A 55,102-nucleotide genomic window follows, 5' to 3' on the forward strand; every position below is an offset into this window, starting at 1 on the left:
TGTTCACTTGCTCCCACGAAGGGATGACTCCTTCCCCACCCTCAGCACAGAGTTTTATGCCTGTTTGCTACCTCTATCCATTTTGACAGGGAGGGGCCTGCTGTTGGTAGGACAGGCCCCACAGTAGGCGGCTGAGCAGGAGCGCACCGTGTGGGTCGGAAAGGATGCGCCAGGTCTGGTGGTAGTGGTTTGTGGAGAATCGGGCCCTTGTGCCAGGCCGGAGTGTGATCACTCGGTAGTCCCGGCCATCGGCCCGCACATCGTGTCGATGAAGCTTGAGGCGGTCGCCGACCGCGCGGGTGTTGGATGGCCTGGGCTGCTTATGCTCCGGCACAGTTCACCACGATCTTCCTTCCTGTTCGTTGATCCCATGAGAACGTGGGTCGCCCGATGTTCTCAACGGGATTTCAGGCAAGGCCCTCCGCTGAGATCACCAGCCCGTCTGCGGCCATGCACGCCAGACGGTCTCGTCCAGTGAACTGGCGTGTTCGGTGATCGTCTCGAAGTCGCCCGGGAGTCGCTCAGATCTCCGCCCGCGTCCCTGGTGGGATGCGGCATCGCGGGCGGAGCCGCGTCCCTGGTGGGATGCCGCATTCAGTGGGAACGGCCGGGGTCGATCTCAGCAGGGCCGGCGCGGGCGTGTCCCGTGACGGCGCGGGTTCCCAGGCCGGGGAGGGCGAAGCTGACTGAGGTCGTCACCTCGGCGACAGGCTCGATGATCGCGCACTCGAGTAGCACTGCGCCGTTCGCCTGCGCCAGCGTCGCCGCATGTGCGCAAGCCTCGACTGGGTCGGCGAAGGCCCGCCGTGCCGCTGCCAAGGCGCTCAAGTCCGCGGCACTCTGTGCCCGATGATGCGCGACCCTCGCGGCCCCCACGATCGCGAAGGTCATCCCCACCATCAGCACCAATCCCATGACAGCCACACACCAGATCGTCGCCGACCCCCTGTCCTTCACCCGAGATCGCTTGCGGGACGGGGTGTTGGCTGCCAGCAGATTCCGACAAGAACACCGACCACCGCGCCGAAACCGGCCCTGTTCCCGTGCGTCCCCGAAGGTGCCTTCCGCCTCGTCGATGAGCCCGTCGGCTCGATCAATCCGCCCAACATCGACCGGCTGCCCACCAGCCACAGCCCCATCCAGTGGAACCAAGCTCACCACCGCCAACCTCCTTCTCCAATAGCCGCCCCCCACCCCGTTCCGGGCTGCAAGGGTTCCAATGCCTTGTCAGCCCCCTGCGGACGGCCTGATCACTTGCACCCTGATCATCCGCCTGCTGATCATCCGTGCGCTGATCATTCGGACGCTCAGTCGCAGCCGCCTTCCTGCACGCCGGCCCTCTCTCGCTGTGCCGGGTCCTTCGCCTCCGGAGCCGAGACCACGTCCTCCTCCGGCTCCGGCATGCTGACTGCGCTCCCGGCCTGGCCTTCGTGCTCCCCATCACCTCTCTACTGCGGCACTCAGCGCGCGCTTCAACCTCACGTTCACTACGCCCTTCGGCCCTCCCGCATCGCCTAACTCACCCTCTGTGTCACCCTCCGGCCAGGGGTCGCGTGATCGGGCAGCCGGACCGCCCTCCCGCGATCGCCCCAACTCGCCCTCTCTGTCACCTCTCACCTCCACCACTCCGCTCCTGCTCCGGCCTTGATCCTGCTCCGGCTTCTGCCCCTGCTTCTGCTCCGGCTTCTGCCCCTGCTCCGGCTCCGGCTCCGGCTCCGGCTCCGGCTCCGGCTCCGGCCACTGGCGCGGCCTGTCCTCCTTGCCGAGCCTCCCGGTCTCCCCGTGTTGCCCTGCCTCGGCTCAGCCTTGGCCCCTCTTAACCGTGTTCTCTTGGCGGATGAGGGGGCGCGGTTATGGCAGTGAGGAGCCTGCTTCTTCTGCGCCGGGTTCAGTCGCGGAGACGGCGGTGGCGGATACGTCGACTGCAGGAAGCGTGGGGCCCCACGGAGGTTTGATTGGGGCTGAGACTTCTACTCGGGTGGTGCCGGCTTCTCTGTTGATCTCCACCGAGGCGCCGGGGGGTGCCGCGTTCGAGACTCGGCTGCGTACCTGGTCGAGTGGCTCGCCTCTGGCTGCGGCCCGGGCTCCCGCGCGGGCCGCGTCGACGCATTTCAGGTGGGCTTCCACCGCGCCCACCGCCCAGAGGGCTGCTGCGAGCACCACCATCAGCGCGGGCAGGACGGCGGCGGTTTCTGCCGTTACCGAGCCTCTTGAACGTGCTCTGCGCCGCGCGTTCTGGTGCATGGGAGCCTCAGTCGGCCGTGTTCAGGGCGCGGTTGACGAGGGTGGTGAGCATTTCCTGCACTTCCGTGCTGGTGACGACTTTGAAGAGCAGTGCGGCGAATGCGCAGGCGGCGATCGTGCCTACGGCGTACTCGGCGGTGGACATGCCGCGGTCGAGGCCTGGTCGGGGGCGCTGCGCCAGGCAGGCAATCCACCATGCGTTGAGGCGGGTAAGAAGTCGCCCGGTGCGCGCAGCTGGCCTGGGTGCTGGCGGACGCATGGATTCGGCAGGGTGACCGGTGGTGGGCGGATTGGCGGTCGACTCTCGCATCGTTCCTCCTGTGGTGAGGGCCGGGAGGTTGCCCGGCGGTGGGATCAGGTTCGTTGACGAGGGAGAGTCTTCTGGGAGCCGAACGGGGTTCTGGGGATAACGAGCTTCGTCCGGGGACTACCTGTGGACAAGACGGGTCACCACCCGTGGAACGCCACCTGCCAGCCGCCAGCGCGCGGGCGGGCGGGCGGGCCAAGCGGGTGGCCGCGGACGGTAACACGAAGACCCAGCGCACGGCGGATACGCGGAGACGCACCGCACGGCTGCATACGGAGACGCTGCGCGCAAAGGGGACGAGAAGACGCGGTCCCGCACGGGAGAACGAGCGGTCCCGCACGGGAGAACAAGAGGACGCGGTCCCACGAGGGAACAAGAGGACGCGGCCGCGCACGGGAATATGAGATGACGTGGCGCACGGCGGACCGAGAAGACGCGGCGGACTACGCCGCGCCGGCGAAACCGCCGCCACCACCGCCGACTGCCTGCGCGCCGCCGACGCTCGATGAAAGGGAAGACGTAGCCAGGGAAGACGCAGCGAGCAGGCCGCTCGGGCAAGACCCAAAGGTCAGGAGATGCAGGGTGTAGGTCAGCGGCAAAGGTTCCGTGGCAGATGTTCCGTAGCGGAGGCTCCGTCACGGCCCGACCGCCAAGGATGCGGCACTTTGGAGGGAACTCGAAGAGCGCTTGTCCGAACGGTGACTGGCTACGCCGCTCCGTCTTGGAAATGCCGTGTCCCCAGGGCAGCCGCTATCCCTGCGGTGCCCTTCGTCATCCCACTCTCCCTCCGCCCACCTCCCACGCCCCCGCCCGCATCCCACGCCCTCCCCCGCTAAGGGAAGACGACCGCGCTCGCGAGGCCTGCAACCACTGGAATGATGCCCAGGAGCACGAACGCAGGCAGAAAGCACAATCCCAGTGGTGCCACGGCTTGTACGCCGACGCGGCGGGCCGCGGCGACGGCGGTGGCGTGAGCGGATTGGCGGGCGTCGTCGGCGAGGCGGGTGAGGACGTCCGCGACGGGAGCCCCGCTCTGGGCCGCGCGGCTCATCGCTCTCGACAACTGCCCCATCGACGACTCCCCGCCCAGCGTCGCCCACGCGGGCTCCGGATCGGCTCCCAGACGCAACTGCCCGCTCACCCAGGCGAGCCTCCTGCCGAGCGGCCCGCCGATCGCTTCGGCCGCTATCTCGGTCGCCGCGCTCACGGGCTGGCCGGCCTGCAGGCAGGACACCATGAGGTCGGCGGCGAAAGGAAGGTCGGCGGTGATGCGTTCCCGATCGCGACGGACTTCGGGAGGCACGCGCCGATGTACGAGAGCGACGACGACCACCGCGACGACCACCCCGGCCACGATGCCGGTGACACCCCCCACGACTGCACCCACGCAGAGTCCCGCGCAACCGCCAGAGAGCAGCGTACGGCGATCGGCCCCGCCTACGGCGCCCGATTCGAGCCAGTCTGGAGCGGCTTCCGTAACGGCGGGAACGTCCTTCGCCAGGCTGTTCGGGTTCGACGCGCTGCCGGGTGGGCGCAGGGCGTTGAGGCGTTCGGCCGGCGTCCTCGGCGAGATCCACAGCCACACCGCCACACAGGCACACAGGATCGACACCACCTCGATCATTGACATATCTCCTGACATGAACACCGTTGAAGTGTTGAGAGCGGCCTCAGGCGGACACGGCATGCGGTGGCACACCGGATCCGGCTGCCGCCGAGCGCGTTGGCATATGTCCGCAACCGGACGGGACGGTGTCACACGTTCTCCGCCCGGCCGGCCATGCGATGCGTCCACCAGAGACCGCAAGCGTTCAGCCCCACCCCTGTAACCAGGCAGGCGGCTCCGGGAAGGCTGCCGAACAGGAAGTCGAGCGGACGCATCCCCATGGCACCACCGAGTACAAGCCCCAGCACGGGAAGCCCGGCAAGCATTCTGGCGGTCGCGCGAGGACCGGCGAGTTGGGCGGAGATGTCCTGGCGGTGCGCCTGGGCGGTGCGCAGGGATGCGCCGACCCGGTCGACGAGGGCCGCCAACCCGGCCCCCACGGTCACGCTCACATCCCAGCACGCCGCCAGCCTCCGTAACCCTTCCCCGCCGGGCACCGAGCTCGCCGCCACGAGCGCCGCCACCACGTCGCCGCCGTCTCTGGCCGCCGCCAGGAGCGGGCGCATCGCTTCGGCATCGGGAAAGTCCACGGCGTCGACGGCTCTGGCCAGAGCTTCTCCAGCGGTACGACCGGCGGCCAGTTCCGCCGAGAGGGCGTGGCACAGCTCGATGCAAGCCGTGCGCCATGCTTCGGCTCGGCGGGCGGGGCGTGGGCGGGTGAAGAGCGGGCGGCTGTGTGGGCGTTTGCCGATGAGCAGCCGGTCGACGCGGAGTTGGGCGGGGGTGGGCGCTGTCCACATCCACACCGCGAGGGCGGCGGCCAGGGCGGCTATCGCGGCCATGCGAGACCTTCACTTGGCAGGAACGGTCGTGGGGGCGAGATGGGCGCCCGTGCCGCCAGCGCCTCGTAGGCCGGGCCCGCCCGTGCCCGACCGTCTCCGGCGAAGGTCATGGCGGGGTGTGATTCCACGAAGCCCGAGGGGCCGCGGGTGAGCAGGCAGATCTCCGCGATGCGGCGGCGGCCGTCGTCGCGGCCTCGGGTGAGGTGGATGACGACGTCGAGGGCGGCGGCGAGCTGGCTGTGGACCGCTTCCCGGCTCAGCCCGGCGGCGCAGGCCAGCGCTTCCAGCCTCGGGGGCACGTCGGCAGCCGTGTTGGCGTGCAGGGTGCCGCAGCCGCCCTCGTGGCCGGTGTTGAGCGCCGCGAGGAGGTCGACCACCTCCGCTCCTCTCACCTCTCCCACGACGACCCGGTCGGGACGCATGCGCAGTGCCTGCCGTACCAGGTCGCGCAGGCCCACGCCGCCTGCGCCCTCCAGGTTGGCGGGGCGGGATTCCAGGCGGACGACGTGCGGGTGGAGGGGGCGTAGTTCGGCGGAGTCTTCGACCAGGAGGAGGCGTTCGCCCGGGTCGGCGAGGGAGAGCAGGGCCGACAGCATGGTGGTCTTGCCGGTGCCGGTGCCGCCCGTGACGAGGAACGCCAGGCGGGTCTCGACGACGGCGGTGAGGAGTGGGACGGCTTCGGGGGCGACGGTGCCCGCCCGGACGAGGTCGGGGAGAGCGAAGGTACGGCGGGGCGGCAGGCGCAGCGAGATGCTGGTGCCGCCCGAGGCGATCGGGGGAAGGACCGCGTGGAGGCGCACCCCGCCGGTCAGGCGGGCGTCGACGTGCGGGGAGGCGTCGTCGAGGCGGCGACCGGCGGCTGCGGCCAGTCGCTGCGCGAGGCGGCGGACGGCACTGTCGTCGGGGAAGGTCACGCTGGTACGGCGAAGACCGTCGCCGTCGTCGACCCAGACCTCGCGAGGGCCGTTGACCAGGACGTCGGTCACGTCGGGCTCGGCGAGCAGGGGTTCGAGCGGGCCCGCGCCGATGAGGTCGGCGCACAGAGCGCGGGTGACGGCGAGGATCTCGGCGTCGCCGTACACGGACTTCTCGGCGCGCAGGGCCAGCGCGACCTGGGCGGCGCTCGGCTCCACGCCAGTGCGCGCCAGCCGCACCCGGACGGCCTCGACCAGTGCTCTGGGAGCCGGGCCGGGTGAGGCGTCGTGAGTGGTCATGGCGTGAGGAGGTCGGACAGGAGGGAGACGCAGAGGCGGCCGAGCGGGGTTCGGTCGGTGAGGGCGGGCATCTCGCCTCTGTTGAGGGCCGCTGACAGGCGGGGCTGGTCGGGGAGGGCGCCCGCGCAGGGCACGTCCAGGGAGGAGGCCACCACGTCGTCGTCGAGCACGCCGGGGCGGATGATCGCGCGCACGTCGGTGGTGTTGCGGGAGATCTCGCTGAGCACCTGGGCTGCGGCCAGGACGCCGCGTACGTCGGCTGTGACGACCAGGAGGGTCGTGGCGCTGCGGCTGAGCGCCTCGGTGGCGGCGGGGTCGAGGTGGCGCGGCAGGTCGACGACCACGAGGTCGAAGCCGCGCCGTCCGGCTTCCAGCACCGAGCGCATCGCCTCGGGCGGGATCGCCTCGACCTCGCCCCGGTGGAAGGACAGGACGGTCAGGTCGCCGTACGCGGGGAGGGCGGCCCGCAGGGCGGCCGAGCTCACTCGTCCTTCGCGGGCCACCAGGTCCGTCCACCTGGCTCCGGTGGCCTCCTCCTGGCCGAGCAGCGCGTCGATGCCGCCGCCGAGCGGGTCGGCGTCGAGCAGGAGGGTGCGCCGGTCGCGGCGGGAGGCGGTGAGGGCCAGGCAGGCCGACAGGACGCTGGCGCCCGCGCCGCCGCGCCCGCCCGCCACGCACACGATCACCCCGGCCCGTGGCGCGGGCTCCATGACGTCGGCGAACTCCTCGACGAGGTGCCGTTCGCCGGAGGGGAGTTCGACCACGTGCTGGGCGCCCACGGCGACGCAGCGGCGCCAGGTGTCGGGGGTGCTCTCGCGCGTCGCCAGGAACACGCGCCCGCGCCCCGGGGGGCCGGTCGCCGACAGGGCGTCGGCCAGGTCTTCGCCGACCACCACCAGCGGGGCCTGGTTCCAGAAGGGTCTGGCGTGGAGGGGGGCGTGGGCGACGTCGAGGTGGGCGCCCGCCGCCGCGGCGATGCGGACGAGGTCGTCGAGGAGCTCGTGGTCTTCGGTGATGACGAGCGGGCGGGTCATGGGGCCTCCTGTCGATCGGAGGCCCACTTTGGCGAGGAGGGTGAGGGGGCGCGGCGGCCGAACGCCGTTCTGTGGACAAGTGCGACGCGTGCGCGGACTGCCTGTGGACAGCTCTACGCGGCCTGCCACTGAACACAGCGCACGAGAGCGCCGTCAGCCGGTGCGACCGGGCACCACCTGGGCCGTCGGCGGCGTCTTGATCTTGACCTTGCCGCCCCAGCCCGTCAGCCGCATGTCGATGACTTTGTGCACGTTGACGTCGGTGCCCCTCGGCCCTGGCTGCGTATACGAGGTCCAGCCCCGCCTGACCAGTTGGTCCTTCCCTATCCACAGCCGCCAAAGGATCTTGCTCTTCTTGTCCTCGCGGTCGAACACTCCACGGAGCGCGGACCTGAGCCAAGGGGTGACCTCGGCCAACTGGCCCAGCGTGATCGTCCCCTCGTAGCGGGTGGTGCCGCCGCCCGCCGGGCTCCTGGTTCTGGTGGTGGCGAGCACCGCCTTGAGGATCACGGGGTCCAGTACGCCGATGCGGCCGAGCCCCAGCGTGGCACGGTACCCCTTGCCGCCACGATGTCGCCGGCACCGAACTCCACCCGCCCGCCGCTCTTGGTTGTCAGGTCGAGTCCGCGTCCCCGGTCGCCCCTGGTCACTCGGACCTCTACCTGCGAGAACCTGACGCCGTACCCCTTGACCAGGGCCCGCTTGAGCGCCGCCACCGGGCCGGTCGCCAGTTCCCGGCGGTCGTTCGCCGCCTGGCGGCCCCGGATCCGTCGGCCAGGACCAGCGCCCCCAGCACGATCGCCGCGCCCCATGCCCTCATCGACAACACCAGCCGATCTCCCAAGGTGAGCGGTCAAGGCTCCTGGAGAAAAGGGGCGACCCCCGCCGGGGGGGAGAGCGGGGGTCGCCTGACCGGTCCGGCTCCGGGGGGGTAGAGCCGGGCCCGTTTCAGAAGAAAGCTTTCAACACTTGACCAGAGCATGGCAAGGGACATGCAACGCAATCCCATGCACAGTCGCCCCAGTTTCAGGAGATACCACCGTATGCTGCCCGATCAACTCGAGTTTCGTCGAGGAGTAATCTCGTATTTTCGCTAGTTTTTTTGCCCGTAGCCGGACGACTACATGGTGCAACCCATCCCACGATCACCCTGTGTCATCACCCTGGCGACTCCCGCCAAGACCGCCGAACGCGAGTGAGGCTCGCCGTGAGACCCCTGTCCACGCGGGAGTAAAGGTCTTGGTCGCAGGGGTTCCCATCAGGTGGAATCCGACGTACAAAGGTTTCACGGACGACATGTCCGGGTGCGTCAGCCGGGTACCCACGCGCGACCAGCCGCGGGAGGCGCGTCGAGACGGGCTTGACCCGCTCCGACGAATCAAGGTGCACGCTTGGTAACCCGGTGTGACGCACCGGCAGACGGCGTCTCAGTTCTGGGACGCCGTCCGCTATGCACGATCTACCCCCGCTGCAGCGCCTCGCAGATGGCCGTGGTCTCGCGCACCCCGAGCACGACCGCCGAGGCGCACTGCCGTACCCACGCGGCGACGCCCTCGCCGGTGCCCGAGAGGTAGGACCTCAGGCCGTCGGCGTACGGGAGTTCCAGGTGTCCGACCTCGACGGCGGCCAGGGACTTGGGGTCGAGGCCGTGTTCGACCAGCGTGAGCCGCTCGGCGGTGCGCGCGACGACGCCGTCGGCGGTGCCGAAGGGCCGGAGTACGGCAAGCTCGGCGTGCACGATCGCGGCGAGCACCAGCGCCGGCGCCTTGGTCGGGCTCATGAGCAGCTTGACCAGCCCCTCCATCCGAACGGCCAGCTCCTCGCCCTCGGGCGCGGCGCCGAGCCCGAGCGGGTCCGAGACCACCTGGCCGCCGCCTCGGGGACGCCCCAGGTCCGCCTCCGGAACCAAGCCGGCCGCCGCCACGGTGTGCAGGCGGGCCAGCACCTGCCGGGGTGCCGTCCGCCACGTCCCGCCGAGCCGCCCCATCTCGGCGGACGCCCGGAGCGCCCCCTGCACCACGGGATCGGACACCTCGTCACGCCGCAACGCGTCCAGCGGCACGTCGACGCCTTCGAGAGCGGCGGACGCGCGGGCTCCGCGCAGGGACGACTCAGCCGAGACCGCGGGGCTGCGGCGGCGCAGGACCCGGTGCCGGTACAGCCGGTCGACGGCCTCGCGGGCCTCCTCCACGGCCTCGGACACACCCGGCAACTCGGCGATGACAGCCAAAGGATCGCTCACGCCTCCCGACCTTACCCGCCAGTAGACAGACTCCAGGCAGCCCCGAACACAAATCCGAAGAGCCGATTATCGACAGCTTCCGACCGCTCGCCGCCGCCACGCCGGATATTTCTAAGATTTCAGGATGACAACGGTTTAATAGCATTTGTCATGTCCCGCTGATATCTCACCGGCCCGGATCACCTGTTGGTACAGACCTGTCTAGACCTCTTGTGGTGACGCCCTCCGGCCTGGTGAAGTGGGACACGACCTATCCAACCTGGCCATATGAAGGAGCAACGAAGTGGCCCCGGAGACCCCTGGCAACGACACTCAGGCGCTGTCGAACCTGCTTCATGAGAACCGCCGGTTCGCACCGCCGGCCGAGCTCGCCGCGGCCGCGAACGTCACCGCCGCCGCCTACGACGAGGCCGCGGCCGACCGCCTGGCCTTCTGGGAGCGCGCGGCCGACCGGTTGAGCTGGACCAAGCGGTGGGACACCACGCTGGAGTGGAACCCTCCCTTCGCCAAGTGGTTCGTGGGCGGGCAGCTCAATGTCGCCTACAACTGCGTGGACCGCCATGTGGAGGCAGGTCGCGGCGACAAGGTCGCCTACCACTGGGAAGGCGAGCCGGAAGGCGACAGCCGTACCCTCACCTATGCCGACCTGCAGCGGGAGGTCAACAAGGCCGCCAACGCGCTGGCGGAGCTCGGGGTCGCCAAGGGCGACCGGGTGGCGATCTACATGCCGATGATCCCCGAGCTGCCGATCGCGATGCTGGCCTGCGCCCGCATCGGCGCGATCCACTCGGTGGTGTTCGGCGGCTTCTCCGCCACCGCGCTGAAGAGCCGCATCGACGACGCCGACGCCAAGCTGGTCATCACCGCCGACGGCGGCTACCGCAGGGGCGCGCCGAGCGCGCTGAAGCCCACGGTGGACGAGGCGGTCGCGCAGACGCCGCAGGTCGAGAACGTCCTGGTGGTCCGCAGGACCGGCCAGGAGGTGGCGCTGACGGACAAGGACATCTGGTGGCACGACCTGGTCGAGCGCCAGAGCGACCAGCACGAGCCGCAGCCGCACGACGCCGAGGACCCGCTGTACATCCTCTACACCAGCGGCACCACGGGAAACCCCAAGGGCATCCTGCACACCACCGGCGGCTACCTCACCCAGACGGCCTGGACCCACGACGCGGTCTTCGACCTCAAGCCCGAGACCGACGTCTACTGGTGCACCGCCGACATCGGCTGGGTGACCGGCCACTCCTACATCGTGTACGGCCCGCTCGCCAACGGCGCCACCAGCGTCATCTACGAGGGCACCCCCGACACCCCGCACCGCGGCCGGTTCTGGGAGGTCGTGCAGAAGTACAAGGTGACGATCCTCTACACCGCGCCCACCGCGATCAGGACGTTCATGAAGTGGGGTGACGACATCCCCGCCAAGTTCGACATGTCGTCCCTGCGCATCCTGGGCAGCGTCGGCGAGCCGATCAACCCCGAGGCCTACGTCTGGTACCGCGAGCACATCGGCGGCAACCGCTGCCCGGTGGTCGACACCTGGTGGCAGACCGAGACCGGCGCCATCATGATCAGCCCGCTGCCGGGCGTGACCAGCGCAAAGCCGGGCGCGGCGATGCGCCCGCTGCCGGGCATCACCGCCGACGTGGTCGACGACCAGGGCGTCAGCGTGCCCGACGGCGGCGGCGGCTTCCTGGTGGTGCGCGACCCGTGGCCGTCGATGCTGCGCACGATCTGGGGCGACGACCAGCGCTACATCGACACCTACTGGTCCCGCTTCGAGGGGATGTACTTCCCCGGCGACGGCGCCAAGCGCGACGAGGACGGCGACCTGTGGCTGCTCGGCCGCGTGGACGACGTCATGCTCGTCTCCGGCCACAACATCTCCACCACCGAGGTGGAGTCGGCGCTGGTCAGTCACCCGAAGGTGGCCGAGGCGGCGGTCGTGGGCGCCACCGACCCGGTGACCGGCCAGGCGATCGTGTCCTTCGTCATCCTGCGCGGCTCCGCCGAGGAGGGCGCGGACATCGCCAAGGAACTGCGCGACCATGTGGCCAAGACGCTCGGCCCGATCGCCAAGCCGCGCCAGATCCTGGTCGTGCCCGAGCTGCCCAAGACGCGGTCCGGCAAGATCATGCGGCGTCTGCTGCGCGACGTGGCGGAGAACCGCAGCGTCGGGGACGTCACCACGCTGGCCGACAGCACGGTGATGAACCTGATCTCGGAGAAGCTGCCCTCGGCCAAGTCCGAGGACTGACGACCTGAACCAGGGCCCGCGGGAGACGTCCCGCGGGCCCTTCGTCATGCCCGGGTAGGCGTCAAAAGCACGTATGGATAGGCTGGCGAGCAGGTGTGCCGGGAAGTCTGGTCGGCGTGTGGGGGGACCGACCTCTCTCACCAGCCCACCGAGGGGGTACACGTGCGCCGAGCCGCCGAAGTATGGCCGCTCCGACCGACCGTCCGATACGCTCGCACGCTCGCCGAGGCACTGCGCGCGGAGACCATCGGCGGCATCATCATGCTGGTCGCCACCGTCGCCGCGCTGATCTGGGCGAACGTGTCGACCGAGTCCTACGAAGCGCTGCGCCAGGCGAAGTTCGGACCCGAGAGCCTGCACCTGAACCTCGAACTCGTCCAGTGGGCCCAGAACGGCCTGCTGACGATCTTCTTCTTCGTGGCGGGCCTGGAGGTCAAGGAGGAGTTCGTCCACGGCGAGCTGGCCAACCTGCGCAAGGCGGCCCTGCCGATCATCGCGGCGGTGTGCGGCATGGTGGTTCCGGCGCTCATCTACCTGGCGATCAGCGCCGGAGCCGAGGGCGCGAGCCGGGGCTGGGCGATCCCGACGGCGACCGACATCGCGTTCGCGCTGGCCGTCCTGGCCGTGACCGCGAGCGCGATGCCCGCCGCGCTCCGCGCGTTCCTGCTGACCTGCGCGGTCGTCGACGACCTCGGCGCCATCGCGATCATCGCGATCTTCTACACGGACCGGCTGAACGTCCCCATGCTGCTGGCCGGCGTCACACTGATCGCGGTGTACGGCGTGCTCCAGCACCGCAAGGTCACCAGCCTGTGGATCTACCTCCCCCTGGCCGTGGCCGCCTGGTACTTCGTCGAGGTCAGCGGCGTGCACGCCACCGTGGCGGGCGTCGCGCTCGGCCTGCTCACCCGCGTGACGACCACCGACCAGGAGGACAGCTCCCCCGCCGAACTCGCCGACCACTACATCAGGCCCATCTCCGCCGGTTTCGTGGTGCCGGTGTTCGCGTTCCTGTCCGCCGGGGTATCACTCGGCGGCGGCACCCTCAACGCCATCTTCACCGATCGGGTAGTCCTGGGGGTGATGGTCGGCCTGGTGATCGGGAAGTTCCTCGGCGTGTTCGGCGGCGCCTGGCTGTCGGTACGGCTGGGCCTGGCCAGACTGTCCGAGGAGCTGCACTGGCGGGACATGGCCGCGGTGTCGCTGCTGTGCGGCATCGGGTTCACGGTCTCGCTGCTGATCGGCAACCTGGCCTTCAGTCAGGACCCGGTCCGCGCCCAGACGGTCACCGCCGGTATCCTCGCCGCCAGCCTGGTGGCGTCGATACTGGCGGCGGTTCTGCTGCACGTGCGGGTGCGCAGCCGCCGAGATGCGCTGGAAGATGTTTGACATGGCCACCGGGCCCGGATAGGAGACGTTCATGTCGCAGAGTCCCGAGGAAGAATCGCTGGGCGCGCTGGTCGCCCAGGCGAGCGACCACATCTCGACGCTGGTGCGCTCGGAGATCGAGCTGGCCAAGGCCGAGCTCAGGTTCGACGTCAAGCGGGTCGGCACCGCGGCGGGGCTGTTCGCCGCCGCCGCCTTCATGGCACACCTGTGCCTGATCCTGGCCTCGTTCGCGATCGCGTACGTCATGGTCGAGCTCGGCCTCGCCCAGTGGCTGGCCTTCACCATCGTCACGATCTTCTACCTGCTGGTCGCGGCACTGCTGGTCTTCGTCGGGACCCGCAAGCTCAAGGGCCTGGCCGGCATGAAGCGCACCACCAGGTCGATCAAGGGCCTCAAGGAGATCACCTCTTCCGAGGAGGAGCTGCCGGTCACCGCCGGACAGCTCGGCGTGCACAGGGAACCGGTGAAACCAGATGGCCGTTGACGAGACCTTCACCCAGATCGACGGCCCCTGGACGCACCGCGCCGTACACGCCGGCGGCACCCGCTTCCACGTCGTGGAGGCCGGCGAGGGGCCGCTGGTGCTCCTGCTGCACGGCTTCCCGCAGTTCTGGTGGACCTGGCGGCACCAGCTCGCCACCCTGCCCGCAGCCGGCTACCGCGCGGTCGCGGTGGACCTGCGCGGGTACGGCGGCAGCGACAAGCCCCCGCGCGGCTACGACCTGCCCACCCTGGCGGGCGACGCCACCGGCCTGATCAGGGCGCTCGGCGAGACCGGCGCGATCGTCGTCGGCCACGACTGGGGCGGCCTGCTCGCCTGGACGATGGCGGTCACCGCGCCCAAGTCGGTGCACCGCCTGGTCACCGTCGCCGCCGCGCACCCACTGCGGCTGCGCAGCGCGCTGCGCACCGACCCGTTCGGCCAGCTCAAGGCCAGCCGGCACGCCGTCGGCTTCCAGCTTCCGCTGCTGCCCGAACGCCGGCTGACCCGGCACGAGGGGGCGCTCGTCGGCAGGCTGCTGGACGCCTGGTCGCGGCCCGGCTGGCCGGACGCCGACACCTCGCGGACCTACCGGGAGGCCTTCCGCATCCCGGCCGTCGCCCACTGCGCGCTGGAGTACCACCGCTGGTTCGGCCGCTCCCAGTTCCGCCCCGACGGGCTGCGCTTCGCCAGGACCATGCACACCGAGGTCGAGGCGCCCACACTGCAGTTGCACGGCGCGCTGGACCGGTGCATCCTGCCGCGCACCGCGCAGGGGTCCGGCCGCCATGTCGCCGCGCCGTACCGCTGGCGGCTCATCGAGGGCGCCGGGCACTTCCCGCACGAGGAGACGCCGGAGGAGTTCGACGCCGAGCTGCTGGGCTGGCTGGCCGATGCCGAGCCCGACCGATGAGGAACCGATGAGGAGCCGATGAGGGACCGTGACCCGGCCGGCCGGCCACGCAACGCCCGCCCCCGCGACAAGTACGGCAGGCCCCTGCCGTACGGCACGCAGGGCGTCGAACGCGTGCCCGACGACTACGCCCCCACCACCGCGCAGGCCCTCGCCGACGCCAGGTCGCACCTGGAGGCGGGCCGCCCCTTCCACGCCCACGAGATCTTCGAGGGCCGCTGGAAGTGCGCCCCCGCCGAGGAACGCGAGCTGTGGCAGGGCCTGGCCCAGGTCTGCGTCGGCCTCACCCACCTCCAGCGCGGCAACCCCCGCGGCGCCCTGACCCTGCTGAGCCGCGGCGCCGCCCGCATCCAGCCCTACGGCCCCCCGTACGACACCGTGGCGAGCCTGGCCCTCACCCTGGACCACGACAGCGACCCCACCAAGGCGATCACCGAAATCCTGGCCGCGCTCGGCTAGTCGCAGTCCTGGGTGTCGGCCTGGGAGGTGTCCCGTTCGCCCTTGACCGCGTCGGGGCGGACCTCGCCGGCGGTCAGCACGTAGCCGGTCTCCTCCTGGTTGGTGGCGGCGGCGAAGATGACGCCGAAGACGCGGCCGTCGACGGTGAGCAGCGGGCCGCCGGAGTTGCCGGGCAGCACCTTGCCGCGGATCGCGTACACCTCGCGGGTGACGTTCGAGCGCCGGTAGATGTCGGGGCCGGAGGCCTCCTGCCTGATCCGGATGCGGGCGGGCTCGGCGGTGAAGCCCTGCCCCTTGGGGAATCCGGCGATGATGGCGCTCTCGCCCTTCTCCGCGGTGCCGTCGAAGGCGAGCACGGGCAGGTTGAGGCCGGGGACCCGGAGGATGGCGATGTCGCGCTGCGGGTTGTACAGGACCACCTGGGCGTCGTGCACCTCGTTGGCGGAGTCGGTGACCTTCAGGTCCCGGGTGACGCCGGCGACCACGTGCGCGTTGGTCATGATGCGCTCGGGGGCGTAGACGAAGCCGGTGCCCTCGATGCGCTTGCCGCAGCTCGGCGCGTTGCCCTGCACCTTGACGATCGCCTTCTGCGCCCTGGTCAGCTTGGCGCCCTGCAGCACGCTCTTGGCGGGCGGCGGCACGTCGACCCACTGCCCGGCGCCGATCGCGTCGAAGACCGGCGGGAACTCCGACCGGTCGATGAACTCCTTGAACGGCCCCTGCCAGTTCCGCGCCGCCTGCGGGACCGCCTGGTCGACGGTCGACAGCAGCAGCGACTCCTTGACCTGGGTGCTCAGCGCGGTGAACGAGGTCGAGACGATCAGCGACCCGATCAGCCAGGCGATCACCAGCACTGACAGCGCGCTGGCGAACGTGCCGCCCACGGCGTCGGCGACCTTGGCCGGCTCCCAGGTGACATGGCTGCGCACGACGGCGCCGAGGGTGGAGGAGGCGAACTGGCCGACCGTGGCGGCCAGGAAGACGATGACGATGGCGAGCAGCGCCTGCTCGGTATCGCCGTCGACCACCGCTTTGGCGATCGGCGGCGCGATGAATACGCCGAGCACGGCCCCACCCACGAACCCCACGAAGCTGAGCACGCCGATGATGAATCCCTGCCGGTACCCGGAGATGCCGAAGGCGATCACAAGGCCGATCAGAATGAGGTCAAGCAGATCACCGCGCACGGTTCAAAGGTATCCAGCGTTACGGTCAAGCGTGCACGTCTTCGGCTAGGACCGCGTCAGCCCAACGGCTAGCTTGTGCGGTATGCCGCTGATCGGGGGAACGGTGCGCGATCTTATCGAGGCGGCTCTGCGGGACGCCGATCCCGACGGGCCGGTGCGCTGGCAGGCGATCGCTCTCATGCAGGCGCGGGGCGACCTGGAGACGTTCACCGAGGCCAGGCGGCTGTGCGCGGGCGAGAGCGTGGCGGAGCGGCTGCTGGGCGTCGACATCCTGGGCAGGCTGGGCAGGTTCAAGGACCGCGCGCTGCCCGTGCTGCGCTACCTGGCGGCCAGCGAGACGGACCCGATGGTCCTCTACTCCGTGCTGATCGCCTTCGGGCACCTGGGCGACCGCCGCTCGCTTCCGTCGGTGATCGACCTGGCCGCCAGCGAGGACCCCAGAGTCCGGTACGGCGCCGCCTACGCCCTGCCCAACGTGATCGGCAACCCGCCCGACCCCACCGGCCTGGCCGCGCTGCGCGAGCTGGCGAAGGACAGCGACGACGACGTGGCCGACTGGGCGACGCTGGGCATCGCGCTAACCACGGGCGGCCAGGTTGACGACATCGGGCGGTAGGTCCTCCTCCCGCCCCGGATCCCAGTCGCGCTCGAACCCCCCGGCCCGCAGCGCCCCGTCGAGGACGAGCGCGGTGAACCCCCACACCAGCAGCCCGCGCACCTTGAACGCCGGGCCCGCGTAGCCGGTCGGGTACCGCAGCGTGACCCGGTTGGCCGGGTCGACCAGCTCGGCGATCGGCACCCGCTCGACCGACTCGACCTCGTCGGGTGAGGCGGCGTGCACCGCGCTCGGCGTGTGCCACCAGCCGATCACGGGGGTGACCCGGTTGTCGCTGCGCCAGACGTACAGCTCGGGCAGTGTGCGGACGACGCGTACCCCGGCCGGTTCGAGGCCGGTCTCCTCGGCGGCCTCGCGCAGCGCGGCGCCGATCGCGCCGTCGTCGTCGGGGTCGACGCCGCCGCCGGGGAAGGCGGGCTGGCCGGCGTGCCGGCGCCCGCGCGAGCTGCGCTGGATGAGCAGGACGTCGGGGCCGTGCGGCCCCTCGCCGAAGAGCATGAGCACGGCGGCACGGCGCCCGCCGCCGTGGGCGGGCGGGCGCAGCGTCTCCGGCACGGGATGCTGCTCGGCCTTGGCCGCGAGCCGGTCGAGCCAGACGGGCACCTCGATCACGAAGACTCCAACGCTGCCGGGGCCTTGCGGCTTCCCTTCACGAGAACGGGCCGGGCCGCACCAGCTTGGCGGCCTGCTTGGCATCGGTGGGGCCGGTGCCGTACGACGGGCAGAGGGCGGCCAGTGAGCAGGCGCCGCAGGCCGGTCGGCGGGCGTGGCAGATGCGCCGGCCGTGCCAGATCAGCCGGTGCGACATGACGGTCCAGTCGCGCTTGGGGATCAGGTCGCCGATGGCGTGCTCGATCTTCACCGGGTCGGTCTCGGTGGTCCAGCCGAAGCGCCTGGTCAGCCGCTGGAAGTGGGTGTCGACGGTGATGCCGGGGACGTCGAAGGCGTTGCCGAGCACCACGTTGGCCGTCTTGCGGCCGACGCCCGGCAGCGTGACCAGGTCCTTGAGCTTGCCGGGCACGGCGCCGCCGTAGCGGTCGCGGACGGATCTGGCCATGCCGATGATGCTGTTGGTCTTGGCCCGGAAGAAGCCCGTGGACCGGATGATCTCTTCCATCTCGGCGGGGTCGGCCGCCGCGTAGTCCTCGACGGTCGGGTACTTCGCGAACAGGACCGGAGTAACCATATTCACCCGTTTGTCCGTACACTGCGCCGAGAGGATCGTGGCGACCAGCAGCTCCAACGGGTTGCTGAAGTCCAGCTCACAGTGGGCGTCGGGATACGTTTCGGCCAGGATGCGGTTCATCCGCCGGGCGCGACGCACCAGGGCGAGCCGTGACTCAGGGGACATCCCCATAGCCTATGCGCATGGGCCACTCCTGACCTCTGAAGTGGGGTGCGTCACAATGGCAGACAAGGAGGCAGAGTGAACACCGAAGACGTGCTGGGTAAGGCCCCCCTGTTCGCCGCGCTCGACCGCGAGAGCGCCGCCGCGCTGCGGACGAGCATCACCGAGATCCAGCTGTCCAAGGGACAGACGCTGTTCAGCGAGAACGAGACGGGTGACCGCCTCTACGTGGTGCTCGAGGGCAAGATCAAACTGTCCCGTACCGCGCCCGACGGCCGGGAGAACCTGCTGAGCGTGCTCGGCCCGAGCGAGATGTTCGGCGAGCTGTCCCTGTTCGACCCCCGCCCGCGTACGGCCACGGCCGCCGCGCTCACCGACGTGCGCCTGGCCGGGCTCGGCCACGACGACCTGCGCCCGTGGCTGACCGGCCGCCCGGAGGTCGCTCTGCACCTGCTGCGCGCCCTGGCTCAGCGCCTGCGCAGGACCAACGACGTGCTGGCCGACCTGGTCTTCACCGACGTGCCGGGCCGGGTCGCCAAGGCTCTGCTCGACCTGGCCGAGCGCTTCGGCAGCAGGGCCGACGACGGCCTGCGGGTGCACCACGACCTCACTCAGGAGGAGCTGGCCCAGCTCGTCGGCGCCTCACGCGAGACGGTCAACAAGGCGCTGGCCGACTTCGCCCAGCGCGGCTGGCTGCGCATCGAGGCCAAGGCCGTGGTCATCCTCGACATGGACCGCCTCTACAACCGCTCCAGGTAGTCCAGCTGCGCCTGGACCGACATCTCGGCGGCGAACCAGAGCGACTCGTCGACGTCCGCGTAGACGATCTCCACGATCTCTCGCGGCGTCTTCGCTCCGGCCTGCTTCGCCGCCCTGATCTGGTCGAGGCGCATCCGCCGGTGCGCCAGGTAGCCGTCCAGCGCGGCGATCGGGTGGGCGAGCACCGGCCCGTGGCCCGGCAGCAGCGCCTCGGCGCCCAGTTCCTCGGCCAGGGCGCGCAGCCGATCGAGGCTGCGCAGGTAGTCGGCCAGGTTCCCGTCGGGGGCGATCACGGTGGTGCCCCGGCCGAGCACGGTGTCCCCGGTGAGCATGGCGGAGTCGTCGGGCAGCCAGAAGCACAGCGAGTCGAACGAGTGGCCCGGCGTGCCGTACACGCGCAGGTCGAGGTCGTTCACGGTGAACACGTCGCCGTCGGTGAGGCCCTCGTCGCCCAGCCGGTGGCGTGGGTCAAGCGCCCGTACCGGGGCCTTGACCAGTTCGGCGAGGCGGCGGGCGCCGCCGCTGTGGTCGTGGTGGCCGTGGGTCAGCAGGATGTGCCGGACCCGGCGGGCGCCCAGGTGCTCCACGAGTCGTTGCAGGTGCGCCTCGTCGTCGGGGCCGGGGTCGATCACGATGACGTCCTCGGCGCCGAAGACCCAGGTGTTGGTGCCGTCGAGCGTCATCTCGCCCGGGTTGGGGGCCAGGATGTTCTCGGCGTGATCGGTACGCGAGCCGTCGGGGCCCGCCAGCGGGATGTACAGGCCGCTCACTCGGGGGTCACCAGCCAGAACCGCCCGTCGATCTCGACCGCCTCGGGCAGGAATGTGATGATCTCACGGGTGGCTGCGAAGACCTCCTCGACCGTGCCGTAGGCGACCAGTTCACTCAGCGTGCGGCGGGTGGGCGGCATGAGGAAGATCTCCCCCCGGTCCGCCTGCCCGATCGCGTCCGCGGGAGTCTGCCAGACCACCTTGTCCGCCTCGCCGCCCACATCCCGGGTGCGCTGGCCGTACGGCAGGGCGGCCACGAAGAAGCGGGTGTCGAACCGCTTGTGCTCGATCTCGGGCGTGATCCAGTGCGCCCACGGCTTGAGCAGGTCCGAGCGGAGCACCAGGCCGCGCCGGTCCAGGAAGTCGGCGAAGGCCAGGCTCCGGTCGATCAGCGCGAGCCGGTCGGCCTCCCAGTCGTCCCCCGTGGTGTCCTCCACCACGGAATCGGCCCCGGGCCCCGCCAGCAGCACCCCCGACTCCTCGAAGGTCTCCCGTACGGCGGCGCAGACCAGCCCGCGCGCCGTCTGGTCGTCGGCGCCGAAGACCGCGCCCCACTCCTTCGGAGAGGGCCCGGCCCAGGCGACCGCATGGTCGGTGTCCCGCGGATCCACCGACCCGCCGGGGAAGACGTACGCCCCGGCGGCGAAGGCCATCGTCGCCTTGCGCCGCAGGAGGTAGACCTCGGGCCCCTCGCGCAGGACCACCACAGTGGCGGCGTCCCGCGCGGGGACCGGCCGGATCCGCCCGGCCAGGATGTCGCGTGCTCTCTCGCCGAACTCTGCAGGAAGCGGAATGCCGTTCACTATGACCTCCACCAGAACATCACTCGGTCATGGTGACATACCGGACTTCCTACCTGACTTCGGCGATCAGCTCCACCTCGACGGGCGCGTCCCGAGGCAGGACCGCGACGCCCACCGCGCTGCGGGCGTGCTTGCCCGCCTCGCCCAGGACCTCGGCGAGCAGCTCGCTGGCGCCGTTGATCACACCGGGCTGACCGATGAAGTCGGGCGAGCTGGCCACGAAACCGACCACCTTGACGATACGCACGATCTTCGACAGGTCGCCGACCTGCGACTTGACCGCCGCCAGGGCGTTCAGCGCGCACAGCCGGGCCAGCTCCTTGGCGTCCTCGGCACTGACCTCGGCGCCGACCTTGCCGGTGCGCTTCAGCTCACCGTCCGCGATCGGCAGCTGACCGGAGGTGTAGACGTAGTCGCCGCTCCTGATCGCCGGGATGTAGGCGGCCAGCGGCGGCACGACCTCGGGCAGGGTCAGGCCCAGCTCGGTCAGGCGCTCTTCGGGGGTGCTCATGCCTTCTCCCGCTTGAAGTAGGCGACGAGCTGCTCCGGGGTGGCGCCCTGCAGGATCTGCACCAGCTCCCAGCCGTCGGCGCCGAAGTTGTCGAGGATCATCTTGGTGTTGTGCACCAGCACGGGGGCCGTGAGGTACTCCCATTTCTTCATGCGCATCAGCGTAGTGCGGCGCCACTGTGAGCAATCTCAAGGTCGAGGTCAAGTGACCGTTCGGTAGCCTGCAGGTGTGGAAGCCAGGGATAGGGATTGGGACGGCGTGCGACTGCATGTGGTCACCGGCAAGGGCGGCACCGGGAAGACCACGGTGGCAGCCGCGCTCGCCCTCGCTCTGGCCTCGGGTGGCCGCAAGGTCCTCCTTGTCGAGGTCGAGGGACGGCAGGGCATCGCGCAGATCTTCGACCTGCCGCCGCTGCCGTACGAGGAGCGCAAGATCGCCGTGGCGCCCGGCGGCGGCGACGTGCACGCCCTGGCCCTCGATCCCGAGGAGGCCATGCTGGAGTACCTGGAGATGTTCTACGGCATGCGCAGGGCCGGGCGGGCGCTGACCAAGATGGGCGTCGTGGACTTCGCCACCACCGTGGCCCCCGGCTTTCGCGACGTGCTGGTCACCGGCAAGACCTCCGAGGCCGTGCGCAGACGCGACCGGCACGGCAGGCGGGTGTACGACGCGGTCGTCCTGGACGCCCCACCGACCGGCCGGATCACCCGTTTTCTCAACGTCACCGGCGAGGTGGCCGGGCTGGCCAGGGTCGGCCCGATCAAGAACCACGCCGATCTGGTGAGCGGAGTGGTCAAATCCCCCGAGACAGCCGTTCACTTCGTGACGCTGCTGGAGGAGATGCCCGTTCAGGAAACGCTGGACGGCATTGCCGAATTGCGTTCGGCCGGGCTTCCGGTGGGTGGGATCTTCATCAACATGGTTCGTGAATCACTGCTTCCGGCGGCGGATCTTGACACGGCTGTCAAGGGCGGATTCGACGTCGGGGAGCTCGCGCTCGGGCTCAAGGCGGCGGGGCTGGCCGACGGCCCGGCCGACGCCTCCGCCGTGGCCGAGGCGCTGGCCGAAGAGGTGGCCGAGCATGCCCGCCGTACCGAACTCGAAGCCAGGGAGCGGGACTCCCTGGCCGGGGCGGCGGTGCCGAGCTACGAGCTGCCGCTGCTGGCCGACGGCGTCGACCTGGCCGGACTGTACGAACTGGCCGAGACCCTCAGCACCAAGGGAGCAGCGTGATCAGGACCGCGCCCGGCCTCGACCTGGACGCCATCATCGACGACCCGGGCACCCGCATCATCGTGTGCTGCGGCTCCGGCGGAGTGGGCAAGACCACCACGGCGGCGGCCCTCGGCCTGCGCGCGGCCGAGCGGGGCAGGTGTGCGGTGGTGCTCACCGTCGACCCGGCGCGTCGGCTCGCCCAGTCAATGGGCCTCAGCGAGCTCGACAACACCCCGCGGCTCATCAGCGAGCCCGAGGGCGGCGGCCAGCTCTTCGCGATGATGCTCGACATGAAGCGCACCTTCGACGAGATCATCGAGGCGCACGCCGACCCCGAACGGGCCCGGCAGATCCTGACCAACCCCTTCTACCAGTCGCTGTCCTCCAGCTTCTCCGGCACCCAGGAGTACATGGCGATGGAGAAGCTGGGACAGCTCAGGCGCTCCGACGAGTGGGACCTGATCATCGTCGACACCCCGCCGTCGCGCTCGGCGCTGGACTTCCTCGACGCGCCCGAGCGCCTCGGCCGCTTCCTCGACGGGCGCTTCATCAGGCTGCTGATGGCCCCGGCCAAGGCCGGCGGGCGCAGCGCCTTCAAGCTGCTCAACGCCGGGTTCGGGATCGTCGCCGGGGCGATGACCAAGCTGCTGGGCGCGCAGGTGCTCAAGGACCTGCAGACGTTCGTGTCCGCGCTCGACGCGGTCTTCGGCGGGTTCCGGCAGCGCGCCGAGACGACCTACAAGCTGCTGCAGGCCCCCGGCACCGCCTTCCTGGTGGTCGCCGCGCCCGAACGCGACGCTATGCGCGAGGCGTCCTACTTCGTGGAGAGGCTCGCCGAGGAGCGCATGCCGTTGGCCGGACTGGTGATCAATCGGGTCCACCTGTCGCCCGCCGGAGGGCTCTCAGCGGCGCGCAGCACCGCCGGGGCCGAGGACCTGGAGTCGCGGGGCGAGCACGAGCTGACCGCCGCCGTGCTGCGGCTGCACGCCGGACGGATGCAGCTCGCCGCTCGGGAACGGCGCGAGCAGGAGCACTTCGTCTCCGCCCACCCCACCGTGCCACTCGTTCAGGTCCCCGCGATGTCGGAGGACGTCCACGACCTGGCGGGTCTACGCCAGATCGGGGAGCTCCTGGCTCGGGCATGACAGCACGGCCGACGGGGGTGACGTCGGCCGTGCTTCCCGCGGGCCGATCAGCCCGCGATCAGCTCATTGGTTCGTTCGTACTCTTCCTTCGCCGACTCCAGCAGCTCGCGCCAGGAGTCCACATCGGGTCGCCGCCGTAGCAGTGCCCGCCGTTCCCGCTCCGTCATACCGCCCCATACCCCGAACTCGATGCGGTTGTCGAGCGCATCGGCGAGGCATTCGGTACGGACCGGGCATCCTCGGCAGATCAGCTTCGCCCTGTTCTGAGCGGCCCCCTGGACGAACAGAGCGTCCGGGTCCGCACCCCGACAGGCGGCACGGGAGGTCCAATCCGTGATCCACATGTTTCGACCCCACTCCCCTTAGGTGGTCAGTCGTCATTTGGGGCCGACGGGCGCGGGCGCCGAGCCTCCGTATTCAGTTGCCGCAGAGGAGAACGTACGCAACAAGACGTTCGGGCCGACAGACCCCGGCAGGACCAATTTCTCGCGTGAACCTTGACCGGGAATGACTAGTCACCCCTCCCAGTCAAGGCGAAATGGTGTCCAGTTACCGATTAGCCCACCCATTCGTCGTAGTCTTGGCTCTGTGCAAGCTCAGGGCAAAGATCAGTCGAACCCGATCGTGAACCTCGCGCGCCTGCTCGCCGCCGCCACGGCGGCCGGCGTCCTGACGGCGGCGATCGCCTTGCCGGCCGTCGGCGGCGTGGGCCTGACCGCCAAGTCCACGACCGAGTCGCTGTCCCTCAAGCCCGAGAACCTCGACGAGCCCCCGCTCTCGGAGAAGACCGAGCTGTTCGACGCCAACGGCAACCGGATCGGCCAGTTCTACTACGAGAACCGCGAGTCGGTGAAGCTGGAGCAGATCGCCCCGATCATGCAGACGGCCATCGTCTCGATCGAGGACTTCCGCTTCTTCGAGCACGGCGCCATCGACCTGGAGGGCACCGGCCGCGCGCTGCTGAAGAACGTCACCGGCGGCGGCGTCGTCCAGGGTGGCTCGTCGATCACCCAGCAGTACGTCAAGCTGGTGCTGTTCAACAGCGCGGAGACCAAGAAGGAGAAGCTCGCGGCCATCGCGCCCACGGTCTCCCGCAAGCTGAACGAGCTGCGCTACGCGATGGCGATCGAGGCGAAGTACACCAAGAAGCAGATCCTGGAGAAGTACCTCAACATCTCCTACTTCGGCGCCGGCGCGTACGGCATCCAGGCGGCCTCCAAGCGCTTCTTCAACAAGCCCGCCGCCAAGCTCAGCACCGTCGAGGCGGCGACGCTGGCCGGGGCCGTGCAGAACCCCAACGCGACTGACCCGAACCTGGGCAAGACCGAGCGGGCGGCCCTGCTGCACCGCCGCAACCTGGTCCTCGACCGGATGGCCCAGCTCGGCAAGATCACGCCGGCCGAGGCCGTCGAGGGCAAGAAGGCCAAGCTCGGCTACAAGGGGACCAAGATCCCCGGCGGCTGCGAGGAGAGCCCGTACCCGTACTTCTGCCTGTACGTCAAGAACGAGATCCTCACCAACGAGGAGTTCGGCAAGACCCCCGAGGAGCGCGAGAAGCTGCTCCAGCGCGGCGGGCTGAAGATCAAGACCACCATCAGCCCGAAGATGCAGGCGGCCTCCGAGCGGGCCATCAAGCGGCGGGTGTCCACCAAGGACAAGCCGGTCGCCGCGCAGGCCATGATCGTTCCGGGCACCGGTGAGATCAGGGCGATGGCCGCCAGCCGCGAGTTCGGCGACAACAAGAAGAAGAACGAGATCAGCTACAACCTCGTCGCCGACAAGAAGCACGGCGGCGGCACCGGGTTCCAGCAGGGCTCGACCGCCAAGTCGTACACGCTGGCCACCGCCCTCGAAGAGGGCATGAAGTTCGGCGACGGCAACAACACCGGCAAGACCTACGACATCCCCACCAACGCCAACTCCCCCTTCCGCGACTGCAAGGGCAACCGGGTCGGCGAGACCCACCAGGTCTTCAACTCCAGCGAAGGCGGCGGCGGCTTCAAGACCCTGCAGACCGGCACCTGGGGCTCGGTCAACACCTTCTTCATGAAGCTCGAGGAGAAGGTCGGGCTCTGCAAGGTCGTCAAGATGGCCGACAAGCTCGGCATCGAGCGCGCAGACGGCCGCAGGCTCGTCGAGGTGCCCACCTTCACCCTCGGCGTCAACGAGATGGACCCGGTCACCGTGGCCAACTCCTACGCCGTCTTCGCCTCGCGCGGCCAGTACTGCAAGCCGATGGCGATCACTGAGATCAGCAACCGCGCCAACAAGACCAGGACGATCAAGCCCAAGTGCAAGCAGGTCATGGACGAGGAAGTGGCCGACGCGGTGAACCACGTCCTGTCCGGCGTGTTCACCAAGGGCACCATGCGGGAGGTCGGCGGCATCGGCCGGGACGCGGCGGGCAAGACCGGCACCACCGACGGCTACACCGCCGCCTGGTTCGCCGGGTACACCCCCAACCTGGCCTCCGCGGTCAGCATCGGCGACCCGCGCGGCGCCTTCAAGTACGACCTGACCGGCGTCACCATCGGCGGGACCTACTACCCCTACGTGTACGGCGCGTCCATCTCCGGACCCATCTGGAAGGAATCCATGATGAAGTCCCTGGAGGGCGTCGAGAAGACCTCGTTCTTCGCGCCGAACAACGAGCGGTTCGGCGGCTGCTCCGAGAACTGCGCGCCGAAGCCACCGAAGAAGAACAAGGACCGCGGCGACCGGTTCGGCCCGTGGGGCGACGAGCCGCCGGGCCACGACGACAGCACCCGGGACACCGACGGGCCGATGGACATCTTCGACAACGGCGGGGCGATCGTCCCGAACAACTGACCCGAACGTGAGAAGGGGCCTCCTCGACAGGAGGCCCCTTCTCACGTAACGGCGCGGTACCCCCGCGCCCGAGTGGCGTCGACCGGGCGGGCGCCCGCCGGCGGCGGCGCGGGGAGGGTGACCCCGGCGGCAGCCGTACCCGCTGGTCAGCCGGCCAGGCGCGAGCGGACCGCCTGGGCGACGCGGCCGCCCTCGGCGCGGCCCGCGACCTTCGGGTTGACGACCTTCATGACCTGGCCCATCGCCTGCGGGCCCGAGGCGCCCGTCTCCGCGATCGCCTCGTCGACCAGCCTCGCCAGCTCCTCGTCCGAGAGCTGCGCCGGAAGGTACTCCTCCAGCACCGCCTGCTCGTCCAACTCCGCCTGCGCCTGCTCGGTACGGCCCGCGTTGCCGAACGCCTCCGCGGCCTCCCGTCGCTTCTTGGCCTCCTTCGTGAGGACCTTGACGATCTCGTCGTCGGAGAGCTCCCTGGCCGATTTGCCCGCGACCTCCTCGACGTTGACCGCCGCCAACGCCATCCGGATCGTCCGCAGCCGGATCTCGTCCTTGGCCTTCATCGAGGCCGTCAGGTCGGCCTTCAGCTTGTCCTTCATTGCGCTCATGCGCTCCATCTTGCCGTCTCGGCAGGTCCGGCGTTCGCTTCGACGGGCATCCACCCTCGCTTCTCGGGCATGATGGACACGTGAGGAAAGCTGCCGCAGTCCCCTTGTCCCTGCTCGGCCTCGGCCTGGCCGGTCTCGGCTACGCCTCGGTCATCGAGCGCAACTCCTTCCGGCTGCGCCGCTTCGACCTCCCTGTGCTCGCCCGCGGACAGCGGCCTGTCCGCATCCTGCACCTGTCCGACCTGCACCTCACGCCCGGCCGGCGGATGCTGATCAACTGGGTGCGCTCGCTCGGCGAGCTGGAGCCCGACCTCGTCGTCAACACCGGCGACTCCATCGCCCACCCCGAGGCCGTCCCCGCGCTCCTGCACGCCCTGGAGCCGCTACTGCCCCGCCCCGGGCTGTTCGTGTACGGCTCGAACGACCTGTACGCCCCCAAGCCCAAGAACCCCGCCCGCTACCTGTGGCGCACCTCCAAGACCGACCGCCGCCAGCACGTGCCCACGCTGCCCTGGCGGGAACTCGGCGAGGGCATGGCGGCCGAGGGCTGGCTGGACATGAACAACTCCACCGCCCGCGTCAAGATCGGCGACCTTGACGTGGCCGTGGCCGGCATCCACGACTCGCACATCGACCGCGACCGCTACGACCTCGTCGCCGGCCCCGCCCCCGCCGATGCCGACCTGCGCCTGGGCGTCATGCACTCCCCCGAGCCGCGCAACATGACCCGCTTCGCCGCCGACGGCTACCAGCTCCTGCTCGCCGGTCACACGCACGGCGGCCAGCTGTGCATCCCGTTCTACGGGGCTCTGGTGACCAACTGCGGCATCGACAGGGCCCGGGTGAAGGGCGTGAGCCGCCACGACAGCGCCTGGCTGCACGTGTCCGCCGGGCTCGGGACCAGCCCTTACTCACCGGTGCGGTTCGCGTGCTTCCCCGAGGCGTCCCTCCTCACCCTGGTTCCCCGCCGCTGACGCGTCACAACCACCCTCGAAGTCCGCTAGACTTTCCCAAGCACGTGCAAGACGGTAGTGCAACCGGGGTGTAGCGCAGCTTGGCAGCGCGCTTCGTTCGGGACGAAGAGGCCGCAGGTTCAAATCCTGTCACCCCGACCCGATAGATGCAGGTCAAGGGCCTGATCGCTGGAGACAGCGGTCGGGCCCTTGATCGTTTGACCGCCGCCAGGGTCACCGACCGGTTGTCTTGATCGGCGCGGAACGAACGAGCAGCCCCTCGCGCCATGACCTCGGCCCGGTAGGTCAGCCAAGCTGAGATCAGTTGCGTGACTCTCGTGGCGGAGTGTCGAATGGGAGCGGCACACGGGCGAGACGTCGGCGAACCCCTTGGAGGGGCAATGAGGCCGTTAGCCATCGCGTTGGTAGCGGTCCTGATGGTCGCGGGCTGTTCGACGCCGAGGCGGGACAAGATCACGGTCGCGTGCGGGGCGAGCGAGCGATGGTGCGCGATGATGGTCAAGAGGTTCTCCGATTCCACCGGCGTGGAGGCCGACTTCGTCCGGCTGTCGAGTGGAGAGGCACTGGAGCGGATCAAGGCGGCCAGGGCACGGCAGGAGTTCGACGTCTGGCATGGCGGTCCGGCCGACTCCTATGTGGCCGCCAAGAGTCAGGGGCTGCTGGAGCCGTACAAGTCCGAGAAGTCCGGTGAGATCCGGCAGGAGTGGGCAGATCGGGAGTACGCCTGGAGTGGGATCTATGCCGGTGTGCTGGCCTTCTGCAACAACACCAAGGAGCTGGCCAAGCGGGGTATGCAGCCGATCCGCTCGTGGCGGGAGCTGCTGGATGAGCGGTTGCGCGGCGGCGTCGCGATTGCCCATCCGGCCACGTCCGGAACCGCCTACACCGCCCTGTGGACGCATGTGGAGCTCAGCGGCGGAGATCAAGACGCGGCGCTCGGCTTCATGCGCAGCCTTCACGCGAACGTGCTGAGATACAACTCTTCCGGCAGTGCTGCCGCCGTGCAGGCGGCCAAGGAGGAGGCGGCGGTCGGCGTCGTCTTCTCCCATGACTGCGTCGCCGCCCAGGAGCAGGGCTATCCGAACCTGCAGGTGACCTTCCCGCAGGAGGGCACCGGTTACGAGCTCGGCGGCCTGGCCGTGCTGGCCGGGGCCCACAACCCCGACAGCGCACGCAAGTACGTCGACTGGGCGCTGAGCGGAGCGTCCCAGCGGCTGGGGCCGCTGGTGAAGTTCTACGCCCTGCCCACCAACACCAAGGTGCCGGCGCACTCCAAGGCGGCCGACCCGGCGACGGTCAAGCTGGTCTCCTACGATGTGGAGGTCGCCGGGGGCGCCAAGCAGGCGCTGGTCGACAGGTTCAGCGCGGAGATCGCCGCGCCGCCCGCCTAGGAGCAGCCCTCGAACTGCGGAACCGAGACCACCGACAGGTCAATGCCTGACCTGCCGAACCACTTGTCCAGCAACATGTGCGCCGTGCCGTCCTGGTACATCTGGGTGATGGCCCGGTTGAGCTCCTCACAGCCGTCGACGTCGCCCTTGCGAACGCCGATCGACGTGCGTTGCTCGTTGAAGGTCGCGCCGACCAGGTGCAGGTCGACGCCCGGCTTGGTGAGCAGCCCTGCCAGGATCTGGCTGTTGGTGGAGATGGCGTCGATCCTGCCGTCCTTGATCATCTCGAGGCAGACGTTGTAGTCGGGTGCCGGGACGGCGATCGCCTTGACCCGGCGCTCGTCGACGATCCGCTGGGCGATGTTCGTGCCACGCACCCAGCAGATCTTGCGGCCCTCCAGATCGCGGACGTCGCGGATGACGCCCTTGTCGGCCGGCTGTACCGCGATGTCCTGGAAGTCGACGTGGTACGGCCCGGCGAAGTCGATCACTTTCTTCCGCTCCGGGGTGACCGACATGTGGGCGAAGACCAGGTCGGCACGCCCATCCGTGAGCACGGTGAGCTGGTCGCCGGCCTTGATCTCCAGCCAGCGGATCTGCTTGCCCAGCCGGGAGATGAGATCCTCGGCCACGTCGATGTTGAAGCCGTCGTAGGCGCCGTCCTGCCCTTTGAAACTGATCAGCGGGACGTCGGAGCGGATGGCGACGACCAGCTCGTCGTTGTCCATGAAGGATTCCGGCCGAGCGGCGCTGCAGGCGGTGAGCAGCAGGATCAGGCAGATCAGCAGTTTCCTCACCGGTACTCCCTGAGTCGTGGCCAGACGCCGACCAGGATGAGCAGGGCGCCGGCGGCCAGCCCGGCGGGGATCCACCGCCACAGTGTCTCCAGGGCTCCGTCGCCGCTGTCGATGGCGCGCTCGAAGTCGGACTCGTGCCGCCGGACCAGCTCCTCCAGCGCCTTGTCGTAGCTTTCGTAGGCCTGGGTGAGCTCGCCGTCCCAGAACTTGATCGCCGCTTCGCCCGACATGGTCCGCATCCGCGCGTCGGCCTGCTGAAACCTCTGGTAGACGGCGAAGAGTCGTCCCCGGTCCTGGCCCGTCAGGCTGCCGAGGAGTCCCTGGAAGTTCGCATGCAGCTTGCTCTGGTAGTCGGGCAGGCTGGTGGACTCGACGGCCGCGATCGTCCGGGACTTGTCCAGGAAGGTGTGTTCGTAGGTGTCCTTGCGGAAGCGGTCGAGCAGGTAGCGGCTCTGGTCTCCGTGCATGCTCTTGCTGATCGCCCGTGCTCTGGTCAGGGTGAGCACCGAGTCGAACCCGCGGCGCTTGGCCTCCTCCAGTGCCTGGCCCTGCCGGTTGAGCAGGGCCGTGCCGGTCACCAGACCGGCCGCGGTGAGCACGGTGGCGACCACCAGGGCCGGCGCGAAGACCCGGCGGAACCTGCTGGTCAGGTAGGCCTGCAGGCCCAGCAGGCAGGCCAGCGCGAGCAGTCCGGTGACGATGACGGCGGAGCGGGCCAGCGAGGTGGTCGAGCGCTCGGCGTCGTGCGCGCGCCTGACGATCGTCCCGGTTTCCAGGGTCAGGTTGTACGCCTGGGGGAGCAGTTCGCGGTGCATGAGGTCAGTGGCCTTCTGATAGGCCTCGACCACGGTGTCGGGCGGCTGTCCCGCGGTGTGCCTGGATTGCGTGTCCAGCAGCCGGGCCTGGGCCGCCAGCCGTTCGTAGCGGCCCAGCCCCTCGATCAGCGACTCGACCGTGCGTTGTTCGACGGGGTTGTCCAGGGCCAGCCGGTAGGCCTTGAGCAGGCTCTCGGAGATCTCCAGCCGCCGCTGGTCATAGCTGGTCAGGTCGGTCTGCTGCTGCGGGCCGTACTCCCTGCCCAGCAGCAGGGTCTCGGCCACCAGCGCGTCCATCTCCGACATCTGCCGGTGCAGGCCCGTGGTGGCGAGCACCTGCGGCCCGGCTTCATGCCCGATGGTGCGCAGGCTGGAGCCGGTACTCGCCGCTCCGGCCAGGATCGCGGCCAGCAGCAGCGCCAGCGTCAGCAGGGACAGTACGGCCAGCGTGCGCACCCGCCCGGAGACCGACTCCTTGCGCCGGACCGGAGGCGTCACCGTCACCGTCATGGCCTGCTCCGGCGGGAGACACCGGGATCGTTGGTGTGCACCGCGCCTCCCGAGATCGACTCGTGCTGGGAAATCGAGCATGGCCGCGGGCACGGCAGGTCCGCAAGACGCACGCACGAAACGAAGCGGATGGCGCTGAAGCTGAGGCTGCTCACCCACTCCCCCCACCGAAAGGACCTTTGTGTCCACGATTTCCTTTGTTCTGCGTACGGCTTCCGCAGCGAGCCTGGCCTTGGGGCTGTTCCTGAGCGGCTCCCTCATCGAGGCCCCGGCCCATGCCTCGGCCCAGCAAGCCCCCTGCGCCGGCAAGCCCATCGGCCGGATTCAGATCACCGTTACGGGCAGTGGCCAGTCCATGAAGGGGGCCTTCCTGCACGTCTACCGCAATGGCAGCCGGGTCTGCGCCTTCACCAACACCAGCGCGGTAGCCGAACGCTTTTCCAAGGACATGGAAGTATCCCTGTGGGCGTGTGGCCGCACTGCCGACGAGTGCCGCAGGCTTCACCCGTGGGGCAACAACAGCCCGTCCCCGCGTGCCGAAGACACCGTGTACAACGCGAGCATCCGGACCAAGGCCGTCTCCATCCTCGCCGGCGACCGCTGCATCCAAGCCTGGGGCCAGGTCGGGTTCACCGACCGCTCTCGCGGCATCGGGTACATGGGATACGGGTACAGCGCCATCTCCTGCCCTCCTCACTAGAGGGCGATCCGGCAGGCTGGCCAGGGCGGCGCGGGGCTTCCGGGACGAAGAGGCCGCAGGCTCAAATCCTGCCGATGGATGAAGGTCAAGGACCTGATCGCTGGAGACAGCGGTCGGACCCTTGATCATTGTGGAACGACGTGGGCCACCATCCGTTCCATGCGCGCCATGTCGAGGTAGCCGTGCCGGTAGAGACGCTGGATCACGAGCCGCATCGGGCTGCCGCCCCAGGCGACCGACCTGTCGATCTTCGGTGCGGCCGGGCAGCTCAAGGTGCCGCACGCGGTGACCCTGCACGCGATGCAGGTGCTGCCGCTGCTGGCCGGGGTGCTCGCACTGTCCGCCTGGAGCGAGGTCGCGAGGGTACGGCTGGTCGCCACCGCGACCGCGGGTTACGGCGGGATGGTGCTGGTCAGCGTGCTGCAGGCGGCGCAGGGGCTGGCCCCCGGCGACCTCACGGTGGTCTCGGACGTACTACTGGTGACGAGCGTGACGGCCCTGGCGGTGTCAGGGCTGGCCGCACTCAGCCGCCTGTCGAGGACGCGGCTGAGCGAGGCCGCCCGATTGCCAGGGCATAGCTGATCGACAGTGCTCAGTCGTGAAGTGCCTTGCGCAGGGAGGTGATGGCCAGTTCCATCGCGGTCTGGTTGGCGTGGGTGTCACGCAGCAGGTCGACCATGGCGAAGTCGTGCACCATGCCCGCCAGCCGTACCGCCGTCACCTCCACGCCCGCCTCGCGCAGCTTGGCCGCGTACGCCTCGCCCTCGTCGCGGAGCACGTCCGCCTCGCCGTTGAGGACCAGCGCGGGCGGCAGGCCGCGCAACTGGTCCTTGCTCGCGCGCAGCGGGGAGGCGTAGACCTCGGCGCGCTGGGCCGGGTCGGTGGTGTACTGGTCCCAGAACCACTTCATGCCGTCGCGGTTGAGGTAGTAGCCGGTGGCGAACTGGCGGTAGGACTCGGTGTCGAAGTCGGCGTCGGTGACCGGGTAGAACAGCACCTGGGCGACCACGTTCACGTCCCCGCGGTCCTTGGCCATCAACGCCAGCACGGCCGACATGTTGCCGCCGACCGAGTCACCGGCCACCGCCATCCGGGCGGGGTCCAGGTTCTTCTCCGGGCCGTGGTTCATCACCCATTGGGCGGCGGCGTAGTTCTGCTCGATCTGGGTCGGGTACTTGGCCTCCGGAGCGCGGTCGTACTCGGGGAAGACCACGGCCGCGTGGGTGCCGACGGCCAGCTCCCGGACCAGCCGATCGTGGGTGAGGGCCGAGCCGAACACCCAGCCCGCGCCGTGAATGTAGAAGATGACCGGCAGTGTCCCTGTGGCGCCCTTCGGCTTGATGATCCGTATCGGGATCACCCCGGTCGGTCCGCCCCGCACCTGGATCCACTCCTCGTCGACGTCCGGCTTGGGCACGCTCGGGTCCGACTGCAGCTTCTCCAGCACTTCCCTGCCCTGCTCGGGCGGGAGCTCATAGATGAAGGGTGGCTTGGAGTTGGCGTAGGCGAAGTCCTGTGCGGCCTTCTCCAACACGACCTTCTTGCTGATGGTACTGGTCACTGCTCTTCCTCCTCGGAGGAGCCGACGAACGTATATCGGCAGACCGGAACGGATTTGCTGCGCTTCATACCCCGCCCGTCAATCCCCCTGTTCCCCCGACACAAGACTTAGCCGACGTTCGACCCAAACAAGGACAATTCCCCACGCCTCCATTCCTCGGCGAACGGCTTGCGGAAGGGCGGGAATGCCGAGGTCAGCGGTGCCGTGCGCGCCTCGGATCGGTAGGGTCGCGGTATGCCCGAATTGATCGCGCCCACCGCCCGTCTGCACGCCGCCTGGCTCGAGGCCCGCGACGATTGGGGTCCCGGTGTTCACGAGGATGGTTTCGGTCTGCGGCCGTCCGACGAGGTCGACTCGCCGGACGGGTTCGCGTCCTGGGTGGCGCGACTGGCCGACGAGACCGGCCGGGTGCGTTGTACGTACCGATGGATCGTCGAGGGCGACCAGGTGCTCGGCGGGATCGCGCTGCGGCACGAGCTCAACGACTTCGTGCTGCGGGCCGGCCACATCGGCTATGGCATCCGGCCGTCCGCGCGCCGGCGCGGGCTGGCCACCTGGGCGCTGGGCCGGATGCTCGACGAGGCGTCGGTTCTCGGCCTGGACCGAGTGCTGATTGTCTGCGAGGTCGACAACGCCGCCTCAGCGAAGACGATCGAACGCCACGGCGGCATCCGCGAGGACGCCCGAGAACACGACACCATGCGGCGCTACTGGATCAAGATCGGCGAGCCGAGCGCGTAACCCCCGGCACGCGGCCGCACCAGGGTGCCACAGCAGCGGTCTCCCTAGGCCGCACGGGAAGGCTGACGGAAGACCTGGCGGGCGTGCCAGTCGATGTGTGGGAGGTCGACGCGGTCGAGACCCGGCTGGGGGTCGCGGACCGGGCGTCCGCTGAGGGACCTGACCATGGACTCGGCGACGGCCGTACGGCCGACGAACCTGGCGGAGACGCTGATGGTACGCCCGGGGGTAAGGCCGAGAACGCCCTTGTCGAACAGCTTGTGGTGCAGCACGCACAGGCACAGCGCGTTCGCCAGTTCGTCAGGCCCCTGGAAGGCCCACCAGCGTACGTGCGCGGCGTCGAGCCCGACCGCGGTGCCGTCCAGCCAGCCGTCGTACTCGCAGAACGCGCAGCAGTACTCGTACGCCATGAGGACCTGCTCCCGGAACGCGCGGTCCCGGCGGGCCACCGCGATCACGGCGGGGGCGGGGCCGAGTTCCAGCGAGAGGCCGGTGCGCCGGCAGATGTCGGGGTGCAGGGACGGCTCGAAGTTCGCGTCGAGGAGGAGCCTGGCCAGGTGGGCGACCAGCCGCGAATCGGCGGTCAGCGCCCGGACCAGGTCGGGGTGCAGGCGACCGGACGCCTGGCTCTGACGCAGTCGGCCCAGCTCCGAGCCGGGGCTTCCCGGGCCGTTCACGGTGTCGACCAGCCAGACGCCGTCGGAGGTGAGATGGTGGAACGGATAGCCGGGGCTGGTGTCGCGGGGCGGGCCGAACTCCTTGAGTAGGCGCTTCAGGTCGGCTTCCGCCGTACTGAACGGGATCGGTGTGCCGCCGTCGCACTGGAACCGTCCGAGGGCGTAGAGCAGCAGGAGTGGCTTGTGCGGTGCCCGTTCCCCGTTCCGCGACCATCGCTTGATGCCGGCGATTCGCTCGGTCCAGTCCATAGGGCGTCAGTGTAAACAGATCTTCAGGACGGTCGCGGACATCGCGAGAGCGAGGCGTGATCGCTATGCGCAGAAGGGAGTGGCCGTGGTCATCGGTCTCCAATGTGTCGTGCTGGACTGTCCCGTTCCTGGGGAGTTGGCCCAGTTCTATCAGGCGCTTCTCGGGGGCGATGTCGATCGCCCCGATCCCCGCTGGACGTTGACCGACGACTGGTCCACGCTGCACACCGGCGCGGGCTGGGTGCTCGCCTTCCAGCGCGTGGACGACTACCGCCCGCCGCGATGGCCCGATCCCGTCCACCCCAAGCAGTTCCATCTGGACATCGGCGTCGAGGATCTGGACGAGGCTCAGAAGCTGGCGCTGGAGGCGGGGGCCGCTCTGCTGCGGGACGAGGGCGGGTGGCGGGTGTTCGCGGATCCGGTCGGGCATCCCTTCTGTCTTGTACGGGAGTGACGGGCGGCGAGAGATCGAAGACGGGGTTGGCATTTCTGGCTAATGGCATTAGCTTAGCAGCTATGAGCATTCTCGAAGTTCCGGGTGGGCGGCTGGCGTACGAGGTGACCGGGCAGGGCCCGCTGGTGGTGTGCGCGCACGGGATGGGTGACAGCCGGGCCGCGTTCGGATCGCTGACGCCGCTGCTGGTCGAGGCGGGCTACCGGGTGGCGTCGCTGGACGTGCGCGGCCACGGCGAGTCGAGCACCGGCTGGTCGGACTACTCGCAGAGCGCGGTGGCCGGGGACATCCTGGCGCTGGTCCGGCACCTGGGCGGGCCCGCCATCCTGGTCGGAAGCTCGTCGAGCGCCGGAGCCGTGCCGATCACCGCCGCCGAGGCGCCCGAGGAGGTCGAGCGGGTGGTGCTGATCGGCCCGTTCGTCGGCAAGCCGCAGCTGAGCCTGTTCCTCAGGCTGATCCAGGGCGCCGTGATGGCCTCCCCTACCCTGTGGACGATGTACTACAAGACCCTGTTCCCGACGGCCAAGCCCGGCAAGGAGTACATGCGGGCGATGAAGCGGACGCTGCGCGAGCCGGGGCGCATGGCGGCGGTCAGCGGAGTGGTCGCGCCCGCGCCCGTCCACTGGACCGACCGCGCGGGCGAGGTGCGCTGCCCCGTCCTGATCATGATGGGCACGAAGGACCCGGACTTCCCGGACCCCGCCGCGGAGGCCCGGCTGGCCGAGGACCTGCTGGCGGACGCGCGGATCACGATGATCGAGGGCGGGGGCCACCTGCCGCACGCCGAGCTGCCCGAGGCGACCTTCGCCGCGATCGACGCGTTCCTGGTCAAGCATGCCTAGGGCCGGGCTGACCCCCGCGTCCGTGGTCGAGGCGGCGCTGCGGGTGGTGGACGAGCAGGGCGGCGAAGCGCTCACGCTGGCGGCCGTGGCCGCGCGCACGGGCGTCGCCACCCCCTCCCTGTACAAGCACGTGCGAAACCTCGCCGAGCTGCGCGAACGGGTCGCGCTCAGGGCGATGGACGAGATGGCCGTCGTGCTCGGCGAGGCGGTGATGGGCCGCAGCCGCGACGAGGCGGTGGCGGAGCTCATGCGCGCCTGGCGGCGGTACGCGGTGGAGCATCCGCACCGCTACGCGGCCATCCCGCCGTCCCCCCTGCATAACTCCGAGCTGGAGGCCGCCGGAAGGCGGATGATCGGCGTCATCCTGGCCGTGCTGCGCGGGTACGACCTCGACGGCCCGGCCGCCATCCACGCCACCCGGTGCCTGCGCGCGGCGGCGCACGGCTTCGCCACGCTGGAGTCCTCCGGCGGCTTCCGCCTGCCGGAGGACCTCGACGAGACGTTCGAGCAACTGATCGCGATGGTCGTGGCCAGCCTCACCCCCTCCGCAACCCCACCGCGATGACCAGGTACGGCACCGCCGCCACCACGAAGATCAGCCGCGGCGCCGCCCACACCGAGCCCAGCGCGTAGCCCGCGAACGTCAGCACCGCCACCGCCTCCCCGCCGAGCCCGGCCATCGAGGTCACGGTGGCCCGCGCGCCGTCGTCGATGCCGTCCTGCAGCCGCGCCTCAGCCGCGATCATGGCCCACTGGAACACCCCGAACGCCACCGCGACCGGCACGAACCCGGCCGGACTCCCGGTCGCCGCGCCCGCCGCCATGCCCAGGGCGCCGAGCGCGAGCACGGGACCGGCCGCCCGCGAGCCACGGCCCGCGTACCAGCCGCCCACCGTCATCGCGGCCGTGACCATCACCTCGAACAGCGGCACCACGGAGGTCGCCACGCCCGTCCCCTTGACCAGCAGCGGCAGGTACTCGTCCAGCGCGGTCACCCCGGAGACCACCGAGACGATCACCAGGGCACGCAGCACGTGAGGCGAGCGCCGTACCTGGGCCAGACCGTGGCGCAGGACCTGCGTGGAGGAGGGCTCGCCCGCCCGTGACTCCGGGAGGGTGCGGGCGACGGCCGCGCCCAGGACGCACACGGCGACGCTGGCCACGCCGAGCGCCTGGTATCCGCCGAGCGCGTGCGCGGGAGCGGCCAGCGCGCCGGCCACCATGGTCGCGATGGTGCCGAGCGCGACCGACCGGCCCAGCAGCCGGGTGTACGCGTCCTGCCTGCCCGTCCTGGCCAGTTCCTCGTAGACCAGCGCCTGCAGCGTGCCGGAGCGCATGGCGCTGCCGGCGCCCCACAGGACGAAGCCCGCGGCGAAGGCGGGATAGGACGGGACGAAGGTCCACAGCGCGAATCCGGCGCCGATCACGAGCGGCGCGAGCACCAGCAGGAGCCTGCGGGAGACCCGGTCGGCCAGCACGCCGGAGGGCACCTCGAGGACGACCCCGGTCACCGACCAGAGCACGAACAGTGAGGAGATCTGCGCGGGCGACAGCCCGGTGTCGGCGAACAGCAGCGCGTACACCGGGTAGAGCAGGACGAGGTCTTCGAGGAACGAGTAGGCGTAGAGCCTGGAGTCAAGTGAAGATCAATGTCGCCATGTCATGCTCGCACTCTACGACTTTCGTACGCTGAGGAGAACAGCCCCCGACGGCTAGGATTCCGGATATGGCCGAGGTTCTGGTTAAAGACGGCTCCTGGACGTTCGACGGCCGTACCTTGCGCATCGTGCCCGCCCGCGAGCGCAGTGTGCACAAGCTGCGTCAGGCGCTCGGCGAGCTGGCGGTGCCGCTGGAGGCCATCGCGGGCATCTCCTACGAACCGGCCCGCAAGGGCGGCCGGTTGCGGTTGCGGCTGCGCGAGGGGGCGGATCCGTTCACGCAGGCGGCGGGCGGCCGGATCCCGGACGCGGCCGACCCCTATCGGCTCAGCATCGACGCGAGCCGTACCGGGGCCGCGCAGTATTTCACGGACGAGGTGCGCAACGCCCTGGTCATCGAGCAGGTGCCGGGCGGGCCGTCGGATCGTTATCTGATGCAGGGGCCCGGCGTTCCGCTGACCGCCTCAGGGGGTGACGGGACGGCTACGTTCGACGGGGAGACGATCCGCCTGGAGTGGAACTGGATGGCGGACGAGGAGAAGCGTTCCCTGGGGGCGCGGCAGATCGCGCTGCGGGACCTGCTCGGCGTGGAGTGGACGCCGTCGGCGAGCCTGGAGAACGGGAACGTGCGCTTCCGGGTCCGCGGCGCCGTCAGCAAGGTCGAGCCCAAGCACGACCCGAACTGCCTGCAGCTGTGGGGCTTCGACAAGGAGGTCAGGACCGTCTCGATCCTGCTGGCCGCCATCGTCGCCCGGCTGCCGCACCCCGCCGAGCCGCAGGTGGTCGAGGAGGCGCCCCCACCCCCGCCCGGTGAGCCGGAGCCCGGCGAGTCCGACGTGCTGCTGCGCCGCCTGCGCGAGCTGGGCGAGCTGCACCGCGACGGGGTGCTGACCGAGGAGGAGTTCGCTCAGGCCAAGCAGTCCCTGCTTCGCCGCCTGTGAGCATGAAGAGGCGCTGACCGGGTAGCCGGACGGCTGTGAAAACGGTCGCGGTCATCGCCCACAGGAAGAAGTCCCTCGGCGGAGGGCTCGACGAACTGCGCCGCCTGATCAGCGAGGAAGACGTCGGCGAACTGCTCTGGTACGAGGTGCCGAAGAGCAGGAAGGCGCCGAAGAAGGCGCGCGAGGCGGTCGACGAGGGCGCCGAGCTGATCTTCGTCTGGGGCGGCGACGGTACGGTGCAACGCTGCGTCGACGCGCTGGCCGGATCGGACGTGCCCATCGCGGTCGTGCCCGCGGGCACCGCGAACCTGCTCGCCCAGAACCTCGACATCCCGCACGACCTGCCCGAGGCGGTCCGCATCGGCTTCCACGGCCGGCACCGGCGGCTCGACCTCGGCCGCCTGAACGGCGAGCACTTCGCGGTGATGGCGGGCGCCGGGCTGGACGCCCAGATGATCGCCGACGCCGACGGGGGACTGAAGGAACGGCTGGGGAAGCTGGCCTACCTGTGGACGGGTCTCAGGCATGTCGGCGGCAGCGCCATCCGGATGAAGATCAAGATCGACGGCGTGAAGTGGTTCGACGGCGAGGCGAGCTGCGTACTGCTGGGCAATGTGGGGACGATCACCGGCGGCGTGCGGGCGTTCGACGACGCCCGTCCCGACGACGGCTGGCTGGAGGTCGGGGTGGCGACGGCGGCCAGCGGGCTGGAGTGGATGCGCCTGCTCACGACGATGAGCACCGGGCGCTCCGACCGCTCACCCTTCGTCCGGATCACCAGGGCCAGGAAGGTGCGCGTCAAGCTGGCCGCGCCCAGGACGTACGAGCTGGACGGCGGGGCCAGGGACACCGCGCGGGTACTGCGGGCCGAGGTGGTGCCGGGCGGTGTCACCGTGTGCGTGCCCGGATAAGGCCCAGATTTCCTGACAGCAACGCATATATTCGGACACAAGTCAAGGTCAGATTGTCTCGACACTTAACCACCCAGATGAACCATGGGTTACAAGCACAAATCACCTCTAAGCATGGCTTATTCGGCCATGCCCCGGGTTAGAGATCTGATCGTTTTGCAAGGGGATGTCAAGCGGATTGCAGGCGCTGTCGCAGACCTTGGTCACATGAACAATGGCCCGTTCGCCCCCACGGTCACCGTGGTGGTACCCGCACTGAACGAAGCCCAGAACCTTCCTCACGTCTTCGCGACCCTGCCCGACTGGATCGACGAGGTCATCCTGGTCGACGGCAACTCCACCGACGACACGGTCGCCGTCGCCCGCCGGCTCCGCCCGGACCTGCACGTCGTCACGCAGACCAGGCGCGGCAAGGGCAATGCCCTGACCGAGGGGTTCGCGGCCGCGAAGGGCGACATCATCGTCATGATCGACGCTGACGGGTCCACCGACGGCCGGGAGATCTTCACCTTCGTGACCGCGCTGGTCGAGGGCGCCGACTTCGCCAAGGGCTCACGGTACGCCCCCGGCGGCGGCTCCGACGACATCAGCGTCCTGCGCTCCCTCGGCAACAAGGCCCTGACCTTCGCCACCAACCTGCTGTACGGCACCCGCTACACCGACCTGTGCTACGGCTACAACGCGTTCTGGTCCCGCCACCTGGACGCGCTGGACCTCGACTGCGACGGCTTCGAGATCGAGACGCTGATGAACGTCAGGGCCGCCAAGGCGGGTCTCACCATCGCCGAGGTGCCCAGCCACGAGCGCTGCCGCATCCACGGAGCCAGCAATCTGCATGCCGTACGGGACGGGTGGAGAGTGCTGAAGACGATCATGCGGGAGCGGGTGCGGGGCACGGCGCGCCCCAGGGCCGAGATCGCTCTGGCCAAGTGACCGGCCTCAACGCCTGGCGTTGCGCAGGCGTATCCCGCTGAACTCCAGCGTGCTCGCCGTCACCTGGTTCCAGAAGGGCCAGAGGTTGTCGAGCACGCGGAGCTGGATCCCGGCCTCCTCGTGCAGTTCGATCAGGTCGGAGACGGGTTCGGGCGGGCCGAGTGGCTCGACGGGCACCTGGGCGACGACCGCGTGCGGCGGGTCGCCGATGGGCTCGAAGTCGGCGGCGGGCAGCCGGTAGGCGTACAGCCGGACGTCCATGATCGCCTTCAGCCAGGCGTACTCGACCGCGTGCACCCGTTCGCCGCAGCCCGCGCCGATGATCCGCTCGACGTCCCCCGGCGTCGTGCGCGGCCCCCTCCAGGCCATCGCGCGCGGGCACTGGCGCGGAAACCAGTAGTCGGGGCAGCGGTCGCCGTCGACCGCCCACACGTACGGCGTGCCGATGACGCTGGTCCGAGCGACGTGCGGGACGAACCGCGTGATGGTCGGATCCTCCGAGAAGTGCAGCACCTGGCCCGCATCAGGTCTCATGGCCTCATCCTCGCCCCACCCGGACCGGCACACCCCGCCACGGCATTCAAACTCTCTCGATCTTTACGGAATATCCCTCTCCTCTACGGGCAGTGGGGGTTGGCCCGAAGAGAGGTGATTTCAATGATCGTGTTGGGTCTGATCCTGATCCTGCTCGCGACCGGAGCGATCGTGCTGATCTCCCTGGAAGAGAGCACGACCGCGTCGACCGCGTCCCTTACCGTTTTCGACTACACCTTCCAGCCCAACCACCTGGAGATGTACCTGGCCGGCGCGGCGACCGCCGGGGTGCTGCTGCTCGGCCTGGCCATGATCGGGTCCGGCTACCGGCGCTCCTCGCACCGCCGCCGGCAGATGCGCGAGGCCCGGGTGGAGGCGCACGACCGGGTGGCGCGGCTTGAGGACGAGAAGCGCCGGCTGGAGCGGAAGCTGACCGAGAGCGAGACGACCCCGCAGGTGCCGCGCCAGCACGACGGCGGCACGCCGCCCCCTCCGCCGCCCTCCGACGACCGGCTGGTGGCCGGCCCCGCCACGCACCGCCGCCCCGGGGAACCGCGCGTCTGACCTGCCCTCCGCCCCGCCGGCGGGGCGGAGAATCGCAGGAGACCAGTGAAACCACGCAAATGGGGTGTAATCTGCGAGGCGATCTCATCGTGAACCCCCAGCGAGGTCGCATGAACAGGCGTGGCCGGCCGATCGCCGTCAAGCTCCTCGTCCTGCTTTTGGTGCCCCTGATGTCGCTCGTCGGCCTGTGGGCGTTCGCCGCGGGACTGACGGGCGGCGCCGGCCTGCGCCTGCTGGAGATCGACAACCTGGTCACCAACCTCGCCAACCCCGCCGAGCAGATCAACATCCAGCTCCAGCGCGAGCGGCTGGTCTCCGTCGAGTACCTGGCCGGACGCCAGAAGGAGGCCGTGATGACCGGCCAGCGGGCCGTGACGGACCAGAGCGTCGCGATGTTCCGCGGCCTGGCCAGCCGGCAGCGGGACGTCTCCCCGGAGATGGCCGCGCAGCTCAGCGAGCTGACCAGCGAGCTCGACCGGATCCCGGAGATCCGCGCGAAGATCGACGAGCGGGACGCGGGCATGCTGCAGGTGGTCAGCACCTACAGCAGGACCGTCGACGCCACCTTCCGCATGTACGACCAGATGGTCCTGGTCTCCGACGTCTCGCTCTACCGCCAGGCCAGAGCCGTCAACATGATGGGCGAGGCCAAGGAGATGCTGTCCAGGGAACGCGCGGTGCTCGTCGCCGTGATCGCGGCCGGCAAGGTCGGCGACGCCGAGCGGGCGATGTTCGCGGAGCTGGTCGCCACCCGGCGGCTGCTGTACGCCCAGGCGCTCAACCACCTCGACCTGAGCCTCCGCGACTCCTACGCGCAGCTCGCCAACACCCCCGTCTACCTGGAGTTCATCAGGGCCGAGGACGCCGTGCGCGGCCCCGCGAGCAGCACCGGCCTGCCCGCCGCCGCGGTCACCTGGACCGACGACGGCGACAACCTGTGGGCCGTGGTCGAGCGCCACCAGTTCGAGGCCGTCCAGAGCATGACCAAGCGGGTCACCCCCGCGGCGGCGAACATCCTCATCAAGATCGGCGTGGCCGGCGGCCTGGGCCTGATCGCGGTCGTCGCCTCGGTCCTGCTCTCCCTGCGCTTCCGGCAGCGCCTGGTGCAGGAGCTGGCGGGCCTGCGCGACGCCGCCACCGAACTGGCCGACGTACGGCTGGCCGGCCTGATCGAACGCCTCCGCAAGGGCTCCGGCCCCGTGGAGGGCCGGGCCGCCCCCCTGGACGTGCAGGCCACGACCAGCGAGGTGCTCGACATCGTCCAGGCGTTCAACGGCGTCCAGTCCACCGCGGTCGACGCGGCCATCGGCCAGGCCCGGCTGCGCGAGGGCGTCAGCAAGGTCTTCGTCAACCTGGCCAGGCGCAACCAGTCGCTGCTGCACCGCCAGTTGCTGCAGCTCGACGACATGCAGCGGAACACCGAGAACCCCGACACGCTCGAGGACCTGTTCAAGCTCGACCACCTCACCACCCGCATGCGCAGGCACGCGGAGAGCCTGATCATCCTGTCCGAGCAGACGCCCGGCCGGGGATGGCGCAACCCCGTCGCGATCGTCGACGTGCTCAGGGCGGCGGTGGCCGAGGTCGAGGACTACTCCAGGATCGAGGTGCCGCAGCCGCCCAAGGTGTCGCTGGCCGGTCCCGCCGTCACCGATGTCGTCCACCTGATCGCCGAGCTGGTGGAGAACGCGACCATGTACTCGCCGCCGCAGACCAGGGTGGACGTCCGCTGCGTCGTGGCGCCCGGCGGGCTGGTCATCGAGATCGAGGACCGCGGCCTCGGCCTGCAGCGGGCCGAGCTCGACCAGCTCAACGAGCGGCTGGGCGACATGCCGGAGTTCGACCTGGCCGAGAGCGACCGGCTCGGGCTGTTCGTGGTGGCCAGGCTGGCGGCCAGGCACGGCATCCGGGTGTCCCTGCGGTCCTCGCCGTACGGTGGGGTGTGCGCGACGGTCATCCTGCCCGCCAAGCTGCTGGCCGCGCAGCCCGCGCTGGCCTGAGCTAGCCCGCCGGGGGCAGGTAGAGGCTGGCGCCGTCTCTGCGGGCGGTGCCCGCCGCGCGCAGGCGGTCGTACAGGTGCGGCGGGAGCAGGCCCTTGGACTCCTCCTCGGTGAAGAAGCCGTAGTCGTCGAGCTCCTCGGCCTGCAGCCGTACCGGGGCGTCGACCTCCACGATCCCGCAGTCGAACAGGAAGTGGATCAGTGGGAACGGCTGCTCCGGGAGCTGCCCCCACTGCACGGTCAGCAGCCTGCCGACGGGCAGCGACAGTCCGAGCTCCTCGGCCACCTCCCTGGCGCACGCCTGCGCCGGGTGCTCGCCCTCGTCGATGTGCCCGCCCGCGAACGACCAGTGATCGCGGTAGTTGGGTTTGACCAGCAGCGGCCTGCCCTGCGGATCGGTGATGTAGGCGCCCGCGCCGGCGACCACCTTGTTCAACGACGCCCAGAAGTCATGGTCCACTCGCTCAACTTAAGCGAGGGGGTACGGCTCACGCGAGCCGTACCCCCTCGCTCGGGGTCAGCCGACCACCTGCAGCAGACCCAGCGTCTTGGCCTTGGCGTCCTCCTCGACGCGCTGCACTTCCTTGCCCGCGCGGTCGAGGACGACGAGCGTGTGGTGGGCGGGGCCCTGGACGCGGACCACCAGGCGGCCGTCGGGCAGGTACAGGGCGCCGATGAGCGTGCCCTTGACCGCGACGGGCAGCTTCCTGCCGGTGACCAGGTCGACCACAACAGGCTTGAACGCGGTCGGCCAGCTGCCGTCGCCCAGCGTGTCGGGGTTGGCCGGGAACTCCACCACCGCGTTGCGCCCGTCCGGCGACAGGCTCTGCACGTGGGTGGCCAGCTTGATCCCCTTGGCCTTGACCGCCTTGCCGGTCTTCACGTCGAGCCGGTAGACGCCGTTCGCCTCGCCCGTGTAGCCCGCGATGTACCGGCCGTCGGCGGACCAGGCCAGGTGGCAGACGCCCTTGGTGGCGCCCGCCCTGGTGGCGCCGCCGCCGTCGGCCTTGACGATCGTGACCGTCTCGTCCTTGGCGTACGCCAGCCGCGTGGAGTCGGCCGACCAGACCGGGGTCAGGCATGGCGTGCCGCCCTGCAGGCCCGTGGCGACGGTCCTGAGCCTGCCGTTCTCGCGCACCTGCAGCTTGCCGCCGATGGTGACCCAGGCGACCTTCCTGCCGTCGGGCGAGGCGGCGAACTGGGCGGCGGACTTCGAGGCGCCGAGCGTCTTCCAGCCCTTCGCCGGGTCGTGCTGACTGATCTGGTAGCCGTTGACGTACCCGCCGTAGACGGCGGTGCCGGTCAGCGGCTTCGGTACGGCCTCGGCGGACGCGGCCGTGGTCGGCAGGACGAGGGCCGCGCCCAGGAGGACGCCTGCCAGCACGCGATGCTTCATGAATTCTCCCGTGGATCGGTTGCCGCCATGATTGTTCAGGATCGGGAGCCCAAATCCACGAAGGGTTCGGGAAAGTGTCCTGTGCCGAGGATCGCCCCTTCCGCGCGCAGCCCCGCCAGCACCTCGGCGCGGGAGCGCGCGGCCAGCTCCTGGTCGTGGTCGTAGGCGTAGCGGACCTGGGGGTCGGCGAGCTGCACGGGATGCAGCACCAGGTCGCCGGTCATCGCCAGCTCGCCGAGCCGGGCGATCTGGTGGCCTGGCGTGTGCCCGGGCGTGAGCTGCACGTGCAACCCCGGCGCGACGTCCCGGTGATCTCCCGCCACCACCCTGAGCCGGTCCGCGAGCGGCCCGACCACCTCTTCCTGTATGGCCGGAGCCACCTCGTCCAGCTCCGCCCGCTGCACCACATACCAGGCGTTGGGGAACAGCGGCTCGCCGTTCACCACCGCGCCGCTCGCGTGGTCGCTGTGCAGGTGGGTGAGGATCACGGTGTCCACCTCGGCCGGGGTCACGCCCGCGGCGGCCAGCTCGCTCTCCAGCACGCCGGGCACGGGGGCCCAGCTCGCGGCCGGGGAGTTCTCGCCGCCGATGCCGGTGTCGACGAGGGCGGTCCAGCCGCTGTCCGCCCGGAGCAGGTAGCAGTGGAAGTGCAGCACCCACGGCTCGTCGAAGCCCTCGGGCGAGCCGGGGAAGAGCCGGTCGAAAGGCTTGCTGATGGCCTGGCCCATGGGCCCGACGGCGTCACAGAGCGGCGTCACCTCGACACCGGCGATCGTACGTGATCTATGCGGCATTCGCTCAGACTAGGCCGCCTGGTCGGGGGGTCGGGAATAGACCGTTCGTGCCGGGATGTTGTCCGTAGCGTCCAGGATTTCCTGTGATATGTTCCGAAATGAGACGTAGAGCGCGAGCTCCGTCCCATCTCCCACTCGCTCGCCCGTGTTGAGGGCCGGCGATCTGTCTTCTTTCTCGCCCTCTGCGGCGTGCCCTCGAGGAGGGTCCCCCATGTCTGTTCAAACCATCCCCCGCCCCCGTACCACCACGTCCGCCAAGCAGGTCAGCGGCCTGCTCGACCTGCGGGACAAGGTCGCGTTCCTGCGTTCCGGCTTCCAGCCGGCCGGCGACGACCTGCGGATCCCGTCCGACCGCGCCAGGCAACTCGGCCTGCGCAACGGCGACCTCGTCGTCGCCACCGTCGCCGGCGGCAAGCTGCTCGGCGTCGAATCCGTGAACGGCTCGGCCGACTGGCGGCACCGCCCCCACTTCGCCGAGCTCACCCCCGTCCACCCCCGCGAACGGCTGCGCATCGAGACCGATTCGCTGACCACCCGCCTCGTCGGCCTGTTCGCCCCCATCGGCAAAGGCCAGCGCGGCCTGATCAGCGCCCCGCCCAAGGCCGGGAAGACCATGGTCCTGCAGGCGCTCGCCGACGGCATCACCCGCAACCACCCCGAGATCCATCTCATGGTCGTCCTCGTCGGCGAGCGGCCCGAAGAGGTCACCGAGATGCGCGAGTCCATCCGCGGCGAGGTCGCCGCCTCCACCTTCGACCGGCCCGACCGCGACCACGCGGCCGTCGCCGAACTCGCCGTCGAACGCGCCAAACGCCTCGTCGAGAACGGCCAGGACGTGGTCCTGCTGCTCGACTCGCTCACCAGGCTCGGCCGCGCCTACAACAACCTCGCCCCCGGCGGCGGCCGGGTGCTCACCGGCGGCATCGACGCCGGAGCCCTCTACCCGCCCAAGCGCTTCTTCGGCGCCGCCCGCAACCTGCGCGAGGGCGGCTCGCTGACCATCCTCGCCACCACCCTCGTCGAGACCGGCTCGCGGATGGACGACAGCCTGTTCGAGGAGTTCAAGGGCACCGGCAACATGGAGCTGCGGCTCAGCCGCGCCCTCGCCGAACGCCGCCTGTACCCCGCCATCGACCTGGAGGCCTCCGGCACCAGGCGGGAGGAGATCCTGCTGCCCGCCGACGAGCAGGCGATCGTGTGGCGGCTGCGCCGCATGCTGGGCGCGCTCGACAAGCAGCAGGGCCTCGAACTGCTCAGGGACAAGCTCCGCGAGACGCCCACCAACGCCGCCTTCCTGCGCGAGGCGTCGATCAGTACCTGACCGTCTTCTTGGAGTCGCCCGGATACACCATGATCAACCATTGCTCCGAGGGCGCGGGATCCTTGGTCTCGTCGTAGTACTCCTCCTCCGGCAAGGCCCGCATGTGCAGCCTGATGCGGTAGTTGCCCGGCCCGCCCACCGTGAGATCGGGCAGTTCCCTGTTCGTGTCGGTGAAGCGCAGATCGCCCAACGTACTCGTGTAGCCGATCTCGACCACCACGTCCCAGCCCTTCTTCTCCACCGGGGGGCGTTGGCGGTAGGACTCGCCGGTGACGCAGATGACGCTCATTTCGGTGACGGGCGAGATCGCGACATTGCCGGGCGTCGCGGCGATCACCATGCCGGTTTTCAGCAGATCGGCCGCCAGCTCGCCGGACGGCTCGTCCTCGTAGGTGTCGATGCCCCACTCTGTCGAGAAGTACTCCTTGGCCTGCCTGACCGGGCGGGCCCGGGGCTTGTGCTGCGGCAGCGAGGCGCACGCGGCGCGCCTCCCGGCCAGCCAGTTCTCCTGTTCGAGCCGGTGCTTCTCGATGTTGGCCTCGTCGCCGCGCACCATGACCGGGCAGATCTGCCGGGTCGCCCCCAGGATCTTCCTGCCCTCCTCCCCCTTGGCCGCGCCCTTGACCGCCTTGGCCGTGGCGTCACCGCCGTGCCTGGTGGCCAGCTCGCACAGGCCCCGGCCGTAGGCGAGGAGCCGGGCGTCGGGCATCGTCTCGACCCCCGCGTGATGCCAGTCGCTGACGCGGGCGTCGCACAGGAACCGCCACTCCGCCGCCGAGAAGCCCGCAGCGGGCGCTCCGGGACAGGCGTCGGCGTCCGGCACGGTGACCCTGCCCGAGGCCGCGTCCGCCTCCGTCACCAGCACGACCACCAGCAGGACACCGGCCGCGACCACGGGCCTGGGCAACCGGCGCGACCGGAGGCGCACCGCGAGCAGCATCAGCGACGCGACGACGACCTCCACCACGCGATGCCCCTGGTTCGGCCACGCGTACGGCCCACCCCAGAAGGGCAGGCAGTCGGGCTCGATCAGTGCGTCGAGCGCGAACACCCCCAGCCGCCACCCCGACGCGAGCACCACCGGCACCGCGATCACCCTCACGAGCACCCTGCCCGCCCTGCCCGCCTTCCACCAGAGCAGGAACCCAACGAGTACGGCGGGGAGCATCCCGTACCAGTACAGGGGCACGAAGGTCTTCACATAGAGCGGCAGGTCGATCCAGCCGCCGCTACGCAGGCACCCTCCTGGACCGAGGACGACATAGCCGGATCGACTCTCCCCGACCATCTGCCACACCCACCGCGCCAAGGCCAGCCCCAGCGCCCCGGCCCACAGCCTTAATGAAGATCGTCGCGACACGGTAGGCCACTGTAATGACGCGCCGGCCTTCTATGGCCCGCCCGCGAGCACACCACCTTCCTCGCCACGTAACGGCGGCCCGCCCGTGCGCACGAGTGGCGTCGACCGGGTGGGCGGAGGTGGCGGCCTGCGGGAGAGCCAGGGCTGGCTTGCCGTACAGGAGCAAGCGGGCGGGAGGCGAGGGGTGGGGGCGGGATGATGGGGGGGTGTTGGGTGACGTCGTCGAATACCTTGTGTGTCCTGTTTGTCGGGCCAGGCTGGAGTTGCGGCCGGGGGTGGTGCGGTGTGTTCGGGGGCATGGGTTCGATGTCGCCAAGCAGGGTTATGTGAGCCTGCTGCTCGGGTCGCAGGCGCCGGGCACCGCCGACAGTCCCGCCATGGTCGCCGCCCGTGCCTCCTTCCTCGCCACGGGCCTCTACGCCCCTCTCGCCCACGCCATCGCCGAAACCGTCGCCGCCCTCGCCCAGCAGCGCGGGCGGGCGGTGGTGGTGGATGCCGGGGTGGGGACGGGGTACTACCTGGCGGCTGTGCTCGATGAGGTGGACGGGGCGGCCGGGGTGGCGTTTGATGTGTCCAAGCATGCGGTGCGGCGAGCCGCGCGGGCACATGGGCGCATCGGGGCGTTCGTGGCCGATGTGTGGCGGCCGTTGCCGATCGCGGACGAAGTGGCCGATGTCGTGCTGAACGTGTTCGCACCACGCAACGGCCCCGAGTTCGCCAGGATTCTGCGCCCAGGTGGTGCTCTGGTGGTCGTCACTCCGGCAAAGGACCACCTCAGCCCCCTGGTGGCGGAACTCGGGCTGCTGTCGGTGGACGAGGACAAGGAGCGGCGGGTCGCGGAGAGTTTGCGAGACTTCGCAGAGATCGAGCGGCGAGCGGTCGAGTTCGAGATGATGCTGACGCACGACCAGATCACCGAGGTGGTGGGGATGGGACCGAGCGCATGGCATTCGGACGCGCAACAACAAGCCACGCGAATCGCGAAATTTCCACGACAGACCCTTGCAAAGGCCTCGTTTCACCTGTCTATCTTTAAAGTGGACCCCCGATCAAGACCACTTCCTTGACGGACATCTGAGGCCCATGTTACTGATGGGGCATTTAGTCCGAAATTCCCCCACATTCCTCAAGTATTTCTTGGACTCAGGCGCAATACTGGACGCCAACCCCGCCGGGGCGGGCTGGGGCGGGGTTCAGAGGGAGGGGACGCGTCGGATGAAGGCGGAGGAACGCTGGCAGGCCAGGTTCCGGGCGCCGCGCATGACGCTGCCCGTCTGGGCGCGCCTGGCCCCGCACCGATCCATCTACCGGTGTAACGCCTCCGGCACCTGGGAGATCTACGCCTGGGACCGGACCGGAGTCACCCGGCAGGTCACCAACCGGCCCGAGGGCACCGCGCACGGCGCGATCGACCCCACCGGCCAGTGGGTCTACTGGTTCGCCGACAACGGCGGCGACGAGCTCGGCGTCTGGATGCGCCAGCCGTTCGGCGGCGGCCCCGACGAGGTGGTGGCGCCCGACATCGAGCCCGGCCAGCCGGGCGGCATCGAGCTGTCCATGACGGGCACCGCGGCCATCAGCATGGCCCGCGAGGGCTCGTTCACGATCAGCCTGGCCAACCGGGGCGAGGCCACCCGGGTGATCTACGAGCACTCCGAGGCCGCCTGGGTGACGGACATGTCACTGGACGGCTCGCTGATCGCGATCAACCATGCCGAGCACGGCGACTTCCGCCACCCCGCGCTGCGCGTCGTCGACCCGTCCGGCCGGGAGGTCGGCGAGCTGCACGACGGCCGGGAGAAGGGCGTGATCGGCCTCAAGTTCGCGCCCGTGCCCGGCGACCGGCGACTGCTGACCCTGCACGAGCGGCGGGCCAGGCGCGAACCGCTGGTCTGGGACCCGATGACCGGCGAGCAGCGGGAGATCTGGCTGAAGGACGCGGGCGAGCTGTCCGCGGAGTGGTATGACGACGGCCGCGCCCTGCTGATCATCCGCGGCAACCGCGCCCGCACGTACCTGCACCGCTACGACCTCGCCGGCGGCGGCCTGACGCTGATCGACACCCCGCACGGCGTGATCGAGGCGGCCGCGCCCAGGCCCGGCGGCCACGTCGAGTACTCCTGGTCGAGCGCGTCGCGCCCGCATGTGATCCGCTCCAGCAGCGGCCAGGTGGTGATGAGCGCCGTCGGCCCGACCGCGCCCCCGAGCGTCCCGGTCGAGGACGTCGACGTGGAAGGCCCCGGCGGGCGCATCCACGCGCTGATCTCCCGCCCCGAGACGGGCAACGCCCCCTACCCCACGGTCTTCCTGCTGCACGGCGGCCCCACCGGCCACGACGACGACTCCTTCTCCCCCGAGGCCGCCGCCTGGGTCGAGTCGGGCTTCGCCGTGGTCCGCGTCAACTACCGCGGCTCCACGGGGTACGGCTCCGCCTGGCGGGACGCGCTGCACGGCGAAGTCGGCCACATCGAGCTGTCAGACGTGGCCGCCGTCCGCGAGTGGGTGGTGGCCAGGGGCGTCGCCGACCCCGACCGCATCGTGCTGTGCGGCACCTCGTGGGGCGGCTACCTCACGCTGCTGGGCCTCGGCACCCAGCCGAAGATGTGGGCGGCGGGCATCGCGGCCGTCCCCATCGCCTGCCACGAGACCACCTACGAGGACGAACCCGAGGGCCTGCGCGCCTACCACCGGGCACTGCTCGGCGGCTCCCCGTCCGAGCAGCCGGAGCGCTACCGCGCCAGCTCGCCGATCACCTACGTCGAGCAGATCGAGCGGCCGGTCCTGATCATGGTCGGCGTCAACGACGTGCGCTGCCCGTCACGGCAGATCGAGAAGTACGTGGCCAGGCTGGCCGAGCACGGCCACGAGCACGAGGCCTACACCTACGAGGCGGGCCACGGCACGCTGGTGGTCTCCGAGCGCATCTCGCAGATGGCCACCCAGATCGCCTTCGCCAAGAAGCACACCGACGGCCACTGAGCGTCAGCGGGCGCGCAGGACCAGGATCGCCAGGTCGTCGGCGCTCGGCTCGGGCGCGAAGTCGGCCGCGCCCCGGCGGATGCGCTCGGCCACGGCCCGCGCCGACAGGCCCGCGCACTCGGCCAGCAGCTTGGCCAGCCCGCCGTCGTCGTCGAGCAGCCGGCCCTGGCTGCGCCGCTCGGTCACCCCGTCGGTGACCGCCAGCAGCACGTCGCCGGGGTCGAGGTGCAGGGTGTCGGCCTCGAAGACCACCTCGTGGAAGACGCCGAGCAGCGACTGCGGGGTGCTCACCGACTCGACGACGCCACTCGGCTTGAGCCGCAGCGCCTCGGGGTGCCCCGCGGAGACCAGGCGCACCTCCAGGCCCGACGCGACCGGGGTGATGTCGCCGTGCAGCAGGGTGAGGAACCTGGCCCGCTCGCCCTCCTCCAGGATGGCCTGGTTGAGGCGGCCGAGGACGGCGGCCACGCCGTACCCCTCCCTGGCGAGGAGGCGGAGGGTGTGGCGGGCGAGGCCGGTCACCGCGGCGGCCTCGGGGCCGGTGCCGCAGACGTCGCCGATCGCGAAGCGCCAGGACTCGTCGCTCGCCTTGAACAGGTCGTAGAAGTCGCCGCCGACCTCGTTGAGCTCGCCGGCGGGCTCGTAGACGACGCCGTAGTCGAGGCCGGGCACCTCGGGTTCGTTCGGGGGCAGCAGGCTGCGCTGCAGGGCCCGGTTGGCGGCCGCCTGCTGGGCGTAGAGGCGGGCGTTGTCCATGGCGAGGGCGGCGCGCCGGGAGATGTCCTCGGCGAACTGCACGACCTCGTCGCGAAAGCGGTCGGAGCGGCCCAGGCACATGACACCGAGCCCGCGACCGCGCGCGGTCAGCGGTACGGCGAGGACCTGCGAGTCGGCGAGCTGGATCGTGGAGGCGCCGCGCACCGGACTCGGCACGACGATCCCGGCGAGTTCCTCCCTGAGCCCGTCGATGCGCGCCTCGTCGGCGTGCCAGAGATAGGACAGGCGCAGCGGGCCCATACCGGTGTCGGAGGTGTACACGGCGCACCAGCTCGCCAGGCGGGGCACGACGATCTGGGCGATGATCGCCGGGACCATGTCGGGGTCGAGGGTGCCGGCCAGCAGATCGCTGGCGTCGGCGAGGAAGCCGAGCCAGTGCGGCCCGCGCGAGCTCTCCTCCAGCCACTCCGAAGACAACTGGTTCGTCGAGCCGGGTAGCGTGAGCCTAGCCCAATGGACACGGGAATCCCCCGCGAAGGTGATTCCCCACTCTTCGACTTCGACGGAGGGCCCCTTCGGATCACCCTGCGGCGCCGCCCGCTGCTTCAGCTCGACCTGAACCGCGTCCCCGAAGTGCTTCCACACGATCTCGAAGGGCTCGTCGGCGACCTGCATGGCCAGCTCACCCGCGACCTGCTCGCCGGCAGGCAGCACCGAGGTGGCCGCCCAGGCGGTCATCACCTCACGGGTGAACCTCTTCGCAGAGGGCACAGCGGTCTCGCCCGGCGCGAAGGTGGCCGCCAGAACTCCGCGGGAAGAAGCAGTCATCGTGTCGTGCCTACCACACTTGCCATTGACTTGGGGTAAATCAGAGGACAGGACTCCGAGCTACTCATCGTGACAGACTTACAGCACTCGCGGAGGCACCCCGGGAGTGAAGGAGGCCCCATGACTACGGCCAGGACGGCGCCCACGGCGGAGGAAAGGACCTACACAGAGGCGGATCTCGTTCCCATTCTGGAGACCCTCTTCGCGTGGCGCGACGGCGACTTCCGCCGCCGGGTCTCACATGCGCCTCCGGGCATACTGAGCGAGGTACGGCTGCTGCTGAACGAGGTGGCCGATCGGCGTGAGCATCTGGCGAACGAGCTGAACCGGGTTCGTAAAGAAGTGGTCAAGGAAGGCCGCTTCGGTGAGCGGCTGACGTCCGGGCCCGGGGTGGGGGCCTGGGCGGAGAGCGTGGATTCGGTCAACACGCTGATCGACGCCCTGGTCAGCCCCGTCAGTGGTGCCGCTGACGTCATCGACGCCGTGGCCAAGGGCGACCTGTCGCGGCGCATCGACCTCGACCGTTCGGCCAGGGGCGAGGTCCGCAGGCTCGGCAAGGCCATCAACGGCATGGTGGACCAGCTCTCCCTGTTCAACTCCGAGGTCACCCGGGTGGCGCGCGAGGCGGGCACGGAGGGCAAGCTCGGCGGCAGCGCCAACCTGCGCGGCATGTCGGGCAGCTGGCGCGACCTCACCGAGGCCGTCAACACGATGTCCTCCCGCGTCTCCGCCCAGGTGCGCGACATCGCGGTGGTGACGACCGCGGTGGCCAAGGGCGACCTGAGCCGCAAGGTGACGGTCGACGCGGTCGGCGAGATGTTCGAGCTGAAGAACACCGTCAACACGATGGTCGACCAGCTCTCGGCCTTCGCCGAGGAGGTGACCCGAGTCGCCCGCGAGGTCGGCACCGAGGGCCAGCTCGGCGGCCAGGCCCAGGTCAGCGGCGTGTCCGGGGTCTGGAAGGACCTCACCGACAACGTGAACTTCATGGCCAACAACCTGACCTCCCAGGTGCGCAGCATCGCGACCGTGGCGACGGCGGTGGCGCAGGGCAACCTGACGAAGAAGATCACCGTTGACGCGCAGGGCGAGATCCTGCAGCTCAAGGACACTCTCAACACGATGGTCGACCAGCTCTCGGCCTTCGCCGACGAGGTGACCCGCGTCGCCCGTGAGGTCGGCACCGAGGGCCAGCTCGGCGGGCGCGCCGAGGTCAAGGGTGTGTCGGGGGTCTGGAAGGACCTCACCGACAACGTCAACTCGATGGCCAACAACCTGACCTACCAGGTGCGCAACATCGCCCAGGTGACCACCGCGGTCGCCAACGGCGACCTCACCCGCAAGATCGACGTCGACGCCCAGGGCGAGATCCTGGAGCTGAAGTCGACCATGAACACGATGGTCGACCAGCTCTCCTCGTTCGCCTCCGAGGTCACCCGCGTCGCCCGCGAGGTCGGCACCGAGGGCCAGCTCGGCGGCCAGGCGCAGGTGCGCGGCGTGTCCGGGGTCTGGAAGGACCTCACCGACAACGTGAACTTCATGGCCAACAACCTGACCTCGCAGGTGCGCCAGATCGCCGCCGTCTCCACCGCCGTCGCGCAGGGCAACCTGTCCAAGAAGATCACCGTTGACGCGCAGGGCGAGATCCTGCAGCTCAAGGACACCCTGAACACGATGGTCGA

The 55,102-nt window shown here is 69.9% G+C and carries 58 protein-coding genes and 1 tRNA gene (1 of these 59 cut by a window edge); 28 read left to right on the forward strand and 31 right to left on the reverse strand.

Features of this window, described 5'->3' with window-relative positions; translation table 11 throughout:
- Positions 1–594: 594 nt before the first annotated feature.
- From ABZ911_RS35695 to ABZ911_RS35740, 10 genes are all read right to left on the reverse strand, one after another.
- On the reverse strand, positions 595–1,161 hold the full coding sequence (locus ABZ911_RS35695) for an Rv3654c family TadE-like protein (protein ID WP_358066432.1): 567 nt from the start codon (positions 1,159–1,161) through the stop codon (positions 595–597).
- 690 nt (positions 1,162–1,851) lie between these two features.
- Positions 1,852–2,244: a TadE family type IV pilus minor pilin gene (locus tag ABZ911_RS35700; protein ID WP_358066435.1), complete on the reverse strand. Its 393-nt coding sequence runs from the start codon at positions 2,242–2,244 to the stop codon at positions 1,852–1,854.
- 7 nt (positions 2,245–2,251) lie between these two features.
- Complete coding sequence (locus tag ABZ911_RS35705; RefSeq protein WP_358066438.1) at positions 2,252–2,554, reverse strand: DUF4244 domain-containing protein; 303 nt, start codon at positions 2,552–2,554, stop codon at positions 2,252–2,254.
- A gap of 829 nt (positions 2,555–3,383) precedes the next feature.
- The gene (locus ABZ911_RS35710; protein ID WP_358066441.1) at positions 3,384–4,175 is read right to left on the reverse strand and encodes a type II secretion system F family protein; all 792 of its coding nucleotides are present in this window, start codon (positions 4,173–4,175) and stop codon (positions 3,384–3,386) included.
- A gap of 131 nt (positions 4,176–4,306) precedes the next feature.
- Positions 4,307–4,999, reverse strand: a complete 693-nt coding sequence (locus ABZ911_RS35715) for a type II secretion system F family protein (protein ID WP_358066444.1) — start codon at positions 4,997–4,999, stop codon at positions 4,307–4,309.
- Positions 4,987–6,213: a TadA family conjugal transfer-associated ATPase gene (locus tag ABZ911_RS35720; protein WP_358066446.1), complete on the reverse strand. Its 1,227-nt coding sequence runs from the start codon at positions 6,211–6,213 to the stop codon at positions 4,987–4,989. The genes ABZ911_RS35715 and ABZ911_RS35720 overlap by 13 nt, the downstream gene beginning before the upstream one ends.
- Positions 6,210–7,247 (reverse strand): septum site-determining protein Ssd, encoded by a 1,038-nt coding sequence (ssd, locus tag ABZ911_RS35725; protein ID WP_358066449.1) that lies wholly within the window; start codon positions 7,245–7,247, stop codon positions 6,210–6,212. The genes ABZ911_RS35720 and ssd overlap by 4 nt, the downstream gene beginning before the upstream one ends.
- Before the next feature lie 153 nt (positions 7,248–7,400).
- On the reverse strand, positions 7,401–7,757 hold the full coding sequence (locus ABZ911_RS35730) for a hypothetical protein (protein WP_358066452.1): 357 nt from the start codon (positions 7,755–7,757) through the stop codon (positions 7,401–7,403).
- Positions 7,754–8,059 (reverse strand): hypothetical protein, encoded by a 306-nt coding sequence (locus ABZ911_RS35735; protein ID WP_358066455.1) that lies wholly within the window; start codon positions 8,057–8,059, stop codon positions 7,754–7,756. The genes ABZ911_RS35730 and ABZ911_RS35735 overlap by 4 nt, the downstream gene beginning before the upstream one ends.
- A 647-nt stretch (positions 8,060–8,706) precedes the next feature.
- Positions 8,707–9,489, reverse strand: coding sequence for an oxidoreductase (locus tag ABZ911_RS35740; RefSeq protein ID WP_358066458.1), 783 nt, complete (start codon positions 9,487–9,489; stop codon positions 8,707–8,709).
- Positions 9,490–9,772: 283 nt separating this feature from the next.
- Here ABZ911_RS35740 and acs point away from each other — a divergent pair, with 283 nt between their 5' ends.
- The 5 genes from acs to ABZ911_RS35765 all read left to right on the forward strand — a co-directional run bounded on the left by acs (position 9,773) and on the right by ABZ911_RS35765 (position 14,988).
- Positions 9,773–11,746: an acetate--CoA ligase gene (gene acs, locus ABZ911_RS35745; protein WP_358066461.1), complete on the forward strand. Its 1,974-nt coding sequence runs from the start codon at positions 9,773–9,775 to the stop codon at positions 11,744–11,746.
- Positions 11,747–11,908: 162 nt separating this feature from the next.
- On the forward strand, positions 11,909–13,135 hold the full coding sequence (gene nhaA, locus ABZ911_RS35750; RefSeq protein ID WP_358066464.1) for a Na+/H+ antiporter NhaA: 1,227 nt from the start codon (positions 11,909–11,911) through the stop codon (positions 13,133–13,135).
- A 31-nt stretch (positions 13,136–13,166) separates the two neighbouring features.
- The gene (locus ABZ911_RS35755) at positions 13,167–13,619 is read left to right on the forward strand and encodes a phage holin family protein (RefSeq protein WP_358066467.1); all 453 of its coding nucleotides are present in this window, start codon (positions 13,167–13,169) and stop codon (positions 13,617–13,619) included.
- The gene (locus ABZ911_RS35760; RefSeq protein WP_358066470.1) at positions 13,609–14,529 is read left to right on the forward strand and encodes an alpha/beta hydrolase; all 921 of its coding nucleotides are present in this window, start codon (positions 13,609–13,611) and stop codon (positions 14,527–14,529) included. Before ABZ911_RS35755 ends, ABZ911_RS35760 begins: the two co-directional genes overlap by 11 nt.
- Positions 14,530–14,547: 18 nt before the next feature.
- The gene (locus ABZ911_RS35765) at positions 14,548–14,988 is read left to right on the forward strand and encodes a DUF309 domain-containing protein (RefSeq protein ID WP_358066473.1); all 441 of its coding nucleotides are present in this window, start codon (positions 14,548–14,550) and stop codon (positions 14,986–14,988) included.
- Here ABZ911_RS35765 and ABZ911_RS35770 read toward each other — a convergent pair.
- Positions 14,985–16,175 (reverse strand): MarP family serine protease, encoded by a 1,191-nt coding sequence (locus ABZ911_RS35770; RefSeq protein ID WP_358066476.1) that lies wholly within the window; start codon positions 16,173–16,175, stop codon positions 14,985–14,987. The two genes, ABZ911_RS35765 and ABZ911_RS35770, sit on opposite strands and share 4 nt — an antisense overlap.
- Before the next feature lie 82 nt (positions 16,176–16,257).
- Between ABZ911_RS35770 and ABZ911_RS35775 the strand changes: the two genes are divergently transcribed.
- Entirely contained in the window at positions 16,258–16,791 is a 534-nt protein-coding gene (locus ABZ911_RS35775; protein ID WP_358066479.1) for a HEAT repeat domain-containing protein, read from the forward strand.
- Here the strand turns inward: ABZ911_RS35775 and ABZ911_RS35780 are convergent.
- Both ABZ911_RS35780 and nth read right to left on the reverse strand, forming a co-directional pair.
- Positions 16,753–17,403, reverse strand: a complete 651-nt coding sequence (locus ABZ911_RS35780; protein ID WP_358066482.1) for a CoA pyrophosphatase — start codon at positions 17,401–17,403, stop codon at positions 16,753–16,755. The two genes, ABZ911_RS35775 and ABZ911_RS35780, sit on opposite strands and share 39 nt — an antisense overlap.
- A gap of 37 nt (positions 17,404–17,440) precedes the next feature.
- Positions 17,441–18,148 (reverse strand): endonuclease III, encoded by a 708-nt coding sequence (gene nth / locus ABZ911_RS35785; RefSeq protein WP_358066485.1) that lies wholly within the window; start codon positions 18,146–18,148, stop codon positions 17,441–17,443.
- Positions 18,149–18,217: 69 nt separating this feature from the next.
- Here nth and ABZ911_RS35790 point away from each other — a divergent pair, with 69 nt between their 5' ends.
- The gene (locus ABZ911_RS35790) at positions 18,218–18,898 is read left to right on the forward strand and encodes a Crp/Fnr family transcriptional regulator (protein ID WP_358066488.1); all 681 of its coding nucleotides are present in this window, start codon (positions 18,218–18,220) and stop codon (positions 18,896–18,898) included.
- Here ABZ911_RS35790 and ABZ911_RS35795 read toward each other — a convergent pair.
- Genes ABZ911_RS35795 through ABZ911_RS35810 form a run of 4 tightly spaced genes read right to left on the reverse strand, consistent with a single transcriptional unit; the run spans position 18,880 to position 21,134 of the window.
- Positions 18,880–19,668 (reverse strand): MBL fold metallo-hydrolase, encoded by a 789-nt coding sequence (locus tag ABZ911_RS35795; protein ID WP_358066491.1) that lies wholly within the window; start codon positions 19,666–19,668, stop codon positions 18,880–18,882. The genes ABZ911_RS35790 and ABZ911_RS35795 overlap by 19 nt on opposite strands.
- The gene (locus tag ABZ911_RS35800; protein ID WP_358066494.1) at positions 19,665–20,471 is read right to left on the reverse strand and encodes an NUDIX hydrolase; all 807 of its coding nucleotides are present in this window, start codon (positions 20,469–20,471) and stop codon (positions 19,665–19,667) included. Before ABZ911_RS35800 ends, ABZ911_RS35795 begins: the two co-directional genes overlap by 4 nt.
- Before the next feature lie 49 nt (positions 20,472–20,520).
- Positions 20,521–20,982, reverse strand: coding sequence for a RidA family protein (locus ABZ911_RS35805; RefSeq protein ID WP_358066497.1), 462 nt, complete (start codon positions 20,980–20,982; stop codon positions 20,521–20,523).
- Positions 20,979–21,134 (reverse strand): hypothetical protein, encoded by a 156-nt coding sequence (locus tag ABZ911_RS35810; protein WP_358066500.1) that lies wholly within the window; start codon positions 21,132–21,134, stop codon positions 20,979–20,981. Before ABZ911_RS35810 ends, ABZ911_RS35805 begins: the two co-directional genes overlap by 4 nt.
- Before the next feature lie 106 nt (positions 21,135–21,240).
- Between ABZ911_RS35810 and ABZ911_RS35815 the strand changes: the two genes are divergently transcribed.
- Positions 21,241–22,215: an ArsA-related P-loop ATPase gene (locus ABZ911_RS35815; RefSeq protein WP_358066503.1), complete on the forward strand. Its 975-nt coding sequence runs from the start codon at positions 21,241–21,243 to the stop codon at positions 22,213–22,215.
- Positions 22,215–23,342 carry an ArsA family ATPase gene (locus tag ABZ911_RS35820; protein ID WP_358066619.1) on the forward strand — a complete coding sequence of 376 codons (1,128 nt, stop codon included), beginning with the start codon at positions 22,215–22,217 and terminating at the stop codon, positions 23,340–23,342. The genes ABZ911_RS35815 and ABZ911_RS35820 overlap by 1 nt, the downstream gene beginning before the upstream one ends.
- Before the next feature lie 47 nt (positions 23,343–23,389).
- On the opposite strand, the gene ABZ911_RS35825 is transcribed toward ABZ911_RS35820, so the two are convergent.
- Positions 23,390–23,686: a WhiB family transcriptional regulator gene (locus ABZ911_RS35825; RefSeq protein ID WP_148036282.1), complete on the reverse strand. Its 297-nt coding sequence runs from the start codon at positions 23,684–23,686 to the stop codon at positions 23,390–23,392.
- Positions 23,687–23,966: 280 nt separating this feature from the next.
- Here ABZ911_RS35825 and ABZ911_RS35830 point away from each other — a divergent pair, with 280 nt between their 5' ends.
- The gene (locus tag ABZ911_RS35830) at positions 23,967–26,171 is read left to right on the forward strand and encodes a transglycosylase domain-containing protein (protein WP_358066506.1); all 2,205 of its coding nucleotides are present in this window, start codon (positions 23,967–23,969) and stop codon (positions 26,169–26,171) included.
- Between the two features lie 146 nt (positions 26,172–26,317).
- Here ABZ911_RS35830 and ABZ911_RS35835 read toward each other — a convergent pair whose 3' ends face one another.
- The gene (locus ABZ911_RS35835) at positions 26,318–26,773 is read right to left on the reverse strand and encodes a GatB/YqeY domain-containing protein (RefSeq protein WP_358066509.1); all 456 of its coding nucleotides are present in this window, start codon (positions 26,771–26,773) and stop codon (positions 26,318–26,320) included.
- A gap of 80 nt (positions 26,774–26,853) precedes the next feature.
- Here ABZ911_RS35835 and ABZ911_RS35840 point away from each other — a divergent pair, with 80 nt between their 5' ends.
- From ABZ911_RS35840 to ABZ911_RS35850, 3 genes are all read left to right on the forward strand, one after another.
- Entirely contained in the window at positions 26,854–27,747 is an 894-nt protein-coding gene (locus ABZ911_RS35840) for a metallophosphoesterase (RefSeq protein WP_358066512.1), read from the forward strand.
- 64 nt (positions 27,748–27,811) lie between these two features.
- Positions 27,812–27,885: transfer RNA gene (locus tag ABZ911_RS35845), tRNA-Pro, on the forward strand.
- A gap of 242 nt (positions 27,886–28,127) precedes the next feature.
- Positions 28,128–29,138: an ABC transporter substrate-binding protein gene (locus tag ABZ911_RS35850; RefSeq protein WP_358066515.1), complete on the forward strand. Its 1,011-nt coding sequence runs from the start codon at positions 28,128–28,130 to the stop codon at positions 29,136–29,138.
- Here the strand turns inward: ABZ911_RS35850 and ABZ911_RS35855 are convergent.
- Entirely contained in the window at positions 29,135–29,935 is an 801-nt protein-coding gene (locus ABZ911_RS35855) for a transporter substrate-binding domain-containing protein (protein ID WP_358066518.1), read from the reverse strand. The genes ABZ911_RS35850 and ABZ911_RS35855 overlap by 4 nt on opposite strands.
- Positions 29,932–31,260, reverse strand: a complete 1,329-nt coding sequence (locus tag ABZ911_RS35860) for a hypothetical protein (RefSeq protein ID WP_358066520.1) — start codon at positions 31,258–31,260, stop codon at positions 29,932–29,934. Before ABZ911_RS35860 ends, ABZ911_RS35855 begins: the two co-directional genes overlap by 4 nt.
- A 181-nt stretch (positions 31,261–31,441) precedes the next feature.
- Between ABZ911_RS35860 and ABZ911_RS35865 the strand changes: the two genes are divergently transcribed.
- Positions 31,442–31,960 carry a hypothetical protein gene (locus ABZ911_RS35865; protein ID WP_358066523.1) on the forward strand — a complete coding sequence of 173 codons (519 nt, stop codon included), beginning with the start codon at positions 31,442–31,444 and terminating at the stop codon, positions 31,958–31,960.
- 125 nt (positions 31,961–32,085) lie between these two features.
- On the opposite strand, the gene ABZ911_RS35870 is transcribed toward ABZ911_RS35865, so the two are convergent.
- The gene (locus tag ABZ911_RS35870) at positions 32,086–32,232 is read right to left on the reverse strand and encodes a hypothetical protein (RefSeq protein ID WP_358066526.1); all 147 of its coding nucleotides are present in this window, start codon (positions 32,230–32,232) and stop codon (positions 32,086–32,088) included.
- A gap of 13 nt (positions 32,233–32,245) precedes the next feature.
- Between ABZ911_RS35870 and ABZ911_RS35875 the strand changes: the two genes are divergently transcribed.
- Positions 32,246–32,542: a hypothetical protein gene (locus tag ABZ911_RS35875; protein ID WP_358066529.1), complete on the forward strand. Its 297-nt coding sequence runs from the start codon at positions 32,246–32,248 to the stop codon at positions 32,540–32,542.
- A 10-nt stretch (positions 32,543–32,552) separates the two neighbouring features.
- Here ABZ911_RS35875 and ABZ911_RS35880 read toward each other — a convergent pair whose 3' ends face one another.
- Positions 32,553–33,521, reverse strand: a complete 969-nt coding sequence (locus ABZ911_RS35880) for an alpha/beta hydrolase (RefSeq protein ID WP_358066532.1) — start codon at positions 33,519–33,521, stop codon at positions 32,553–32,555.
- 234 nt (positions 33,522–33,755) lie between these two features.
- On the opposite strand from ABZ911_RS35880, the gene ABZ911_RS35885 reads away from it, so the two are divergent.
- Positions 33,756–34,262 (forward strand): GNAT family N-acetyltransferase, encoded by a 507-nt coding sequence (locus ABZ911_RS35885; RefSeq protein ID WP_358066535.1) that lies wholly within the window; start codon positions 33,756–33,758, stop codon positions 34,260–34,262.
- A gap of 44 nt (positions 34,263–34,306) precedes the next feature.
- Here the strand turns inward: ABZ911_RS35885 and ABZ911_RS35890 are convergent, their stop codons facing one another.
- Positions 34,307–35,188 (reverse strand): phosphorothioated DNA-binding restriction endonuclease, encoded by an 882-nt coding sequence (locus ABZ911_RS35890; protein ID WP_358066537.1) that lies wholly within the window; start codon positions 35,186–35,188, stop codon positions 34,307–34,309.
- Positions 35,189–35,273: 85 nt separating this feature from the next.
- Between ABZ911_RS35890 and ABZ911_RS35895 the strand changes: the two genes are divergently transcribed.
- From ABZ911_RS35895 to ABZ911_RS35905, 3 genes are all read left to right on the forward strand, one after another.
- Positions 35,274–35,642 carry a VOC family protein gene (locus ABZ911_RS35895; RefSeq protein ID WP_358066540.1) on the forward strand — a complete coding sequence of 123 codons (369 nt, stop codon included), beginning with the start codon at positions 35,274–35,276 and terminating at the stop codon, positions 35,640–35,642.
- Between the two features lie 62 nt (positions 35,643–35,704).
- Complete coding sequence (locus tag ABZ911_RS35900; RefSeq protein ID WP_358066543.1) at positions 35,705–36,484, forward strand: alpha/beta hydrolase; 780 nt, start codon at positions 35,705–35,707, stop codon at positions 36,482–36,484.
- Positions 36,477–37,049 carry a TetR/AcrR family transcriptional regulator gene (locus ABZ911_RS35905; RefSeq protein WP_358066546.1) on the forward strand — a complete coding sequence of 191 codons (573 nt, stop codon included), beginning with the start codon at positions 36,477–36,479 and terminating at the stop codon, positions 37,047–37,049. The genes ABZ911_RS35900 and ABZ911_RS35905 overlap by 8 nt, the downstream gene beginning before the upstream one ends.
- Here the strand turns inward: ABZ911_RS35905 and ABZ911_RS35910 are convergent.
- Complete coding sequence (locus ABZ911_RS35910; RefSeq protein WP_358066549.1) at positions 37,021–38,067, reverse strand: MFS transporter; 1,047 nt, start codon at positions 38,065–38,067, stop codon at positions 37,021–37,023. The two genes, ABZ911_RS35905 and ABZ911_RS35910, sit on opposite strands and share 29 nt — an antisense overlap.
- A 143-nt stretch (positions 38,068–38,210) precedes the next feature.
- On the opposite strand from ABZ911_RS35910, the gene ABZ911_RS35915 reads away from it, so the two are divergent.
- The 3 genes from ABZ911_RS35915 (at position 38,211) to ABZ911_RS35925 (ending at position 40,927) form a co-directional block, all read left to right on the forward strand.
- On the forward strand, positions 38,211–39,083 hold the full coding sequence (locus tag ABZ911_RS35915; protein WP_358066553.1) for a DUF4429 domain-containing protein: 873 nt from the start codon (positions 38,211–38,213) through the stop codon (positions 39,081–39,083).
- Between the two features lie 35 nt (positions 39,084–39,118).
- The gene (locus tag ABZ911_RS35920; protein WP_358066556.1) at positions 39,119–39,994 is read left to right on the forward strand and encodes a diacylglycerol kinase family protein; all 876 of its coding nucleotides are present in this window, start codon (positions 39,119–39,121) and stop codon (positions 39,992–39,994) included.
- Between the two features lie 207 nt (positions 39,995–40,201).
- Positions 40,202–40,927: a glycosyltransferase family 2 protein gene (locus ABZ911_RS35925; RefSeq protein ID WP_358066559.1), complete on the forward strand. Its 726-nt coding sequence runs from the start codon at positions 40,202–40,204 to the stop codon at positions 40,925–40,927.
- Positions 40,928–40,933: 6 nt separating this feature from the next.
- Here ABZ911_RS35925 and ABZ911_RS35930 read toward each other — a convergent pair whose 3' ends face one another.
- A complete protein-coding gene (locus tag ABZ911_RS35930; protein WP_358066562.1) occupies positions 40,934–41,461 on the reverse strand; it encodes a DUF6886 family protein in 528 nt (175 codons plus the stop codon).
- A gap of 123 nt (positions 41,462–41,584) precedes the next feature.
- Here ABZ911_RS35930 and ABZ911_RS35935 point away from each other — a divergent pair, with 123 nt between their 5' ends.
- Together ABZ911_RS35935 and ABZ911_RS35940 are read left to right on the forward strand one after the other, a co-directional pair.
- Positions 41,585–42,025 carry a hypothetical protein gene (locus ABZ911_RS35935; RefSeq protein ID WP_358066564.1) on the forward strand — a complete coding sequence of 147 codons (441 nt, stop codon included), beginning with the start codon at positions 41,585–41,587 and terminating at the stop codon, positions 42,023–42,025.
- A 110-nt stretch (positions 42,026–42,135) separates the two neighbouring features.
- On the forward strand, positions 42,136–44,025 hold the full coding sequence (locus ABZ911_RS35940) for a nitrate- and nitrite sensing domain-containing protein (protein ID WP_358066567.1): 1,890 nt from the start codon (positions 42,136–42,138) through the stop codon (positions 44,023–44,025).
- A 1-nt stretch (position 44,026) separates the two neighbouring features.
- On the opposite strand, the gene ABZ911_RS35945 is transcribed toward ABZ911_RS35940, so the two are convergent.
- Genes ABZ911_RS35945 through ABZ911_RS35955 form a run of 3 tightly spaced genes read right to left on the reverse strand, consistent with a single transcriptional unit; the run spans position 44,027 to position 46,215 of the window.
- Complete coding sequence (locus ABZ911_RS35945) at positions 44,027–44,485, reverse strand: NUDIX hydrolase (protein ID WP_358066569.1); 459 nt, start codon at positions 44,483–44,485, stop codon at positions 44,027–44,029.
- Between the two features lie 57 nt (positions 44,486–44,542).
- Positions 44,543–45,421: a hypothetical protein gene (locus ABZ911_RS35950; protein WP_358066572.1), complete on the reverse strand. Its 879-nt coding sequence runs from the start codon at positions 45,419–45,421 to the stop codon at positions 44,543–44,545.
- A 35-nt stretch (positions 45,422–45,456) separates the two neighbouring features.
- Complete coding sequence (locus tag ABZ911_RS35955; RefSeq protein ID WP_358066575.1) at positions 45,457–46,215, reverse strand: MBL fold metallo-hydrolase; 759 nt, start codon at positions 46,213–46,215, stop codon at positions 45,457–45,459.
- Positions 46,216–46,426: 211 nt separating this feature from the next.
- Between ABZ911_RS35955 and rho the strand changes: the two genes are divergently transcribed.
- A complete protein-coding gene (rho, locus tag ABZ911_RS35960; RefSeq protein WP_358066578.1) occupies positions 46,427–47,536 on the forward strand; it encodes a transcription termination factor Rho in 1,110 nt (369 codons plus the stop codon).
- Here rho and ABZ911_RS35965 read toward each other — a convergent pair.
- Positions 47,526–48,896 (reverse strand): hypothetical protein, encoded by a 1,371-nt coding sequence (locus ABZ911_RS35965; RefSeq protein WP_358066581.1) that lies wholly within the window; start codon positions 48,894–48,896, stop codon positions 47,526–47,528. The two genes, rho and ABZ911_RS35965, sit on opposite strands and share 11 nt — an antisense overlap.
- A 233-nt stretch (positions 48,897–49,129) precedes the next feature.
- On the opposite strand from ABZ911_RS35965, the gene ABZ911_RS35970 reads away from it, so the two are divergent.
- Entirely contained in the window at positions 49,130–49,963 is an 834-nt protein-coding gene (locus ABZ911_RS35970; protein ID WP_358066622.1) for a putative RNA methyltransferase, read from the forward strand.
- A 148-nt stretch (positions 49,964–50,111) separates the two neighbouring features.
- Positions 50,112–51,875: a prolyl oligopeptidase family serine peptidase gene (locus ABZ911_RS35975; RefSeq protein ID WP_358066584.1), complete on the forward strand. Its 1,764-nt coding sequence runs from the start codon at positions 50,112–50,114 to the stop codon at positions 51,873–51,875.
- A gap of 3 nt (positions 51,876–51,878) precedes the next feature.
- On the opposite strand, the gene ABZ911_RS35980 is transcribed toward ABZ911_RS35975, so the two are convergent.
- Positions 51,879–53,420 carry a SpoIIE family protein phosphatase gene (locus tag ABZ911_RS35980; RefSeq protein WP_358066587.1) on the reverse strand — a complete coding sequence of 514 codons (1,542 nt, stop codon included), beginning with the start codon at positions 53,418–53,420 and terminating at the stop codon, positions 51,879–51,881.
- Between the two features lie 120 nt (positions 53,421–53,540).
- Between ABZ911_RS35980 and ABZ911_RS35985 the strand changes: the two genes are divergently transcribed.
- Positions 53,541–55,102, forward strand: partial view of a HAMP domain-containing protein gene (locus ABZ911_RS35985; RefSeq protein ID WP_358066590.1) — the start only. 2,605 nt of this gene lie beyond the right edge of the window; 1,562 of the gene's 4,167 nt are visible here — the first part of the coding sequence; it begins with the start codon at positions 53,541–53,543; the stop codon falls past the right edge of the window.

It is taken from the genome of Nonomuraea sp. NPDC046570, assembly GCF_040645915.1.
Taxonomy (GTDB): domain Bacteria; phylum Actinomycetota; class Actinomycetes; order Streptosporangiales; family Streptosporangiaceae; genus Nonomuraea.

Excerpts from the sequence above, each read along its gene's own strand:
- ABZ911_RS35700 (WP_358066435.1), bottom strand. The coding sequence starts at position 2,244 with ATGCACCAGAACGCGCGGCGCAGAGCACGTTCAAGAGGCTCGGTAACG.
- ABZ911_RS35705 (WP_358066438.1), bottom strand. The coding sequence starts at position 2,554 with ATGCGAGAGTCGACCGCCAATCCGCCCACCACCGGTCACCCTGCCGAA.
- ABZ911_RS35710 (WP_358066441.1), bottom strand. The coding sequence starts at position 4,175 with ATGATCGAGGTGGTGTCGATCCTGTGTGCCTGTGTGGCGGTGTGGCTG.
- ABZ911_RS35715 (WP_358066444.1), bottom strand. The coding sequence starts at position 4,999 with ATGGCCGCGATAGCCGCCCTGGCCGCCGCCCTCGCGGTGTGGATGTGG.
- ABZ911_RS35720 (WP_358066446.1), bottom strand. The coding sequence starts at position 6,213 with ATGACCACTCACGACGCCTCACCCGGCCCGGCTCCCAGAGCACTGGTC.
- ssd (WP_358066449.1), bottom strand. The coding sequence starts at position 7,247 with ATGACCCGCCCGCTCGTCATCACCGAAGACCACGAGCTCCTCGACGAC.
- ABZ911_RS35735 (WP_358066455.1), bottom strand. The coding sequence starts at position 8,059 with ATGGGGCGCGGCGATCGTGCTGGGGGCGCTGGTCCTGGCCGACGGATC.
- ABZ911_RS35755 (WP_358066467.1), top strand. The coding sequence starts at position 13,167 with ATGTCGCAGAGTCCCGAGGAAGAATCGCTGGGCGCGCTGGTCGCCCAG.
- ABZ911_RS35760 (WP_358066470.1), top strand. The coding sequence starts at position 13,609 with ATGGCCGTTGACGAGACCTTCACCCAGATCGACGGCCCCTGGACGCAC.
- ABZ911_RS35765 (WP_358066473.1), top strand. The coding sequence starts at position 14,548 with ATGAGGGACCGTGACCCGGCCGGCCGGCCACGCAACGCCCGCCCCCGC.
- ABZ911_RS35775 (WP_358066479.1), top strand. The coding sequence starts at position 16,258 with ATGCCGCTGATCGGGGGAACGGTGCGCGATCTTATCGAGGCGGCTCTG.
- nth (WP_358066485.1), bottom strand. The coding sequence starts at position 18,148 with ATGGGGATGTCCCCTGAGTCACGGCTCGCCCTGGTGCGTCGCGCCCGG.
- ABZ911_RS35805 (WP_358066497.1), bottom strand. The coding sequence starts at position 20,982 with ATGAGCACCCCCGAAGAGCGCCTGACCGAGCTGGGCCTGACCCTGCCC.
- ABZ911_RS35810 (WP_358066500.1), bottom strand. The coding sequence starts at position 21,134 with ATGAAGAAATGGGAGTACCTCACGGCCCCCGTGCTGGTGCACAACACC.
- ABZ911_RS35825 (WP_148036282.1), bottom strand. The coding sequence starts at position 23,686 with ATGTGGATCACGGATTGGACCTCCCGTGCCGCCTGTCGGGGTGCGGAC.
- ABZ911_RS35835 (WP_358066509.1), bottom strand. The coding sequence starts at position 26,773 with ATGAGCGCAATGAAGGACAAGCTGAAGGCCGACCTGACGGCCTCGATG.
- ABZ911_RS35850 (WP_358066515.1), top strand. The coding sequence starts at position 28,128 with ATGAGGCCGTTAGCCATCGCGTTGGTAGCGGTCCTGATGGTCGCGGGC.
- ABZ911_RS35860 (WP_358066520.1), bottom strand. The coding sequence starts at position 31,260 with ATGACGGTGACGGTGACGCCTCCGGTCCGGCGCAAGGAGTCGGTCTCC.
- ABZ911_RS35885 (WP_358066535.1), top strand. The coding sequence starts at position 33,756 with ATGCCCGAATTGATCGCGCCCACCGCCCGTCTGCACGCCGCCTGGCTC.
- ABZ911_RS35890 (WP_358066537.1), bottom strand. The coding sequence starts at position 35,188 with ATGGACTGGACCGAGCGAATCGCCGGCATCAAGCGATGGTCGCGGAAC.
- ABZ911_RS35900 (WP_358066543.1), top strand. The coding sequence starts at position 35,705 with ATGAGCATTCTCGAAGTTCCGGGTGGGCGGCTGGCGTACGAGGTGACC.
- ABZ911_RS35905 (WP_358066546.1), top strand. The coding sequence starts at position 36,477 with ATGCCTAGGGCCGGGCTGACCCCCGCGTCCGTGGTCGAGGCGGCGCTG.
- ABZ911_RS35915 (WP_358066553.1), top strand. The coding sequence starts at position 38,211 with ATGGCCGAGGTTCTGGTTAAAGACGGCTCCTGGACGTTCGACGGCCGT.
- ABZ911_RS35925 (WP_358066559.1), top strand. The coding sequence starts at position 40,202 with ATGAACAATGGCCCGTTCGCCCCCACGGTCACCGTGGTGGTACCCGCA.
- ABZ911_RS35930 (WP_358066562.1), bottom strand. The coding sequence starts at position 41,461 with ATGAGACCTGATGCGGGCCAGGTGCTGCACTTCTCGGAGGATCCGACC.
- ABZ911_RS35935 (WP_358066564.1), top strand. The coding sequence starts at position 41,585 with ATGATCGTGTTGGGTCTGATCCTGATCCTGCTCGCGACCGGAGCGATC.
- ABZ911_RS35940 (WP_358066567.1), top strand. The coding sequence starts at position 42,136 with ATGAACAGGCGTGGCCGGCCGATCGCCGTCAAGCTCCTCGTCCTGCTT.
- ABZ911_RS35950 (WP_358066572.1), bottom strand. The coding sequence starts at position 45,421 with ATGAAGCATCGCGTGCTGGCAGGCGTCCTCCTGGGCGCGGCCCTCGTC.
- ABZ911_RS35955 (WP_358066575.1), bottom strand. The coding sequence starts at position 46,215 with ATGCCGCATAGATCACGTACGATCGCCGGTGTCGAGGTGACGCCGCTC.
- rho (WP_358066578.1), top strand. The coding sequence starts at position 46,427 with ATGTCTGTTCAAACCATCCCCCGCCCCCGTACCACCACGTCCGCCAAG.
- ABZ911_RS35975 (WP_358066584.1), top strand. The coding sequence starts at position 50,112 with ATGAAGGCGGAGGAACGCTGGCAGGCCAGGTTCCGGGCGCCGCGCATG.
- ABZ911_RS35980 (WP_358066587.1), bottom strand. The coding sequence starts at position 53,420 with ATGACTGCTTCTTCCCGCGGAGTTCTGGCGGCCACCTTCGCGCCGGGC.